The 55,044-nt window shown below is 65.0% G+C and carries 57 protein-coding genes and 2 pseudogenes (2 of these 59 only partly in view); 24 read left to right on the top strand and 35 right to left on the bottom strand.

The features are described 5' to 3' along the window. Both E3T41_RS16000 and E3T41_RS15995 read right to left on the bottom strand, forming a co-directional pair. Positions 1–884 carry the 5' portion of an MFS transporter gene (locus tag E3T41_RS16000; RefSeq protein ID WP_134479344.1) on the bottom strand. The gene continues 352 nt to the left of window position 1, outside the view, so only the first 884 of its 1,236 coding nucleotides appear in the window; it begins with the start codon at positions 882–884; its stop codon lies beyond the left edge, outside the window. 130 nt (positions 885–1,014) lie between these two features. After that, a complete protein-coding gene (locus tag E3T41_RS15995) occupies positions 1,015–1,515 on the bottom strand; it encodes a DUF4143 domain-containing protein (protein ID WP_241991211.1) in 501 nt (166 codons plus the stop codon). 107 nt (positions 1,516–1,622) lie between these two features. Between E3T41_RS15995 and E3T41_RS15990 the strand changes: the two genes are divergently transcribed. Continuing rightward, a complete protein-coding gene (locus tag E3T41_RS15990; protein ID WP_198416441.1) occupies positions 1,623–3,020 on the top strand; it encodes a S8 family peptidase in 1,398 nt (465 codons plus the stop codon). Positions 3,021–3,167: 147 nt separating this feature from the next. On the opposite strand, the gene E3T41_RS15985 is transcribed toward E3T41_RS15990, so the two are convergent. From E3T41_RS15985 to E3T41_RS15970, 4 genes are all read right to left on the bottom strand, one after another. Continuing rightward, a complete protein-coding gene (locus tag E3T41_RS15985; protein ID WP_241991207.1) occupies positions 3,168–3,326 on the bottom strand; it encodes a hypothetical protein in 159 nt (52 codons plus the stop codon). A gap of 410 nt (positions 3,327–3,736) precedes the next feature. Beyond that, positions 3,737–4,021, bottom strand: a complete 285-nt coding sequence (locus E3T41_RS15980; protein WP_134479342.1) for a type II toxin-antitoxin system RelE/ParE family toxin — start codon at positions 4,019–4,021, stop codon at positions 3,737–3,739. Then, entirely contained in the window at positions 4,018–4,332 is a 315-nt protein-coding gene (locus E3T41_RS15975; RefSeq protein WP_304996486.1) for a type II toxin-antitoxin system Phd/YefM family antitoxin, read from the bottom strand. Before E3T41_RS15975 ends, E3T41_RS15980 begins: the two co-directional genes overlap by 4 nt. 106 nt (positions 4,333–4,438) lie before the next feature. Continuing rightward, positions 4,439–5,767, bottom strand: coding sequence for an NAD(P)/FAD-dependent oxidoreductase (locus tag E3T41_RS15970; RefSeq protein WP_134479341.1), 1,329 nt, complete (start codon positions 5,765–5,767; stop codon positions 4,439–4,441). 164 nt (positions 5,768–5,931) lie between these two features. Between E3T41_RS15970 and E3T41_RS15965 the strand changes: the two are divergent. Next, positions 5,932–6,006 (top strand): annotated as a pseudogene (locus E3T41_RS15965) (Na+/H+ antiporter NhaA); the annotation flags it as partial. Positions 6,007–6,157: 151 nt separating this feature from the next. Then, on the top strand, positions 6,158–7,099 hold the full coding sequence (locus tag E3T41_RS15960; protein ID WP_134479340.1) for a DMT family transporter: 942 nt from the start codon (positions 6,158–6,160) through the stop codon (positions 7,097–7,099). A 107-nt stretch (positions 7,100–7,206) separates the two neighbouring features. Here E3T41_RS15960 and E3T41_RS15955 read toward each other — a convergent pair whose 3' ends face one another. The 5 genes from E3T41_RS15955 to E3T41_RS18655 form a co-directional block, all read right to left on the bottom strand. Continuing rightward, positions 7,207–8,823: an isocitrate lyase gene (locus tag E3T41_RS15955; protein WP_092448782.1), complete on the bottom strand. Its 1,617-nt coding sequence runs from the start codon at positions 8,821–8,823 to the stop codon at positions 7,207–7,209. Between the two features lie 319 nt (positions 8,824–9,142). Beyond that, positions 9,143–10,285 (bottom strand): threonine synthase, encoded by a 1,143-nt coding sequence (locus E3T41_RS15950; protein WP_134479339.1) that lies wholly within the window; start codon positions 10,283–10,285, stop codon positions 9,143–9,145. A 24-nt stretch (positions 10,286–10,309) separates the two neighbouring features. After that, positions 10,310–12,031: an Ig-like domain-containing protein gene (locus E3T41_RS15945; protein WP_241991205.1), complete on the bottom strand. Its 1,722-nt coding sequence runs from the start codon at positions 12,029–12,031 to the stop codon at positions 10,310–10,312. 51 nt (positions 12,032–12,082) lie between these two features. Continuing rightward, complete coding sequence (locus E3T41_RS15940; RefSeq protein WP_241991204.1) at positions 12,083–12,694, bottom strand: alpha/beta hydrolase; 612 nt, start codon at positions 12,692–12,694, stop codon at positions 12,083–12,085. Further along, positions 12,691–12,993 carry a hypothetical protein gene (locus tag E3T41_RS18655; protein ID WP_241991203.1) on the bottom strand — a complete coding sequence of 101 codons (303 nt, stop codon included), beginning with the start codon at positions 12,991–12,993 and terminating at the stop codon, positions 12,691–12,693. Before E3T41_RS18655 ends, E3T41_RS15940 begins: the two co-directional genes overlap by 4 nt. Here E3T41_RS18655 and E3T41_RS15935 point away from each other — a divergent pair. From E3T41_RS15935 to E3T41_RS15915, 5 genes are all read left to right on the top strand, one after another. Further along, on the top strand, positions 12,992–13,222 hold the full coding sequence (locus E3T41_RS15935) for a hypothetical protein (RefSeq protein WP_134479338.1): 231 nt from the start codon (positions 12,992–12,994) through the stop codon (positions 13,220–13,222). The genes E3T41_RS18655 and E3T41_RS15935 overlap by 2 nt on opposite strands. Before the next feature lie 82 nt (positions 13,223–13,304). Then, positions 13,305–13,700 (top strand): PIN domain-containing protein, encoded by a 396-nt coding sequence (locus E3T41_RS19120; protein WP_370257894.1) that lies wholly within the window; start codon positions 13,305–13,307, stop codon positions 13,698–13,700. 73 nt (positions 13,701–13,773) lie between these two features. Beyond that, positions 13,774–14,868 (top strand): type I restriction endonuclease, encoded by a 1,095-nt coding sequence (locus tag E3T41_RS15925; RefSeq protein ID WP_092448785.1) that lies wholly within the window; start codon positions 13,774–13,776, stop codon positions 14,866–14,868. A 39-nt stretch (positions 14,869–14,907) separates the two neighbouring features. After that, positions 14,908–15,402: a hypothetical protein gene (locus E3T41_RS15920; RefSeq protein ID WP_092448786.1), complete on the top strand. Its 495-nt coding sequence runs from the start codon at positions 14,908–14,910 to the stop codon at positions 15,400–15,402. Positions 15,403–15,439: 37 nt separating this feature from the next. After that, positions 15,440–15,877 (top strand): hypothetical protein, encoded by a 438-nt coding sequence (locus tag E3T41_RS15915; RefSeq protein WP_092448787.1) that lies wholly within the window; start codon positions 15,440–15,442, stop codon positions 15,875–15,877. Here the strand turns inward: E3T41_RS15915 and E3T41_RS15910 are convergent. Together E3T41_RS15910 and E3T41_RS18645 are read right to left on the bottom strand one after the other, a co-directional pair. After that, the gene (locus E3T41_RS15910) at positions 15,874–16,146 is read right to left on the bottom strand and encodes a DUF2277 domain-containing protein (protein ID WP_134479337.1); all 273 of its coding nucleotides are present in this window, start codon (positions 16,144–16,146) and stop codon (positions 15,874–15,876) included. The two genes, E3T41_RS15915 and E3T41_RS15910, sit on opposite strands and share 4 nt — an antisense overlap. Positions 16,147–16,264: 118 nt before the next feature. Then, positions 16,265–16,426 carry a hypothetical protein gene (locus E3T41_RS18645; protein ID WP_241991213.1) on the bottom strand — a complete coding sequence of 54 codons (162 nt, stop codon included), beginning with the start codon at positions 16,424–16,426 and terminating at the stop codon, positions 16,265–16,267. Here E3T41_RS18645 and E3T41_RS19115 point away from each other — a divergent pair. Continuing rightward, a pseudogene (locus tag E3T41_RS19115) lies at positions 16,355–16,771 on the top strand (class I SAM-dependent methyltransferase); the annotation flags it as partial. The gene E3T41_RS18645 and the pseudogene E3T41_RS19115 sit on opposite strands and share 72 nt — an antisense overlap. Further along, positions 16,765–17,019: a hypothetical protein gene (locus E3T41_RS19110; protein ID WP_307725672.1), complete on the top strand. Its 255-nt coding sequence runs from the start codon at positions 16,765–16,767 to the stop codon at positions 17,017–17,019. The pseudogene E3T41_RS19115 and the gene E3T41_RS19110, both read left to right, overlap by 7 nt. On the opposite strand, the gene E3T41_RS15900 is transcribed toward E3T41_RS19110, so the two are convergent. From E3T41_RS15900 to E3T41_RS15885, 4 genes are read right to left on the bottom strand one after another with little or no spacing between them, the layout of a single operon-like run. Continuing rightward, positions 17,009–17,797, bottom strand: coding sequence for an ABC transporter ATP-binding protein (locus E3T41_RS15900; protein WP_092448788.1), 789 nt, complete (start codon positions 17,795–17,797; stop codon positions 17,009–17,011). The two genes, E3T41_RS19110 and E3T41_RS15900, sit on opposite strands and share 11 nt — an antisense overlap. Before the next feature lie 28 nt (positions 17,798–17,825). After that, on the bottom strand, positions 17,826–18,611 hold the full coding sequence (locus E3T41_RS15895; protein ID WP_092448789.1) for an ABC transporter permease: 786 nt from the start codon (positions 18,609–18,611) through the stop codon (positions 17,826–17,828). Continuing rightward, positions 18,608–19,468, bottom strand: coding sequence for an ABC transporter permease (locus tag E3T41_RS15890; protein ID WP_092448790.1), 861 nt, complete (start codon positions 19,466–19,468; stop codon positions 18,608–18,610). Before E3T41_RS15890 ends, E3T41_RS15895 begins: the two co-directional genes overlap by 4 nt. Next, a complete protein-coding gene (locus tag E3T41_RS15885; RefSeq protein ID WP_092448791.1) occupies positions 19,465–20,469 on the bottom strand; it encodes an ABC transporter substrate-binding protein in 1,005 nt (334 codons plus the stop codon). Before E3T41_RS15885 ends, E3T41_RS15890 begins: the two co-directional genes overlap by 4 nt. A 339-nt stretch (positions 20,470–20,808) precedes the next feature. Between E3T41_RS15885 and E3T41_RS15880 the strand changes: the two genes are divergently transcribed. From E3T41_RS15880 to E3T41_RS15850, 7 genes are all read left to right on the top strand, one after another. Then, a complete protein-coding gene (locus E3T41_RS15880; protein ID WP_092448792.1) occupies positions 20,809–21,465 on the top strand; it encodes an IclR family transcriptional regulator in 657 nt (218 codons plus the stop codon). Positions 21,466–21,523: 58 nt separating this feature from the next. Beyond that, positions 21,524–23,206, top strand: coding sequence for a urocanate hydratase (gene hutU / locus E3T41_RS15875; protein ID WP_134479336.1), 1,683 nt, complete (start codon positions 21,524–21,526; stop codon positions 23,204–23,206). 2 nt (positions 23,207–23,208) lie between these two features. After that, positions 23,209–24,399, top strand: a complete 1,191-nt coding sequence (locus tag E3T41_RS15870) for an allantoate amidohydrolase (RefSeq protein WP_092448794.1) — start codon at positions 23,209–23,211, stop codon at positions 24,397–24,399. Next, positions 24,396–25,715, top strand: a complete 1,320-nt coding sequence (locus E3T41_RS15865) for a formimidoylglutamate deiminase (protein WP_092448795.1) — start codon at positions 24,396–24,398, stop codon at positions 25,713–25,715. The genes E3T41_RS15870 and E3T41_RS15865 overlap by 4 nt, the downstream gene beginning before the upstream one ends. Next, positions 25,712–26,875: an imidazolonepropionase gene (gene hutI / locus E3T41_RS15860; RefSeq protein WP_134479335.1), complete on the top strand. Its 1,164-nt coding sequence runs from the start codon at positions 25,712–25,714 to the stop codon at positions 26,873–26,875. The genes E3T41_RS15865 and hutI overlap by 4 nt, the downstream gene beginning before the upstream one ends. Positions 26,876–26,963: 88 nt before the next feature. Further along, a complete protein-coding gene (locus E3T41_RS15855) occupies positions 26,964–29,078 on the top strand; it encodes a S9 family peptidase (protein ID WP_134479334.1) in 2,115 nt (704 codons plus the stop codon). 2 nt (positions 29,079–29,080) lie between these two features. Then, positions 29,081–31,753, top strand: coding sequence for a DEAD/DEAH box helicase (locus E3T41_RS15850; RefSeq protein ID WP_134479333.1), 2,673 nt, complete (start codon positions 29,081–29,083; stop codon positions 31,751–31,753). Positions 31,754–31,822: 69 nt separating this feature from the next. Here the strand turns inward: E3T41_RS15850 and mgrA are convergent, their stop codons facing one another. The 6 genes from mgrA to E3T41_RS15820 form a co-directional block, all read right to left on the bottom strand. Continuing rightward, positions 31,823–32,848 carry an L-glyceraldehyde 3-phosphate reductase gene (mgrA, locus tag E3T41_RS15845; RefSeq protein WP_134479332.1) on the bottom strand — a complete coding sequence of 342 codons (1,026 nt, stop codon included), beginning with the start codon at positions 32,846–32,848 and terminating at the stop codon, positions 31,823–31,825. A 69-nt stretch (positions 32,849–32,917) separates the two neighbouring features. Then, positions 32,918–33,706: a glycosyltransferase family 2 protein gene (locus E3T41_RS15840; RefSeq protein WP_092448800.1), complete on the bottom strand. Its 789-nt coding sequence runs from the start codon at positions 33,704–33,706 to the stop codon at positions 32,918–32,920. After that, positions 33,703–35,127: a PIG-L family deacetylase gene (locus E3T41_RS15835; RefSeq protein WP_134479331.1), complete on the bottom strand. Its 1,425-nt coding sequence runs from the start codon at positions 35,125–35,127 to the stop codon at positions 33,703–33,705. Before E3T41_RS15835 ends, E3T41_RS15840 begins: the two co-directional genes overlap by 4 nt. Further along, positions 35,121–36,125 (bottom strand): acyl-CoA dehydrogenase family protein, encoded by a 1,005-nt coding sequence (locus E3T41_RS15830; protein WP_134479330.1) that lies wholly within the window; start codon positions 36,123–36,125, stop codon positions 35,121–35,123. Before E3T41_RS15830 ends, E3T41_RS15835 begins: the two co-directional genes overlap by 7 nt. 36 nt (positions 36,126–36,161) lie before the next feature. Next, positions 36,162–36,650, bottom strand: a complete 489-nt coding sequence (locus E3T41_RS15825; RefSeq protein WP_092448803.1) for a Dps family protein — start codon at positions 36,648–36,650, stop codon at positions 36,162–36,164. 144 nt (positions 36,651–36,794) lie between these two features. Then, on the bottom strand, positions 36,795–37,082 hold the full coding sequence (locus tag E3T41_RS15820) for a hypothetical protein (RefSeq protein WP_092448804.1): 288 nt from the start codon (positions 37,080–37,082) through the stop codon (positions 36,795–36,797). Between the two features lie 139 nt (positions 37,083–37,221). On the opposite strand from E3T41_RS15820, the gene E3T41_RS15815 reads away from it, so the two are divergent. Next, a complete protein-coding gene (locus E3T41_RS15815; protein WP_104133248.1) occupies positions 37,222–37,779 on the top strand; it encodes an MOSC domain-containing protein in 558 nt (185 codons plus the stop codon). Positions 37,780–37,956: 177 nt separating this feature from the next. On the opposite strand, the gene E3T41_RS15810 is transcribed toward E3T41_RS15815, so the two are convergent. Then, the gene (locus E3T41_RS15810; protein ID WP_166791596.1) at positions 37,957–38,781 is read right to left on the bottom strand and encodes a DarT ssDNA thymidine ADP-ribosyltransferase family protein; all 825 of its coding nucleotides are present in this window, start codon (positions 38,779–38,781) and stop codon (positions 37,957–37,959) included. 187 nt (positions 38,782–38,968) lie between these two features. Further along, positions 38,969–39,649 carry an HAD-IA family hydrolase gene (locus E3T41_RS15805; protein ID WP_134479328.1) on the bottom strand — a complete coding sequence of 227 codons (681 nt, stop codon included), beginning with the start codon at positions 39,647–39,649 and terminating at the stop codon, positions 38,969–38,971. A 139-nt stretch (positions 39,650–39,788) separates the two neighbouring features. On the opposite strand from E3T41_RS15805, the gene E3T41_RS15800 reads away from it, so the two are divergent. Then, positions 39,789–40,532: a sulfite exporter TauE/SafE family protein gene (locus tag E3T41_RS15800; RefSeq protein ID WP_134479327.1), complete on the top strand. Its 744-nt coding sequence runs from the start codon at positions 39,789–39,791 to the stop codon at positions 40,530–40,532. Positions 40,533–40,552: 20 nt separating this feature from the next. Here the strand turns inward: E3T41_RS15800 and E3T41_RS15795 are convergent, their stop codons facing one another. Together E3T41_RS15795 and E3T41_RS15790 are read right to left on the bottom strand one after the other, a co-directional pair. After that, a complete protein-coding gene (locus tag E3T41_RS15795; RefSeq protein WP_241991201.1) occupies positions 40,553–41,314 on the bottom strand; it encodes an endonuclease/exonuclease/phosphatase family protein in 762 nt (253 codons plus the stop codon). Between the two features lie 115 nt (positions 41,315–41,429). After that, positions 41,430–42,749, bottom strand: a complete 1,320-nt coding sequence (locus tag E3T41_RS15790; protein ID WP_134479385.1) for a short-chain fatty acid transporter — start codon at positions 42,747–42,749, stop codon at positions 41,430–41,432. Between the two features lie 207 nt (positions 42,750–42,956). Between E3T41_RS15790 and E3T41_RS15785 the strand changes: the two genes are divergently transcribed. Next, positions 42,957–43,556, top strand: coding sequence for a histidine phosphatase family protein (locus E3T41_RS15785; protein ID WP_134479326.1), 600 nt, complete (start codon positions 42,957–42,959; stop codon positions 43,554–43,556). Between the two features lie 227 nt (positions 43,557–43,783). On the opposite strand, the gene E3T41_RS15780 is transcribed toward E3T41_RS15785, so the two are convergent. Next, positions 43,784–44,074, bottom strand: coding sequence for a hypothetical protein (locus tag E3T41_RS15780; protein WP_092448811.1), 291 nt, complete (start codon positions 44,072–44,074; stop codon positions 43,784–43,786). Between the two features lie 61 nt (positions 44,075–44,135). Between E3T41_RS15780 and E3T41_RS15775 the strand changes: the two genes are divergently transcribed. The 3 genes from E3T41_RS15775 (at position 44,136) to E3T41_RS15765 (ending at position 45,145) form a co-directional block, all read left to right on the top strand. After that, positions 44,136–44,432 (top strand): hypothetical protein, encoded by a 297-nt coding sequence (locus E3T41_RS15775; RefSeq protein ID WP_092448812.1) that lies wholly within the window; start codon positions 44,136–44,138, stop codon positions 44,430–44,432. Between the two features lie 49 nt (positions 44,433–44,481). Then, a complete protein-coding gene (locus E3T41_RS15770) occupies positions 44,482–44,754 on the top strand; it encodes a glutaredoxin domain-containing protein (RefSeq protein WP_092448813.1) in 273 nt (90 codons plus the stop codon). Positions 44,755–44,821: 67 nt separating this feature from the next. Beyond that, the gene (locus tag E3T41_RS15765) at positions 44,822–45,145 is read left to right on the top strand and encodes a hypothetical protein (protein WP_092448814.1); all 324 of its coding nucleotides are present in this window, start codon (positions 44,822–44,824) and stop codon (positions 45,143–45,145) included. A 174-nt stretch (positions 45,146–45,319) separates the two neighbouring features. Here E3T41_RS15765 and E3T41_RS15760 read toward each other — a convergent pair whose 3' ends face one another. The 3 genes from E3T41_RS15760 to E3T41_RS18640 all read right to left on the bottom strand — a co-directional run bounded on the left by E3T41_RS15760 (position 45,320) and on the right by E3T41_RS18640 (position 51,798). After that, the gene (locus E3T41_RS15760; protein ID WP_134479325.1) at positions 45,320–50,161 is read right to left on the bottom strand and encodes an NAD-glutamate dehydrogenase; all 4,842 of its coding nucleotides are present in this window, start codon (positions 50,159–50,161) and stop codon (positions 45,320–45,322) included. Positions 50,162–50,369: 208 nt separating this feature from the next. Next, positions 50,370–51,218 carry a hypothetical protein gene (locus E3T41_RS15755; RefSeq protein WP_092448816.1) on the bottom strand — a complete coding sequence of 283 codons (849 nt, stop codon included), beginning with the start codon at positions 51,216–51,218 and terminating at the stop codon, positions 50,370–50,372. Between the two features lie 196 nt (positions 51,219–51,414). Then, the gene (locus E3T41_RS18640) at positions 51,415–51,798 is read right to left on the bottom strand and encodes a Wadjet anti-phage system protein JetD domain-containing protein (RefSeq protein WP_241991200.1); all 384 of its coding nucleotides are present in this window, start codon (positions 51,796–51,798) and stop codon (positions 51,415–51,417) included. On the opposite strand from E3T41_RS18640, the gene E3T41_RS18635 reads away from it, so the two are divergent. Beyond that, positions 51,797–52,117, top strand: coding sequence for a hypothetical protein (locus tag E3T41_RS18635; protein WP_166791574.1), 321 nt, complete (start codon positions 51,797–51,799; stop codon positions 52,115–52,117). The two genes, E3T41_RS18640 and E3T41_RS18635, sit on opposite strands and share 2 nt — an antisense overlap. Here the strand turns inward: E3T41_RS18635 and E3T41_RS15745 are convergent. From E3T41_RS15745 to E3T41_RS18265, 4 genes are all read right to left on the bottom strand, one after another. Continuing rightward, on the bottom strand, positions 52,103–52,282 hold the full coding sequence (locus tag E3T41_RS15745) for a hypothetical protein (RefSeq protein ID WP_134479324.1): 180 nt from the start codon (positions 52,280–52,282) through the stop codon (positions 52,103–52,105). The two genes, E3T41_RS18635 and E3T41_RS15745, sit on opposite strands and share 15 nt — an antisense overlap. Before the next feature lie 215 nt (positions 52,283–52,497). After that, positions 52,498–54,153: an AarF/ABC1/UbiB kinase family protein gene (locus E3T41_RS15740; protein WP_092448819.1), complete on the bottom strand. Its 1,656-nt coding sequence runs from the start codon at positions 54,151–54,153 to the stop codon at positions 52,498–52,500. Between the two features lie 54 nt (positions 54,154–54,207). Further along, complete coding sequence (locus tag E3T41_RS15735; protein WP_092448820.1) at positions 54,208–54,756, bottom strand: PadR family transcriptional regulator; 549 nt, start codon at positions 54,754–54,756, stop codon at positions 54,208–54,210. Between the two features lie 139 nt (positions 54,757–54,895). Next, positions 54,896–55,044, bottom strand: the end of a protein-coding gene (locus E3T41_RS18265) for a hypothetical protein (RefSeq protein ID WP_198415519.1). It continues 292 nt past the right edge of the window; 149 of the gene's 441 nt are visible here — the last part of the coding sequence; its start codon lies beyond the right edge, outside the window; the stop codon is at positions 54,896–54,898.

Raw genomic sequence — 55,044 nt, 5'->3', positions numbered from 1 at the left:
ATGGATGCGGCGCCGAGGCAGAGACTGCCCACGATCGTCCATCCGTATCCCGCACGTGAACGCAGTGGAGCAGTGATGATCGAACCGACAAGACCGCCGAGTGCTGACACCGCCAGAATCAGGCCGTACCCGGCGGAGCCAAGTCCTAGAGTCTGCTGAGCAAATAACACCAGAACGGAAAACGGCATCATGTATGCGACACTCGCGAGCCCGCCAACTACAGCCAGGCCGCGCAATAAACGGTGGCCCCGAAGCCACCTGGCACCGTCCGCGGCTTCACGAAACACGGATCGGCGAGGCGAGGGAAGGGCGTTGACGACGCCCCGACGCGGGAGCGCGAGGAAGAAGAACCCGGCCGCTGCATAGAGGCCGCCAGCGGCCAGGACCGGAACCGCCACCCCGAGGGCGAACAGGAGGCCGCCCAGTGGTGGCCCAGCGAATTCATCGGCGAGGAGTTGAGCTGCCGAGATGCGGCTGTTCGCCTGGTCTAGTTTGTTCGCTGGAACGACCGACGGCAGGATCGACAGGGCTGCGTTGTCCGCGGCGGTCTCCAGGATTCCGACGCCCGCAAGGACGACATACAGGAGCGGAACGGATCCGAAACCGATTGCGAACAAGACCGCCATCATGATCAACAGCGACGCTCGGCTGAGATTCGTGATCCACAGGATCGTTCGACGGTCGTAGCGATCGACGTAGACCCCGACCGGAACCACCACAAGCAACCGCATCGCCGAGTATATGGCGGCAAGGCCGGCGATGAGAATGGCATCCGTCGTCAATGATGTTGCCAGCAGCGGTATCGCCACAAAAATCAAGCCGTCGCTCAGGTTACCGGCCGCATTGCCCGCCCAAAGCTGCCTGAACCCTCTACCTAACGACACGAACAAACCCTAGCCGCCCCGAGCCATCAAGCCGCCAAGAGACGTCCCGTACAAGGTTCCCCGTGAGGGCTCTCTCGTGAGCGCTTTGCCGCAAGCCGCTGCGGCAGCTCTGGCACTCGCAGGGCGTCGGTCAGGCGGTGAGCAACGCGAGCGGGATGACCGCCACGCCATCCTGTCGGCGATAGGCGTGGGTGCCAGTGTTGATGACAACGAGGTCGACAATTTGGTCGGGAAGTGACTCCTTCAGCCACAGCAGGTGGCGAACGTCCTGGTCGGTGATGGCGGACTTGAGCTTGACTTCAAGACCGACAGCTTCTGCGTCTTCTCGGTGGATGACGAAGTCAATCTCGTGTCGCCCATCATGGTCGCGGAAAGGCGACAGCTGCGCGTCGTTCGCCGCCGCATAGGTCTGGAGGCTGAGGGCCACGAGTGCTTCGAAGAAGTCGCCGAGGCGAGTCCGGTCGCGGTTGTTCGTCGCGGGCCCGGTGGCTGACATCAGTTTGACCGCGTTGAGGCCCAGGAGGCGCGGCAGGAAGTAGAGGGCGGTGCCACTGACCCCCGAAGCTGAACATTGGGCTATACCACAGCAGCCCGCGAAGCGCAGTCCCCTCATGAGCCGACGTGTGATCATCTGCGGCAAGTCGTACCTTTCAATTGCACCTGTGTTGAACGCTCAATATGGGCAAAGTCATTGGTGACTACTTGGCAATCCACTACCCACAAGGAAAAGGATTTTTCATGCATAAAAGATTTTCGGAACAGATGCGTCTCAAGCTCTTCACCGTAGCGGCTGCCTCGTCGGCGATCCTGATCGGCATGACCGGACTGGCCCTTAGCACGCCCGCTTCGGCCGCTCCCGCCCCTCAAGCCAACGGTACCGCTGCTGCCGCAGTCCCCGGCGAGCTCGTCGTCGGCTACGTGGCCGGCGCCTCCGCCGACCAGCGCGAGCGTGCTCGCGGGCACGCCTCGGCACGGTTCGCCGAGCGCATCGTCGCCGCGGCCGCCGACCGCACCGAGGTCGAGCTCGTCCGTCTGCCGCAGGGCAAGAACCTGGACGAGGCGATCGCGCAGCTGAAGAGTGACCCCGCCGTCGCCTACGCCGAGCCGAACTACGTCCTGACCCACCAGGCCACCGCCACCGACCCCATCTTCACCAGCACCAATACCTCCCAGGACCTCTGGGGCATGTACGGCGACGCCTCGACCCCCGCCAACGCCTACGGCAGCCAGGCCGCCGAGGCCTGGACCGCCGGCCACACGGGGTCGAAGAGCGTCTACGTCGGCATCATCGACGAGGGCATCCAGTACACCCACCCCGAGCTCAACGGGCAGGTCTGGACCAACCCCTACGAGATCGCGGGGGACGGCATCGACAACGACGGCAACGGCTACGTCGACGACGTCAACGGCTGGGACTTCGCCAACAGCGACAACACTATCTATGACGGTGGCTCCAGAGGCTCGCTCGACAACCACGGCACGCACGTGTCCGGGACCATCGGCGCCAAGGCCAACAACGGGCAAGGCGTAGCTGGCATGAACTGGGATGTGACCCTGATCAGCGGCAAGTTCCTCGGTCGCCAGGGCGGATCCCTGGCCGACGCGGTCAAGTCGGTCGACTACTTCACCGACCTCAAGACCCGCCACGGCCTGAACATCGTGGCGACCAACAACAGCTGGGGCGGCGGCGCCTTCTCCCAGACCCTGCTCGACGCCATCACGCGCGCCAACGCCGCGAACATCCTGTTCGTCGCGGCCGCAGGCAACAGCGGCACGAACAACGACACGACGGCGTCCTACCCGTCCAACTACGACGTCGCCAACGTCATCGCAGTCGCCGCCATCGACCGCAATGGGGCGCTGGCGTCCTTCAGCCAGTACGGCGCCACGACCGTCGACCTCGGCGCCCCCGGAGTCGGTGTCTGGTCGACGACCGCCTTCAACACCTACTCGTCCTACAACGGCACCTCAATGGCCACGCCACACGTCACGGGCGCGGCCGCCCTCTACGCCTCCACGCACCCCGGTGCGACAGCGGCGCAGATCAAGAGCGCGATCCTGAGCTCGGTCGTCCCGACGGCCTCCCTCAGCGGCAAGACGGTCACCGGCGGACGGCTCAACGTCAGCGGCTTCTGACTTAGAAGACGGTCAGCGGGTGTGGTCGGGGCGAGAGCCCGGACCACACCCGCTTCTCGTTGCCGAGCGCCGTCTCCAAGACTGACTGACAGTTCACGACGCCACGCTCAACAACGGGCTCGTCATACACCACGTCCGTGGACTCAACTAGCCGTCATTGCGGCTCTTCTCAGTGTGGTGTTCGGCGCCACAGCGGCGAGTGATCTGGACAGTGTGATCCTCAGCCTCGGCGAACACGTCGGCCGAGTGCTTGCGCAGGTCTGATGATCGCCGAGTCGTGGTGCGAAGGTCATTGATCAGAGTCATGTGATCATCGTGTTCGGAATGCATTCGGAAGTACAGACACTACCGGCGCTGCGCATCAGTCATGATCGCTCTGGACCAGCCGCAGTCATCCAGCGACAGTAACTACTGATAAGACATGGATACCCATGACGAAGTCATGAGCGGAATCTCTGATCGAGGTCCGACCATCTTCACTTGCGGCACGTGCCCACTTCTTGCCCACAATCGTGGCGTTATCATTGCTCAATCATGATCGCTATTGTGAGCGAAAACGACTCTTGATCGACTATTTACCGTCGGGAGGAAGACTGGAAAAGGTCCGCGGTTCGCCCTCCGGGAGGCAGGGGCGGCAGTTCGAATCTGCCTGGGGCACACTCTGAAAGCCCCGGTCACGCCAGTTGCAGCAATTGTTCGTTGCGTTCAGGCTGCAACTATCTGGGCCGATACACATCGGCGCGGTGATCCACCTGCACGACGATGATCACCAGCCGTTCCTCGACGATGTCGTAAATAATGCGATCGGGGCCACGGCGCGCGCTCCACAGACCTTCGAGTTCGCGTTGCAAAGGGTTACCAACTCGCCGCGGGCATCGGGCGAGGTCTCCGTAGACGAACTCAATTATCGCTGGCACAATCCGGGGCGGTACTCCTTGTAAATCTCGGCGGGCCGAACCAGCGAATTCGACCTCGTCGCTCTTCTCGTCGTCCGAGCTCACTTCGACGATCGACGGGAAACGTTGAACTCGGCGCGTATCTCGTCCTCGCCAATCGTGCGACCGTCGACCAGCTCCTGGCGCGCTTGGGCGACGGCAGCAAGAGTCCCGGGCCGAGAGAGCCAAAAGAGCGTCTCCTGCAACGAATTCCATTCATCGGCTCCGATCAACACCGCCACCGGGAATCCATTTTTCGTGATCGTCACCTGCTCGTGAGTGAGCGACACCGCGTCGACGAACTCACTCAGCCGGTCCTTGACCTTAGAAATCGGTAGCGTCTGCATGCCACCGCCGAAGGCCCGAATCCTGGCCATGAGTAGGTCCATATAGTGGCTCTTCTTGGCGATCGTTATCTTGCGGTGAGCGAACGGATCAGTCTGCCGCGCTCTGTCGCGTGTCGTCGCGACCTTTGCGCCCCGGTCATCGGCCGGCCCACATCTCAGCGATTGGGATCTCCCGGTTCAGCACGTTCGATGCGGCGCGGTGGCCGGAGCAAAGCGCCGCGGTGACCGTGGCAGGGTCATCCGTCCAGGTCGCCTCTCCGGCGATGTGGAGCACCCCGCCGACGGGCGTCGCGAGGTCGTCGTGGTCGGCCGTGGTGGCGCCGCGCGTCATGTACGCGTAGGAACCACGAGCAAAGGGATCGTCCTGCCACGCGGTGATGTCAACCCGGGTTGGAAACTCCACCTTGTCGCCGTACAGCCTCCGCAGCTGCGCCAGAACCGAGTCGACAACCTGCAGGTCAGTCCAGTTACGGATCTCGCGGGCCGCAGGCCCGGCGGCGAAAGTCAGCAGGGTAGGCGTTCCGTGCAGGGCCGTCAGGTCGTACCAGGAGTGCCACGCGCGACCCTCGGGTCCTTGTTGCCGGATTGCAAAGACTCCGTCGTCCCAGAATTTCGTCGGAAACCGCAGGAAAATCTTCTCGAACGCGTTCATCGTCAGCCGCCCCAAGGCGCCCACGTTTGGTTCCGGGAGCGGCGGTTCGATGGTGAACTCCGGTGACTGGAGAACCCCGACGGGCACCGTCACGACGGCCGTGTCCGCCGTCAGAATGCCATGGTCTGTCGTGACCGCGACGACCGTTGAGGACCATCGCACGTGGGTGACGACGTGCTCCAGGCGGATGTCGAGTCCGGTCGCGAGGTGCGTGGCCAGTCGGTCATAGCCGTCGGGAAAAACCACCTCGTCACCCTCTATGACATCGTCGTCGAGTCCGTGGGCGGCAAGATCGTCGATCCAAACCCCGTACTGCTCTTCGCTGCGGTGCTGCAAAAACTCCCGCACACGTTCGGCCCGAGCCGGGTGCCAGCCCTGGCCAGCGAGCGCTGTCTCGGTCACGTCGCGGTAGGAGGCATCCGTTTCTGACGCAGCGACCGCCTGGACGAGCGCGGCATCAACCGAGCGGATGTCGTCGGTGAAGGCCCGCGCGGCATCATCGGGGAGTCGCTCACCGCTCGGACCGTAGTACGCGATCGGGCGGCTGTCCGGTTGGTATCCGCCGACCGTGAACTCCACGGTTGGCATCCCAAATGCTGCGGCCGCTGCTGCGACGGGGTTGTCGGTGATGCCGTGGATCCACGATGCGCCGCGGTCGGTGACGAACCCGTCGGCGCGATCCGTGTAGACCCGGCCGCCCACACGGTCGCGGGCCTCGAGCACCACGACGCGGCGGCCGGCGTTCGCCAGCAGTCGAGCAGCGGCCAGCCCCGCCACCCCGGCGCCAACCACGATCGCATCGAAATGTTCCATGCCTAACCTTCTCCTACGGGGGCGAGCAGCGCTGCCAAAGTCGGCTGACATTCAGCCGTGAGCCCACTCTCCCATGCTCGTCCTCGATGACGGCGGCAGGGATCGCTGAGCGTCTGAACTTGACCGTACGGGGGATGCGCATGTTGGGTTGATGCCGCAAACGCTGGCCGATTCCCACGGCCACCGACATTGCATTCGCTCTCGGAATCCTCGCCGTATTCGGCAAGGGCATTCCCTCCCCGTCGGGCGGCACACCACCGCGACCTGCGCACCCGCGAACAGACGGAGCTCCAGACCAGTAGCTAGACTGATTTACCTGATCGGGGAGGTTGTGGATGGCTGGAAAGAACAGCGTCGGGCCGGCCAAGCCCCAGCCGTGATCGAGGCGCTGTGAATCGGCATCGCCTCGCCGGAATCGGCGCGATCACCGTCACGTCCATTCTGTGGGGCACCACCGGAACCGCCGCGACTCTCGCGCCCGGCGTTGGGCCGCTCGCGATCGGCTCAGCGGCTCTCGGCATCGGGGGGATTCTGCAGGCCGTCATCGCCATCCCCGCGCTTCGGGCCGCCCTGCCCGCCGTGCGCGGCAATTTGCGGCTGATCGTTCTCGGCGCGGTGGCGGTCATGATCTACCCCCTGGCCTTCTACAGTTCCATGCACTTCGCGGGCGTCGCGATCGGATCGGTCGTTTCACTCGCCTCCGCGCCCCTCGCCTCCGGCCTCCTCGAATTCCTGCTCGAACACAAACGACTCAGCCGGTGGTGGGCCCTGGCGGCGGGCCTGGGAATCATCGGCAGCACGCTGCTGTGCCTGTCCAAGATGACGGATGCCGCAGAGTCGGCCGGTCAGACCGTGGCCGGCATCTCCCTCGGACTCCTCGCCGGGGCAACCTATGCCACCTATTCCTGGGCAGCACACCGCCTCATGAACCGAGGCATCAGCCGCGCAGCATCGATGGGCTTCGTGTTCGGGCTCGGCGGCACGCTCCTGCTGCCCGTGCTCATTGTCACCGGCGCCCCGCTGCTCGCATCCACCCAGGCCTTCAGCGTTGCCGCGTACATGGCGATCATTCCGATGTTCCTCGGCTACCTTCTGTTCGGCTACGGCCTGACCCGCGTCTCGGCCAGCACCGCCACAACGATCACGCTCACCGAACCGGCGATAGCGGCCATCCTCGCTGTGCTCATCGTCGGCGAACGCCTCACGACGCTCGGCTGGGTCGGCCTCGCGGTCATCGCCGGCGTCCTGGCCATCCTGGCGATTGCCCCGGCCAACGAAGTCGAGCGCAAGACCGCGACCTCAACGCAGAGAATACCCGCCGCGACCCGGTGACCGGCTCGGCGCATGCGCTCGTCAGAGGCTGTCTCGTCAACGGCTGTTCGGGCACACGAAGAGGCCTCAGTCTTTCGACTGAGGCCTCTTCGTTACTCCGATTTAACTTAGTGGCTACTCAAAGCCGGTTCCTCGAACTGGTTGCTCGTGTTGTTCACGCCGCCAGCCTTCAGCGCGGCTTCGCCGGCGAAGTACTCCTTGTGGTTGTCACCCAGGTCGGAGCCCGACATGTTCTGGTGCTTGACCGTGGCGATTCCCTCACGGATTTCGCGACGCTGCACGCCCTTGACGTAGGCGAGCATGCCCTGGTCGGCGAAGTAGCCCTTGGCCAGGTCATCCGTCGAGAGTGCGGCCGTGTGGTAGGTCGGCAGGGTGATGAGGTGGTGGAAGATGCCAGCCTCTTTCGAGCTGTCGCGCTGGAAGGTGCGGATCTTCTCGTCGGCGTTCACGGCCAGTTCGGTCTCGTCGTAGTCGACGCTCATGAGCTTGGCACGGTCGTAAGCGGAGACGTCCTTACCCTCGGCGAGGAGTGCGTCGTAGGCCTGCTGACGGAAGTTCAAGGTCCAGTTGAACGACGGGCTGTTGTTGTAGACCAGCTTGGCGTTCGGAATGACCTTGCGCACCTCGTTCATCATGCCCGCAATCTGGCCGATGTGCGGCTTCTCGGTTTCGATCCAGAGCAGGTCGGCACCGTTCTGCAGCGACGTGATGCTGTCGAGCACGCAACGCGCCTCGCCGGTTCCGGCGCGGAACTGGAACAGGTTGCTGGCCAGGCGCTTCGGGCGAAGCAGCTTGCCATCGCGCTTGATGACGACGTCGCCGTTGCCGAGGTCGGCTTCGGTGATCTCGTCAACGTCGAGGAAGGAGTTGTACTGGTCGCCCAGGTCGCCGGGCGTGTACGTCACGGCAAGCTTCTGCGTGAGGCCGGCACCGAGCGAGTCGGTGCGCGAGACGATGATGCCGTTCTCGATACCGAGCTCGAGGAACGCATAGCGAACCGCGTTCAGCTTGGCGATGAAGTCTTCGTGAGGAACGGTGACCTTGCCATCCTGGTGGCCACACTGCTTCTCGTCCGACACCTGGTTCTCGATCTGAATGGCGCAGGCGCCAGCCTCGATCATTTTCTTGGCCAGAAGGTAGGTGGCTTCGGGGTTACCGAAGCCGGCATCGATGTCGGCGATGATCGGCACAACATGGGTCTCGAAGTTGTCAATCTGCACCTGGATCGCAGCTGCCTTGGCGTCGTCGCCAACGATGCGGGCGTTGTCGAGGCCGGTGAAGAGCAGGTCGAGCTCGCGGGCGTCGGCCTGGCGGAGGAAGGTGTAGATCTCCTCGACGAGAGCGGGAACGGTCGTCTTCTCGTGCATGGACTGGTCGGGGAGCGGACCGAATTCGCTGCGCAGCGCCGCAACCATCCAGCCGGACAGGTATAGGTAGCGCTTGTTGGTGGTCTTGAGGTGCTTCTTGATCGAGATCATCTTCTGCTGGCCGATGAAGCCGTGCCATACACCGAGCGACTGGGTGTAGATGGAGGAATCTCCGTCGTACTCCCCCATGTCCTTGCGCATGATGTCGGCCGTGTACTGCGCGATCTCCAGGCCGGTCTTGAAACGGTTCTGGGCACGCATGCGGGCGACAGACTCCGGGTTGATGGCGTCCCAGCTGCTTCCAACCTGCTGTTTGAGGGCTTCGATGGCCGCGATGTCTTTCCGGTAGACAGTCATGTTAATTCCTTCGACGTGTGAGTTGGGCTGAGCCGGAACTTCTGACTCAACGAGCCGCTATCGGCTGATAAACCCAGATTGGCGCAAGAACAGTGAGTCTTTCCCAAGAAAGTCGAGAGAATAAATGCGATTCTTCTGCAATTGAAAAGTTATTCACGGAGTTGGGTGTTCTCGGGGGCATCTCCGGGCACGACGATGACCAGCCGGCACCTGGGGCACCGATGGCACTCTTCCAGACCGTCAGCGGTGTCGACGCCGTCCGGGATCATCTCGGTGCCGCAGGCCGGGCAAGCGGGACCGTCGTCGTCAGAGTCCTTCATCACACAGGCGATTTCAGGCCGGCGCCGCACAGCGGCACGACCACGGACTCGGCCGTGAGCAGGCTCGCGGCCACCGCCCAGATGGGGCTGGCTTTGTCGAACGTCGAATCAACGGCGGCGCGCACGGCAGCGAAGCAGACAGCCGAGGTCGGCTCGACGAAGAGTCCCTCATCGGCCAATTCCTGGCGCGCGCCCGCGGTTTGCCGGTCACTGACGGAAACGATCGTGCCACCGGTGGCACGCACGGCGGACAGAATCTGCCGGCCCCGGGGAGGCGCCGCGATGGCGATACCCTCGGCGATCGTGGCGCCGCCGTCAACCGCCGCGGGCATCGCAAATCCCTGCGCCATGGCCTGTTCCAGCGGCGAACAAGCGGATGCCTGCACCGCGACAATCCGCGGCATCCGCTCGGCGAGACCAGCGGCGACCAGCTCGCTGAAGGCGAGGTAACAGCCGAGCACCAGCGTGCCGTTGCCGACCGGAACCACCACCGTCTCGGGCAGCGAGCGCCCGCGCTGCTCCCAGATCTCATAACCGTAGGTCTTCACGCCGTGCAGAAAGTACGGGTGATAGACGTGGCTCGCGTACATGACGCCGGGTCGGCCCGCTGCCCGAAGGGCCGCCGCGGAGGTATCCGCGCGCGAGCCGGGTACCAGCTCGACCGTGGCGCCGTGCGCCCGCATCTGCGCGAATTTGCCGGGCGAGGTGGACTCGGGAACGTAGACCGTGCAGCCGATGCCGGCCCGCCCGAAATAGGCGGCCATCGCCGTGCCGGCGTTTCCGCTGCTGTCGACCATGGCGTTGGTCACACCGAGCCGTTGGGCGAGGGTTGCGAGCAAGACCGCGCCGCGGTCTTTGAACGAGAGCGTCGGCAGCAGAAAGTCGAGTTTGAGCTGTACGTGGGCCAGAGAGCGGGACGGCACGAGGGGCGAAAAACCCTCTCCCAGGGTGATCGCCGGGTCGACGGCGATCGGCAGCGCCTCGGCATAGCGCCAGAGCGAGGGGACGCGGCCGGGCAGCGCCTGGGCATCCACTTTAATGTCGAATTCGGCGACGTCGAGTAGGCCGCCGCAGGTGCAGCGCCAGACCAGGCTCGCGACCGGATAGACGGCGGCGCACTCGGAGCAGACAAGGTCAGGCATCCCTCGATGTTAGCTGCCCCGCCGTCAGCTGCCGGTGGTGAACCTCCAGATGCTCGTCGAGACGGGGTTGCCGGCCAGATCACGCACGGCACTGCTGCCGCCGGTGACCGTGACGGTGACGTTGGTGGTGGCGGCCAAGGTGTTGCCCGGGTTCAGAATCCACTGATTCGTTGTGCCGCTTCGGGAGACGACGGCGGCGATCGCAGCGCCGGTCGCGGTGTTCTTCAGCCTGAAAGTGGATGCCGCCACCCCCTCCATTCCCTTGCTGAACGTCACCGAGACACTCGCGGTGCGGCTGGCACCCGTCGCCCCGCTGGCGGGAGTGCGCGTGGTGATCGTCGGCGCTGGTCCGGTCGTGAAGCTCCAGCTGGTTGACACCAGCGGTGTGCCCGTCGCGTCACGGATTGCTGCGGCCCCGCCGGTGAGGCTGACGCTGCATTTGGTGTCCGGCGCGAGGGTCGCGGTCGGATTGAGCGTCGCGACCCGGGTGGTCGCGTTGCAGCTGACCGCGGCGGAGAGAACCGTGCCGGCCGGATTCTTCACCCGCATCGTTGTCGTCGACACCCCCTGCACGGCTTCGCTGAAGGTTGCGGTCGCGTTGGCGGTCTGCGCGACCCGGGTGGCCAGGCTGACCGGTGGTTTCGCCGTGACGGTCGGCGGGACCTCCGCCGCCACGATCGGGCTTAGAAAACCGCTCCTGGCGGTGTTCCAGTGCGTGGCCAGGTAGTTCGACGCGGGCGGCGTGCCCGAGAAATAGTAGTCCTCGTCGTGACAGTCGATGGCCCATTCGGTGCCCGGGCAGGTGAAGGTCAGGGTGCCGCCCGCGGCGAAGTGCGGCCCGCCGTCGTCGTAACACATGAGGTCGGCCTCGTCGTAGCAGTGGCCGGCCTGGCTGGAATGCGGCGCCGAGTACTGCACCGCCCCGATATTGTGGCCGATTTCGTGGGCGATCACGAGCAGGTCCAGGTAGGCCGACATCGAATAGCGCGGCCGGGTGTCGTTGTTGGCGTTCAGCGCGGGATTCGGCTGGTCGTCGATCGAGAGCTCACCCTGACCTCCGTAGGGATAGACATCCTGAATCTGATCGATATAGGTGATGTACAGACGATCATTGGCGATGAAGTCGACCGGTCCCAGCCCGAATGCGACCTGATTTTGCAGGCTCCAGACGTAGTCGTTGAAGTCGTAGGTGGCGTCGGATCCGACCGGCAGCAGGGTCACGTTGCGCACCGTGACGTCGACGCCGTTGGTGCACAAAAAGCGGTAGTTCTGGCTGGTAGCGGCACCCGCTGCCTCGAGATTGTTGTTCACTTGCCGCATCACGTCACGCAGGGGGGTCAACATTGTTGCGTACCGGTTGGTGCGATCCTGCGGAACCCCGTAGATCACCTCGATGCGCTTACCACTCACACCGCCGGCGCTGCACAGTGCGGTCAGCTCAGAGGCCGGTGCGGCGGGAACGCTGTCTTCTGCCGCAGCGGCTGTCTGTTTCAGCCTGGCCGCGCCGCCGAACGCCTCGACCGGGTCGGGTCCGTGGCTGCACAGGAGGGTCTTGGCGACCGTGATCTTGAGCTTGGCGCACAGTTTGGCCAGATCGGGAGCGGTCCGCACGCTGCTCGAGGTCGAAGCGTCGGCGACATTGGTCGGCAGCAGCGCACAAGAGGTGGCGACGAGGGCACCCAGCGCGAGCGCGGCCAAGGAGCGACAGATGATGCGGGACGGCTTCGGAGCACGAACAAATTTCAATCTCGTGTCCTTCCGGTGCTGGCCACGGCGTGACCGTCACATTAACGCGGTTCATCCCAACCGACAAGGACTAGTCGTGCTCGCGCAGAGCCAGTCCATCGCGAGGGCGCAGGCGTTCAGCACGGAACTGTGGCCGTCCCGAGGCCGCAGCCGCAATTCCGTCTCGGGCGTGTTCTGCAGCAGCCAGGTCACGTGCGGTGGCGGCACGACACGGTCACGGCCGCTCTGCGCGCACAGCACCGGTGTCACAATGTCGGCAACACTGAATCCCCACGGCAGCACGAAGGCCAGGTCGTCGACGACGAGCCCCTCGGTTCCGTCTGCTGCCGCGAGGCCGACATCGGTTCCAAGGGACGCCCAGGTGCCAGCCAGGGTCGCATAATCGCGGTCGTTGAAACTTTCGGGATCGAATTCGGCGGTCAGCTCGAACTCTTCGCGGGCAGCACGGCCGAGCAGGGCGGCGCGCAGGGACTCCCCGTCGGAGGCCATCCCGCCGAACCAATCGAGGGCATCCGCTTGCAGCGGAGCGAGGCTCGCCAGGCAGGCTGTGGCTGGGACCTGCTCGGGAAGCACCGCGGCGCAGGCGAGCGCATGCGGCCCCCCTCCCGATGCACCCATCACCGCGAACCGCTCGAGGCCGAGCTGATCGGCCAGTTGGGTCACGTCGGCGCCGGCCGAGGCAACGGTGCGCCCGCGCAGCCGGTCGATCCGCCGTAGCTCGGCCTGCCATACGACACCAGACGGATGCCCCGCACGGCCGCCGCCACCAGCACCGGCTCGAGCAGTGCCCCGGTTTGCGGCGAGCCGCGGTGCCCGAGCACGGTGAAGGCATCCTTTTGGGAATACGCGTCGGCGCTGTCGTGCACTCGCAATGTGCGTCCGTCGGACAGGGCCAGATTCTGCGTGGAAACCGCTGAAACAGAGTAGGACGATAGCCGGGACGAGTCCATGCGAGAGGTCATGTCGCGGCAGTCCGCCTACTACGGCGCACACCTGAAGGACCGGGTCATCGACACCGATCCTGCCCTGCTTCGTGAGCTTAAGGAAGCCTACGGGCTCCGTTCGAACAAGGAGGCGGTCGCGTTCGCCATCGGCGAGGCTGTCATGCGGCGCAGGCAATTAGTCGCCATTGACGCAATTGCGGCTCTCCACCTCGATCCACAGCCAAAGCGCTTCGACCTCGACGAATGAATAGGACGGATCCCCGATTTCGACGTCTCACAATTCGTCCCATGCCCGGCTTCAGGTCAAACGGTTCATCATCAACCACAGCGTGTGGGCCCGGTTAGGTACGTCGCCCAGTCTTGTGGCCGCCTTGCGCAAAATCGTCGAGCTGCACAGCCCCGCCTCAATCTGGGTTTGCGCGCCGACCGCCACAGAAATTGGATTCAGCGCACGAAATGGGCCCGAGCATGACAGCGCGTGGACTCCGCTCTCGGCCTTTAGCGATTGCCCACGTGCGCCCACAATCGACGAATCTTTAGTCATCCAAAACCGACTCTGGCATGCCGCGCTCGTGCGGTCGGTCGGTGAGGTCGACACGCTTATCGCCGCATACGCTCTCATAAATGATGCGACGGTTTTGCACTACGACAGTGACTTCGAGTATGTCGCGAGGGTGATGCCCCGGTTCAGACACGAGTGGATCGTGCCACGCGGTACTGTTTGAGGTTTCAGGCTCGTCTGAGACTCTAAATTGTTTCGATAAGGTCGAAGGTAGCGATCCACAAACCGGGGGAATCATGGAATTTGCAGAACTAATCAGGGCATTGGCTCTCAAGGTGCGCAACCAGCGCGAAGCAATTCAGACTGAAGAAGCAACCAAGAACGCGTTTATCATGCCGTTCATCTCGACCATTTTGGGCTACGACGTTTTTAATCCATTGGAAGTTGTCCCCGAATTTACCGCTGATGTCGGCGTGAAAAAGGGCGAGAAAGTTGACTATGCGATTATGCGCGACGGTGAGGTCCAGATCCTCATCGAATGCAAGAAATCCACGGAAGCATTGAAGATAGAACACGCCTCGCAACTCTTCCGTTATTTCGCGGTCACCAATGCGCGTATCGCCGTTCTCACGAATGGCGAGATTTACCAGTTCTACACGGACCTGGATGCACCCAACCGCATGGACGAGAAGCCGTTTCTGGTTCTCGATTTGATGGACATCGATGAAACACTGATTCCGGAACTGCGGAAGCTCACCAAGGAAGTCTTTGATCTCGACTCGATCATCAACTCGGCTGAAGAGCTCAAGTACATTGGTCAAATCAAGCGCACTATCGCAGCTCAGTTCACGGAGCCCGAAGACGACTGGATTCGATTCTTCACGACGCGAGTCTATGAGGGTGCGTTTACGCAGAAAGTCCGTGAGCAGTTTACTTCCCTGGTCGCAAAGTCTACGAAGCAGTTCCTGAATGACCAGGTCAATGACCGCTTGAAGTCGGCGTTAGGCGGGTCGAACTTCTCAGGAGCTTCAGCAACAGAGAGCGGTGTCATCAACAGCCACGACATTGTTGAAGTTGATCTCGCCCGTGACACGGAGATTGAGACGACCCTTGAGGAGTTGGAAGGGTATCAAATCGTTAAGGCGATCGCCTGCAGCGAGGTGAAGCCTCAGCGAGTGATGCACAGGGATTCCAAGTCGTATTTCGCTGTTCTTCTCGATGACAACAATCGCAAGCCGGTCGCTCGACTTCACTTCAACGGAAAGAAGCAGAAGTATCTTGGAGTCTTCGACGCTGAGAAGGTCGAGACTCGCCACCCTATTGAAACTCTCGATGAGATCTACCTATTTGCGAATGACATCCGCGAAACGATTAAGAGTTATCAGGACTAGATACGTTCAAGTCAATCTCCGCATTTTAGGGTTGGACGCATGATGGTTCACCGCTACTGGCGCATCGCGCTGGTTGCGCCCGTGATCGGGTTCCTCCTCGGTGCCGCCGTGGTGGGAGTGATGTCCTTGGGCAGTAACCCCCAGGCGCGAGCGGGCCAGACGATCGAAGGCGTCGTGCGGGCGATTCTGGGCTTCGGTGCCGTCGGCCTGGTCGTCAGCATCGCCGCGCTGGTCGGCGGCGTCGTTCTGGTTGGCGGCCTCGACCGGCACCTCGCAAAATCGTCGGGTGCGCGCACCGCCCTGGCCTCCCTCGGTGCGGCCGGTGGCGTGCTGATTCTCGGAATCGTGTTCGCCACTGTGCAGGGAATAATCGGAGCGGGCTGGGCGTACCTCATCATTACCTTCACGGTGGCGCTCGCTATCGCGGCGGGGATCGCGGCAGCGTTTCTGGTGCACCGGGCTGAGCGACGAAGCGAGCGCACCCGGCCAGAGCGGCTGGAGCATCCGCTGCCCAGCGCCTGGGTCGATTTCTAGAATGCCGGTGCGAACCGTCGCAACGTAGGGTGGGCACATGATAGTTCGGCGCTACTGGCGCATCGCGGTGTTCGCACCGATCGTGGGGTTTCTGATAGCGGCCTGCGTCGCAGTCGTCATGACCGACGCCGGCAGCGGTGAAACCGAGTTTCGGTTCTGGTTTGTCGTGCGTTCCATGGCGAATTATGGCGTGATCGGCCTCGTTATCGGGGCGGTCGCTTTGCTGGGCGGTCTCGTGGCGGTGGCGATTGCTGATCGAAAGCTCACTAAATCGCGGCGCCTGCGCACGACAGCGGCCGCATTGGGCGCGATGGGCGGTGTGGTGTTGCTGTCCCTGACGATCGCCGCAGTCTTGACGATGCTGGACGACGGACTGTATGCGGGCATCACCATCGCCTTCGGCGTGGCCTTTGGCGCGGCGGCAAGCGTGGTGGCGGCCGTGATGGTGCTCTACGCGGAACATCACACCCGCTAGGCCGCAGCAAACCGCTTCTGCGAGCGCGCTTTGGCGTTCTCGGCCTCGATTTCCCGGTTTTTCGGCGGTGCGGAGCTCACCAGATCTTCGAGCAGGTGCCGAGAGATGCGCGCTATCTCGTGCACGGCCAGCTCAAAGGCTTCTTCGTTCGCCTTCGACGGATGCGTCGACCCGCTGATCTTGCGCACGTATTGCAGCGCCGCCGCGTGTACCTCATCGGCGGTCGCGGCGGGTTCAAAGTTATGCAGGACGTGAATGTTTCGGCACATGATTTCAGGGTAATCACAGTTCGCGCACCCTTCAAGACCCGGGCGCAGGATGCTTCTGCCCGCCGTCGACAGGAGGCGTCCCATGCCTGCACCCACCCCCGATCTGGTAGGCATCACTTCACGGTTGAGCGCTGCCGGCTGCGTCTTTGCCGAGGAGGAGGCCGGCCTGCTGCAGTCCGTGCAGCAGTCGCCCGACCAGCTCAGCGCGATGATCGAGCGCCGTCTCGCGGGCGTGCCGCTCGAGCAGATTGTGGGCTGGGCCGAGTTCTGCGGCCGGCATATTCTGGTCGACCCTGGCGTGTTCGTGCCGCGTCGCCGCACCGAGTTCCTGGTCGAGCAGACCCTGGCGCTGTGTCCACCCGAGGCGGTCATCGTCGATCTCTGTTGCGGATCCGGCGCGTTGGCAACCGTGCTGGTCGCGCCCCGACCCGGCGCGGGGCTGGTCGCGGTCGACATCGATCCGATCGCGGTGGCCTGCGCTCGCCGCAACCTGGCTGACCGCGTTCAGGTGTTGCAGGGTGACCTGTTCGCGCCGCCGCGTGCGTCGCTCACGGGGCGGGTCGACATCATTGTGGCCAACGCACCGACGCGCCGACGGACGAGGTCGAACAGATGCCGATGGAGGCCCGACTCTATGAGCCGCGCGCTTCGGCCGATGGTGGCGACGACGGCCTCGACGTTCAGCGGCGCATCAGTGCCGCCGCACCACACTGGCTCTCTTCCAGCGGATGCCTGCTCGTCGAGACCGGGCAGCGGCAGGCTCCGCATACGGCCGAGATCTTCGCCCGGCACAGTCTGCTCCCCCGCATTCTGCGGAGCGAGGAGCTGGACGCGACGGTGGTCCGGGGCGCGCGGGAATGGACTATGCCGTGATCGTGAGTGCCGAGTGAGTCTTGGCCTTCTGAATCTCTGCATACAAGTCATGGCGCAGCTCGGAGAATCGGGGCAACGAACGGGTGGAAAGCTGATCGCGTTCCGCAGGCAGGTCGACGATCATCTCTCGCTGCACGATGGTGGGCGTTGACGAGAGCACGATGACGCGCTCGGCCAGGTAGACGGCCTCGTCGATGTCGTGCGTGACGAACAGGGTCGTGATCTTCAAGTCGCGCCAGATCGTGCGAACGAGGTCTTCCAGCTCGGCCCGCGTCTGGGCGTCGACGGCCGCGAAGGGTTCGTCCATGAGCAGCACGTCGGGCCGGTAGGCGATAGCCCTGGCGATGGCCACCCGCTGTTGCATTCCACCGGAGAGTTGCCACGGGTACGACCTCGCCGAGTTCTCGAGGCCGACATGAGCCAGCGCTTCGGCGACCCGCGCCAGCCGTTCCTTCTTCGGCAGTCTCAGTTCCTTGAGCGGCAGCTCGACGTTCTCGGCGATGCGCAGCCAGGGAAACAGGCTGCGACCGTACTCCTGGAAGACTAGGGCAAGTCCTTCCGGCGGGCCAGAGACTGCTTTGTCGGCTACCCGCACCGAACCGGCCGACGGTTTCATCAGCCCAGCCATGCACTTGAGCAGCGTGGTTTTGCCGCTGCCGGAGGGCCCGACCAGGCAGACGAATTCGCCGGGGGCGACGGTGAAATGCACGTCCCGCAGTGCTTCAAAGCTGGTGTCGGCGGTGCGGTAGATCTTTTGCATGTGGGTGACCTCGAGCATGGGATTCCTTTGTTTCTGGTCTGGTCGATCAGGCGTCACGTGCGGCGCGGCGCATGCCGGTGTACCACCGCAGGGAATGCGACTCGAAGTATTGGAAGACAACGGACGCCACGAGTCCCAACAGACCGAGCACGATGATTCCCGTCCACATTTCAGGCAAGGCGAAGTTGCGTTGGAACTGCACGACGCTAAATCCAAGCCCATTTGTAGCGGCAAACATCTCACTGATGACCATGAGGATGATGCCGACCGAAAGGCCTTGACGCATACCGGCAAGAATCTGCGGAGATGCCGCCGGGAGGATGAGGGTGAAGATGCGACGCCGTGCGCTGAGACGGTAGGACCTGGCAGTGTCGATCATGACGGAATCGACCGCCCGGACGCCCTCGACGGTGTTCAGGAGAATCGGCCAGAGGCAGCCGAGGAGTACCACGATGATCTTCATCGTGTCTCCGATCCCGGCGAACAGCCCGATGATCGGCACAAGTACCGGCCCCGGAATGGCACGGAATAATTCCAGGGTCGGCTCGCAGAACGCCCGAACCCGCGGCAACAGGCCGATCAGCGTTCCCAGGGATACAGCGATGACGGTTGCTGCGACAAAGCCGAAGAGCAGCCGCCAGATGCTGGCAAAGCCGTCCACGACCAGGCGTGATTCCCCACCACCGTCGAGCCAGGTCGCCGGGAACGCAGCGAGAATGCGCTGCAGAGAGGGGAAATAGACATTCGTGCTGTCGTAACTGACGATCCACCAGGTCGTAAGGAGCACGACTGGCAGAGCGAGGATATAGCCGATGGACTGCAGTGTTTTCATTCGCTGGCATCCTTTCGAAACGACATGTGCCAGGCCAACACGCGCTTCTCCACCAGCCGCACGACGATGTTGACCGCGAGGCCGAGGAGCCCGGTGATGAGTACGAGCGCATACATTCGCGCGTTCGCCCCGCCGGATTCGGCCTGAGCGATGCTCTGCCCGAGGCCGGGGGTACCGATGATCAGTTGAGCGGTCACGGTCAGCACCAGGGCCACCGTGGCGGCCAGGCGGATACCGGTCATCACGAAGGGCAGTGCAGTCGGCCAGATCACGTAGCGCATCACACCCCAGCGGCTGAATCGGTACGACCGGGCGGTATCGGCGACGACCGGGTCGACATCCGCTACGCCGTACACCGTTTGCACCAGCACCTGCCAGAAGGCGGCGTAGATGACCAGGACGAGGGCTGACTCGTACCGCGGGCCAAAGACGAGCACGACCAGCGGCACGAGAGCAACCGAGGGAATCGGCCGCAGAAACTCAACGGTTGAGGAGGTCGCGCGGCGCAGGGGTTCGATGCTGCCGAGGAGTATCCCGACGACGACACCGGCCACAGAGGCCACGGCGAGTCCGATAGCCCAGACGTAGATCGTGTCGTAAACGGCCATCCACATCGTGGATTCGCCGAGAAGTCCTGCCAAGGCGGCCATGATCACGGTCGTCGGCGGCAGGTCCTGTTCCCGAACAATGCCCAGCGGGGCAAGAAATTGGGCGACGAGCGCTACGGAAAGCAGCCCGGCACAGCCGAGCAACACGTTCGTCACTCGGCCGCGTGCCCGGAACCGCCGCCGCGGCACCGGAGTGAAGGCGCTGGCCTCCACTCCGACCGCGGGCACGACATCCAGGCGAGTACTCATTCCGCGATGAAGCCGTCGTAGTCTGGCTCGCCGCTCAGTACGCCGTACGAGACGGCGGCGGCGGCGAGGGTTTCGAGACCGGACCGATTGATCTCGGGGAGCCACTGCGACAGGCCAACCGAGGCTGCCAACTCAGGGCTGAGCGAAGCATAGTCCTGGATGATCTCCCGAACAGCGTCTTCATTAGCGGATGCGTACGCAAACGATTCCGCGAGCGCCGCCCGGAAACTCGTGACTAGGGCCGGGTTGATCTCGACCGTTTGCGCCGACGCGAAGTAGAACGCGGAGTCGAAGTTCTCGGCCATGTCGACCATGGGGCTGGCAACAATAACGCCACCCTCCTGCACGATCTGGGTGCGGAACGGTTCCGTCGTCCACGCGGCGTCGACCTCTCCGGCGGCCAGCTGGGCCGGCATGTTCGGGTAGGGCACCTCGACGAACGAGATGGAATCGGGGTCGCCGCCGGCCTGCTCCAGGGAATTTCGAATTGTAATCTCACCGAAGTTGCTCAGCGCATTGATGGCGACCGTCTTGCCTTCGAGATCGAGGACGTCGGCGACACCGCTGTCGGCCAACGCAGCCACCTCGGTGGTGTCGGCGCCGTCCACGTTTGTCGACGTCGATCCGTTCGAGATTACCCGAATCGGGATGTCGTTCTGGTGGGCTACCAGAAGGGAGACCACGTTACTGTAGCCGAAATCGTATTCGCCGGAGACGACGGCGGGAACGATAGCGGCACCGCCCTGAGCCAGCTGGATATCCAATTCCAAACCGTGATCAGCGAAAATTCCCTGTTCAATGCCCAGGTAGATGGGTGCAACATCCGTGATGGGGATGAGCCCGAGCGTCACCGTGGTGAGTTTCCCGTCTGCGGTGGTGTCGCTGCCGCCGGGATCGCTCGGGCTGCAGCCGGCCAAAGCGAGGGCAGCGACGAAGCCGATCGCGGCCGACCTGATTACCGGGCCGAAACTGCGTGGCGAGCTGGAACGATTTGCGCTCATGGTGGGTGGTCCTTCCGAAAACGCTGAGCTCCTCCGACATGGTCGGGGAGGTTACTGAATCAGGTACTGGCTGACAACGACGCACAGGCGTTCAAAATGAAACTTCATTGTCAATCTATGAAAAGTAACGGCCAGTGCCAAACAATGTCAAGGTCTCGTCAGATGGTAATGATCACGTTACCTGAGCGAAACATCCGCTCCACAGGCTGACTGTGCACTCATTGCGAGCACCGGACCGGCGTTCAACCGACAGTGATGACTGAATTCTCTTGTCATCTAATGAAATAAGTGTTTTACTAAATGCAATTGTGAGTGGCATGGAAACACGAGGAGCTTGACATGAGCGCAATACCCGGCAAACCAGACACGACCACGCGAACGGCCGAGCGTGCCCTCGCTCTGCTCAGCGTCGTCTGCGAGCGAGGCTCACTCACCCTCGGTGAGGCCGCGAAAGCGGTCGATCTCTCCGCCAGCACAGCACTTCGCCTCTTGCGCACCCTCGAGGCAGCCACCTTTATTCGCCGTGACGACGAGGGCTCCTACCGCCCAGGAGTGGCGATCGTGCAGCTCGGCGTACTCGCCCTGAGTCAGGAATCACTCGTGGCGCTCTGTCGCGATCCGATGACGCGAATTGTCGAACAAACCGGAGAATCCGCGTATCTGAGCATCCCGGCCCCGGGACGACAGGGCCTCTACGTGGCCATTGTCGAAGGAACCCACTCCGTTCGGCACTCGAATTGGGTGGGCCGCAAGTTTCCCCTTGACTCGAGCGCCTCGGGGAAGGCCCTGCAGGGCGGCACCGGTGACACCGGCTACTGCGTCGTGAGTGACGGTGTAGAGCGTGACGTCACGGCAATAGCGGTACCGATCAGCGTCGGCGACCGCATCGTGGGCGCCCTCAGTGTGGTCGTTCCGAGCTACCGCATCACCACGTCAAGCATCGAACGTATCGGCCAGCTCTTGCTCGGCGAAGCGCGCCAGCTCTACGCCCGCTGATCACCCTGAAACTTTCCCGCACCATCCACTGCCCCGCCAGAACAAGGGAGCCCCACCTATGACTCACACCTCGTCGCACCCGACCACCCACACCCCACGCCCCGTTCGCGCCGCCCGCGGCACCGAACTGACCGCGAAGAGCTGGCAGACCGAGGGCCCGCTGCGCATGCTCATGAACAACCTCGACCCCGAGGTTGCCGAGCGCCCCGACGACCTCGTCGTCTACGGCGGAACCGGCAAAGCCGCCCGCAACTGGGAGTGCTACGACGCGATCGTGCGTACCCTCGAAACCCTCGAGAAAGACGAAACCCTGCTCGTACAGTCGGGCAAACCGGTCGGCGTGTTTCGCACCCACGAATGGGCGCCGCGGGTGCTGATCGCCAATTCCAACCTCGTCGGCGACTGGGCCACCTGGCCGGAGTTTCGCCGACTCGAGCACCTGGGGCTCACCATGTACGGGCAGATGACCGCTGGATCGTGGATCTACATCGGCACTCAGGGCATTCTGCAGGGTACTTACGAAACCTTCGGCGCCGTGGCCACCAAGAAGTTCAACGGCACCCTGGCGGGCACGCTGACCCTCACCGGCGGGGCCGGCGGCATGGGCGGCGCGCAGCCGCTCGCCGTCACCATGAACGACGGCGTTGTGCTCATTGTCGACGTCGACCCGGCGCGGTTGCAGCGCCGCGTCGATCACGGTTACCTCGACGAAATGACCGACGACATCGACGACGCCATCGCCCGGGTGCTCGCGGCCAAGGCGGAACTCCGCGCTCTGTCGGTGGGTCTGGTCGGCAATGCCGCGACCGTGTTCGCCGAATTGCTCGCCCGCAAAGTGCCGATCGATATCGTGACCGACCAGACCAGCGCGCACGACCCGCTCTCCTACCTGCCCGAGGGCGTCACCGTCGAGGAATGGCACAGCTACGCGGCCGAAAACCCGGAGGAGTTCACCGTGCGCGCCCGCGCCGCAATGGCCAAGCAGGTCAAAGCGATGGTCGAATTTCAGGATGCCGGTGCCGAGGTCTTCGACTACGGCAACTCGATTCGGGCCGAGGCGAAGCTCGGCGGCTACGAGCGGGCGTTCGAGTTTCCGGGGTTCGTGCCCGCCTACATTCGCCCGCTGTTCGCCGAGGGCAAGGGCCCGTTCCGCTGGGTGGCCCTCTCCGGCGACCCGGCCGACATCGCCGCCACCGACAAGGCCATTCTGGAGCTGTTTCCGAACGACGCCGGGCTGCACCGCTGGATTACCAAGGCCGAAAAAAAGGTGCAGTTCGAGGGCCTGCCGGCCCGCATCTGCTGGCTCGGCTATCAGGAACGCCACCTGGCCGGGCTCAAATTCAACGAGATGGTCGCCTCCGGCGAGCTGCGCGCCCCGATCGTGATCGGCCGCGACCACCTCGACTCCGGCTCGGTCGCTTCGCCCTACCGTGAGACCGAGGGTATGTTGGACGGCTCCGACGCGATCGCCGACTGGCCGCTGCTGAACGCGCTGCTCAACACCGCCTCCGGCGCGACCTGGGTCTCCATTCACCACGGCGGCGGGGTCGGAATCGGCCGCAGCATTCACGCCGGGCAGGTCATCGTCGCCGACGGCACCCCGCTGGCCGCGGAGAAGATCGCGCGTGTGCTCACCAACGACCCGGGCACCGGAGTGATGCGGCACGTCGACGCCGGCTACGAGCGGGCCAAGGAAGTGGCCCGCGACCGCGGCCTGCGTGTGCCCATGTGGGAGGACTAAACGTGCTCGCCGGTCTCGCCGAGATCGCCGAGGTCGGCCGCGACCACCGGCGCGGCGGGTACTCCCGCCATCTCTGGCAGGTGGCCGACCTCGAACTGCGCTCCTGGTTCGTCGAACGCGCCGAACGGCTCGGCCTGCAGGTCGAAACCGACCGCAACGGCAACCTCTGGGCCTGGTGGGGTCAGCCAGGACCGGATGCGGTCGTCACCGGCAGCCACCTCGACTCCGTTCCCGGCGGCGGCGCCTACGACGGGCCGCTCGGCGTGATCTCTTCGCTCGAGGCCATCGGCCGGCTGCAGGCGAGCGGGTTCGTGCCGACCCGGCCGTGCGCGGTGCTGATGTTCGCCGAAGAAGAGGGCTCCCGTTTCGGCATCGCCTGCCTCGGCTCGAGGCTGCTCACCGGAGCGATCGACGCCGATCAGGCCCGCGCCTTGACCGACCGTGACGGCGTCACGCTGGCCGAGGCCGCCCGGAAAATTGGTGTCGACCCGGCGCACCTCGGCGTCGACCTCGTTGCACTAGAACGCATCGGACTGTTCATCGAACTGCACGTCGAACAGGGCCGCGGCCTGATCGACCTCGACCAGCCGGTGGCCGTGGCATCATCGATTCTGGCCCACGGTCGCTGGCGCCTCACCGTCACCGGCCAGGGTAATCATGCCGGCGCGACCACCATGATCGAGCGCCGCGACCCGATGGTCGCGACTGCCCAGGCCATCGTGGGTGTGCAGGCCGCCGCTCTGGGTCGCCCGGGAACCCGGGCGACGATCGGCCGCATCGAAGCGATCCCCGGCGGAACCAACGTTATCGCCAGTTCGGTGCACGCCTGGCTCGACGCCCGCGCCGAGACCGACGAAGAAACCCGCCTGCTCGTGGCCGACATTGCAGCCCGCGCCCAGCAGGCCGCCCAGCAGAACGGATGCTCCGCCACCCTCACCGAGGAATCCTGGGCCGGCGCCGTGCAGTTCACCCCCGGCTTGCGCGAGCGGTTCGCGCAAGCGCTCGGCCAGGTGCCGCAACTGTCGACCGGAGCCGGCCACGATGCCGGCGTGCTCGCCGCCCACGTGCCGAGCGCAATGCTGTTCGTGCGCAACCCGACCGGAATCTCCCACGCGCCGGAGGAATTCGCCGAAGCCGCGGACTGCGTGGCCGGCATCGACGCGCTCGAACTGCTGCTGAGGGATCTGCTATGAGCAACTTCTGGTGCGAAACCCTGCTGATCGACGGGGTCGCCGTGACCGGGGTGAGGGTCGAGGTCGACGACCACGGTCGCATCTCTCGGGTTCAGATTCACGGGGCGGAGGCCGCGGACATCCGTTTGGGAACGGTGCTTCCGGGGTTCGGTAATGCTCACTCGCACGCCTTCCACCGGGCCCTGCGCGGTCAGACCCACACCGAGGGTGGCGATTTTTGGATTTGGCGCGAGCGGATGTACCGGGTCGCCGCGCAGCTCGACCCCCTGAAGTACCAGGCGCTGGCGACGGCGGTGTTCGCCGAGATGCTGGTGAGCGGCTACACCGCCGTCGGTGAGTTTCACTACGTGCATCACCGCGCGAATGGCGAACCGTATGAGACGGAGCACGCCATGGAACTGGCGCTTGCGGCGGCGGCGCGGGCCGTCGGCATCCGTTTGGTGCTGCTCGACACGGTGTATCTGCAGGGCGGAATCGGGCAGGAGTTGGCACCCGAACAGCGGGCGTTCGGCGACTTTGACGCCGCGGGCTGGCTGGCCCGATGGCACTCGCTGCGCGCAGCACTGGGGAACGACGACCTCGTGACGCTCGGCGCCGCGCTGCACTCGGTGCGTGCCGTCACGCCCGAGGCGATGCGTGAAGTGCTCGCCGGGTTGCCGGCGGACGTTCCGCTGCACGTGCACCTGTCGGAGCAGCCGCAGGAGAACGCGGATTGCCTCGCGGCGTATGGCCTGACCCCGACCGGTGTGCTCGATTCGCTCGGTGCCCTCGGACCGCGACTGAGTGTGGTGCACGCAACGCATCTGAGCGACGCGGACCGCGCGCTGCTCGGCGACGCCGGCGTGACCGTCGTAATGTGCCCGACCACCGAGGCCGATCTCGGCGACGGAATCGGTCCGGCGCTCGCCCTGGCCGAGGCGGGCTGCCCGATTGCCCTAGGCTCCGATCAGCACGCCGTCATCGACCCGTTTTTGGAGATGCGCGGATTGGAAATGGGCGAGCGGCTGGCCTCGCGACAGCGCGGACGCTTTGCCCCGACCGCCCTGCTCACCGCGGCCACGAGCGCCGGCTATGCCTCGCTCGGGCTCGGCCGTCTCACGATGCGCGAGGGCGACCCGTGCGATCTGGTCGAGATCAGCACCGCCGGCGTGCGCACGGTCGGATCGTCTGTCGAGCAGCTTCCGCTGACCGCGACCGCCTCCGATGTGCTGCGGGTCATCGTGGGCGGACAGGTCGTGGCCGATGGCGGTCGGCTGGTCGGCGGCGCGCGGCCGTCGGAGCTGATGGCCGACGCGCTTGGAAGGCTCGGCGAATGAGCGGCACCGAGCTCATCACCGGAATCGGTGAACTGACCACGCACGATGAGTCCGGCGAGCGTCGGCACGACGCGGCACTCGTGATCGGCGACGGCCGCATTCTCTGGATCGGTGCGGCCAGCCAGGCTCCGGCTGCCGATCGTCGAACGGATGTCGATGGCCGCGCCGTTCTGCCCGGTTGGGTCGACTCGCACACCCACCTCGTATTTGGCGGCGACCGTTCGGCAGAGTTCGAAGCCCGCATGGCCGGCCAGAAGTACGCCGCCGGCGGCATCAACACGACCGTCGCCGCAACCCGCGCGGCGTCCGAGGAGGAGCTTGTAGCCACAGCGCTGGGCCTGCGCCACGAAGCCGAAACGCTGGGCACCACCTTTCTCGAGACCAAAACCGGCTATGGACTCGACGTGGACAGTGAAGCGCGGTCGGCCCGGGCCGCCGCCCGTGTCGCCGACGTCGTCAGCTATCTCGGCGCCCACATCGTGCCGACCGGGCTGGATCGTCGCGACTACCTCGACCTCGTCACCGGGCCGATGCTCGCCGCGGTGCTTCCCTACGTGCAGTTCATCGACGCGTTCTGCGAGCAGGGCGCGTTCGACGTGGAAGAAACGCGGGAGGTGCTGCTGGCCGGCCGGGCCGCCGGCCTCGGGCTGCGCGTGCACGGCAACCAGCTCGGCTTCACTGGCGGCGTGCGGCTGGCCGCTGAACTCGGCGCGCACAGCGTTGACCACTGCAACTACCTGGAGCCATCCGATATCGACGCACTGGCGGCGTCGGCCACGGTCGCCACGCTGCTACCGGCCTGCGACCTGTCCACCCGGCAACCGTTTCCGCCGGCCCGCCAGCTGTTCGACGCCGGTGTGACCATCGCCCTGGCGACCAATTGCAATCCAGGCACCTCCTACACCACGTCAATGCCGTTCTGCGTGGCGACCGCCGTGCTGCAGATGGGGCTGACCGTGACCGAGGCGGTCTGGGCGGCGACCCGTGGTGCGGCCGCGTCGCTCGGCCACGATCAGGGAACGGATGCCGTCGGCTCGCTGCGGGTCGGCGGCCTGGCCGACCTGCAGGTTCTGAACGCCCCGTCGATCTCGCACCTGGCCTACCGCCCCGGCGTGCCGCTGACCGCAAACGTCTGGAGACGGGGAGTGCGGGTGGCCTGAACCGCGAAAGCGAGAAAATAGCTGCTTCAGCACACCCGAAGCAACCTTTTTCCCGCTCTGGCGAGACGCGGCAAACTACGCTGGGGGGATGACCTTTGGCCCGATCACCCCTCCCCTGGCAACCAAGAAGCCGCAACGCCGCGAGCACCACAATGACGTCTACGTCGACGATTACGAGTGGTTGCGCGACAAGGACAGCCGCGAGGTCATCGCCCACCTCGAGGCCGAAAACAGCTACACCGCGGCCCGCACCGCCACCCAGGAACCACTCCGGCAGCAGATTTTCACCGAGATCAAGAACCGCACCCAGGAGACCGACCTGAGCGTTCCGGTGCGTCGCGGCGCCTTCTGGTACTACACCCGGACGGTCGAGGGCCAGGAATACGGCATCCACTGTCGCGCACCGATCAGCGGCCCGGATGACTGGGCGGCGCCCGTGCTCGGCACCAACCAGAGCGTGCCCGGCGAGCAGATCCTGCTCGACGACAACGTCGAAGCCGCCGGCCACGAGTTCTTCTCGCTCGGCAGCTTCGACCTCAGCGACGACGGCACTCGGCTGCTCTACGCCGTCGACGTGGAGGGCGACGAACGCTACACGATTCGGGTGCGCACCATCGCGACCGGCGAGAACCTGCCAGACACGATCGAAAACACGAGCGCCGGCGCCCTGTTCGACCCGAGCGGACGCTACCTCTTCTACACCACCGTCGACGACGCCTGGCGCCCGGACACCGTATGGCGGCACGAAATCGGTGCCGCTGAAGTCGCTGACGCCAGCATCTTTCACGAGCCCGACGAACGATTCTGGGTGGGCGTCGGCATCACCCGCAGCCGCAAATTCCTCATGATCGAGGCCGGATCCAGCGTCACGACCGAATCGTGGGTGCTCGACGCGAGCGACCCCACCGGCGACTTCGCCGTGGTCTGGCCGCGCCAGGACAACGTGGAATACGATGTCGAGCACGCCGTGATCGCCGCGGAAGACCGCCTGCTGATCGTGCACAACGGCGGCGCGGCCGTCAATTTCGAACTGGTCAGCGTCGCAGCCGCAGACCCGCAAGGCGAAAAGCGGATGCTGCTGCCGCACGACCCGCAGATCCGGCTGGAAAGCGTCGATGCCTTCGCCGACTTTCTCGTCGTGGAGTACCGCCGCGACGGCCTCACCCGCCTCGCCATCGACCGACACGACGCGAGCGGCCTGACCGAGCTCGACTTCGACGAACCGTTGTTTGCCGTCGGTTCAGCCGGCAACCCGGAGTGGACCCAGCCGACCCTGCGGTTTGGCTTCACGAGCTTCATCACCCCGTCAACGGTCTACGACCTCGTCGTCGCGACCGGCGAACGACGCCTGCTCAAGCAGCAGCCCGTGCTCGGCGGCTACGATCCGGCGCTCTATGAGCAGCGCCGCGAGTGGGCGACCGCCGAGGACGGTACCCGGGTGCCGATCTCGCTGGTCTACCGCCGCGACCTCGTTACGCCCGGAACCCCGGCGCCGACCCTGCTCTACGGCTACGGATCCTACGAGCACAGCATCGACCCCGGCTTCGGCATCGCCCGGCTCAGCCTGCTCGACCGCGGCATGATCTTCGCCATCGCGCACGTGCGCGGCGGCGGCGAACTCGGCCGCACCTGGTATGAAACCGGTAAAACCACGACCAAGCGCAACACCTTCACCGACTTCGTGAGCTGCGCCCGGCACCTCATCGACGCAGGCTTCACCACCCCGGCCCGGCTGGTCGCCGAGGGCGGCAGCGCCGGCGGACTGCTCATGGGTGCCGTCGCCAACCTCGCGCCCGAGCTGTTCGCCGGCATCCTCGCCGAGGTGCCGTTCGTCGATGCGTTGACCTCGATTCTCGACCCGTCACTGCCGCTGACCGTGATCGAGTGGGACGAATGGGGTGACCCGTTGCACGACGCCGCGGTGTACGCCTACATGAAGTCCTACTCCCCCGTCGAGAACGTGCGGAACGTCGCCTACCCGGCGATTCTCGCCGTGACCAGCCTGAACGATACCCGGGTGCTCTATGTGGAGCCGGCCAAATGGGTGGCCAAGCTGCGCGAGGTGGGAGCGGATGCCCTGCTCAAGACCGAAATGTCAGCCGGCCATGGAGGAGTCTCCGGTCGGTACAGTGCCTGGCACGAACGCGCGTTCAACTACGCCTGGGTGCTCGACACCGCCGGCCTGAACATGCCCGAGAGCTAGAAATGTCAGAGGGCACCCCAGCCTGGAAGCGGCTGGTTCTGCCGGGGGAACCGCCGGCATCCGCTGGTCTGCGCATCGGCAATTTTGGGCAGCCGAGACCGCTGGCCACGGGACTGAAAGTGCCGATGGGGCTGCAGTTCGAGCTGCGCGAGCAGACTCCGCGCACCAACGACCGCTGGCGCGGGCCGACCGCTAAACCGGTGAAGGCGCTCGTGGCCGGGCACGGCGACTATCGGCTCGGCGTTCGGCCGGTCATCCACAATGCGCAGGGCAACTGGGTGCGCAGCAACGTCACCTGGAGCCACCTCACTTTTCAGCTCAACCGGTTCAACCTCGACCCCGAACACCACCGCTGGATCTCCCAGTTCGCCGCCCTGTACAAGGCCGTGCGCGAGGTTTACACGAGCCAGGAAACCGACTGGATCTACCTCGACAACTTCACCAGCCCGCTGCTGTGGCCGCTGCTGCGCGAGGCCGAGCAGCTCGGCATCGGCTTCGTCGGCAACAAAAAAGACGTCGTCGTACGCATCGGTTCGCTCGCCGAAATCAGCCTCGACGCCTCGCAAACGGATGCTGCCGGCCCGCTGCTCCTGCAGTCCCGCCTGCAGATCGACGGCGTCGACCATCCGCTCGAGGCCGCCGGAGTCATCGCCGGCCACGGTATCTACAGCGTGCGCTTCGGCACGCCGACCGTGTTCACGCTCGCCCCGGCCGCCGGCCCGCTGAGCGGCGAACAGCGTCACCTGGTCGGGCAGGTCGAGGCGGCGAGCGTTCCCGCCGAAGACACGGTCGAGTTTCTCGGCACGGTCTACCCGGCCCTGCAGCGCACGGTCGCGGTCACCAGCATGGATTCCTCGGTGCGCTTTCCCGCGGTAATGCCCGACGACTTTGAGCGCACCGAAACGCCCCACCTCGTGATCACGACGGTCGAGACCGACCAGCGCGACTGGTTCGACCTCGGTGTGATCGTCACGGTCGGCACGATCACGGTGCCGTTCGGCCCACTGTTCAAGGCCCTCGCGAAGGGGCAGACCCGCCTGAAACTGGTCGACAACAGCTATCTCTCGCTGCAGAGCCCTGAGTTCGAGCAGCTGCACGAGCTCATCAACGAGGCCCGCGCGCTGCACGAATGGGAGACCGGCCTGCGCATCAGCCGCTATCAGGCCAGCCTGTGGAGCGATTTTGAGGATCTCGCCGATGAGACCGTTCCGGCCGTGTCGTGGCGAGCGGCCGCCGCCGGTCTGAAAGATCTGACCGGGATCGACCCGGTCGACCTCCCCGCTGGCGTGAACGCGACCCTCCGGCCGTACCAGCAGGAGGGGTTCGCCTGGCTCGCCTTCCTCTGGAAGCACCAGCTCGGCGGGGTGCTCGCCGACGACATGGGGCTCGGCAAGACCCTGCAGACCCTCGCGCTGCTGGTGCACGCGCGCGACTCGAGGCCGTTTCTGGTGGTGGCGCCGACATCCGTTGTCATGAATTGGCTGAACGAAGCCACCCGGTTCGCTCCCGGGCTGCGGATACGCACGGTGACGGCGACCGAGGCCAAAAGCCGCACGCAGCTCGCGGATGCCGCCGCCGACGTCGACGTGCTCGTCACCTCCTACGCTCTGTTCCGTCTCGACTTCGACGCATACCAAGCCCTGAATTGGGCCGGCCTCATCCTCGACGAGGCGCAGTTCGTGAAGAACCGCACCAGCCGCGCCTACGCCTGCGCAAAAGAGCTGAACACACCGTTCAAACTGGCGATCACGGGCACTCCGCTGGAGAACAACCTGATGGACCTGTGGTCGCTGTTCAGCATCGTCGCACCCGGCTTGTTCGCGTCCGCGCGCAAATTCACCGAGAACTACGTGCGGCCGGTGACCCTTGGATCGAGCCCGGAGCGGCTCGCCAAGCTGCGCCGGCGCATCCGCCCGCTGATTTTGCGCCGCACCAAAGAGGTCGTCGCCCGCGATCTACCGCCGAAACAGGAACAGGAAGTGCAAATCGCGCTGAACCCGGCGCACCAGAAGCTCTACGACACGTTCCTGCAGCGCGAACGGCAGAAACTGTATGGGCTGATCGAGGACCTCGACAAGAACCGCTTCATTATTTTTCGCTCACTCACCCTGCTGCGACTGCTGAGCCTCGACGCCTCGCTGGTCGATCAGAAGTATTCCGGCGTGCGCTCCAGCAAGCTCGACGCCCTGTTCGAGCAGCTCGACGACGTCATCGCCGAGGGGCACAAGGCCCTGATTTTCAGCCAGTTCACGTCGTTTCTGAAGCTCGCCGCCGCCCGGCTGGACGCTCTGGGCGTTCCGTACTGCTACCTCGACGGGTCGACGCTACGGCGCAGCGAGGTGATCGACCGGTTCAAGAGCGGCGCGACCCCGGTGTTTCTGATCAGCCTGAAAGCCGGTGGCTTCGGCCTCAACCTCACCGAAGCCGACTATGTTTTTCTGCTCGACCCCTGGTGGAATCCGGCGACCGAGGCGCAGGCCGTTGACCGCACCCACCGCATCGGCCAAACCCGCAACGTCATGGTCTACCGGATGGTCGCCACCGGCACGATCGAGGAGAAGGTGATGGCGCTCAAGGCCCAGAAGGCGCAGTTGTTCAGCGCGGTGCTCGACGACGACGCCCTGTTCAGCACCGCGCTGACCGCCGACGACATTCGCGGCCTGCTCGAGCCCTGACCGCCGCCCCTGGTCAGAGCGTCACCGCCACTTCCGTTGGCCGGCCCGGAAGAAAGCCGGCGGGAGAGGCTAGACGTCGCTTGAGGCTGACCACAGGTTGATGCCGTTGTCGACGGCATGCACGTCGATCGCGGTCAACTCCGCAGCGCTGAACTCGAGGTTCTTCAGAGCTCCCACGTTCGTTTCGAGCTGGGCGACCGACGATGCGCCGACGAGCGCGCTGGTCACTTCGGAGTTGCGCAGGACCCAGGCCAGGGCCATCTGGGCGAGCGACTGACCGCGCTCGACGGCGATCTCGGTCAACGCCCGGATGTGCACGAGCGCCTCGGTGCTCACCATGGACTTCTTGGCCGAACCCTCCCGCGCGACGCGGGAGTCCGAAGGGATTCCCCCGAGGTAGCGGTCGGTGAGCAGCCCCTGCGCCAGCGGCGAGAACGCAATGCAACCCGCTCCGATGTCTTCGAGGGTATCGAGCAGATCGCCCTCAACCCACCGGTTGAACATGGAGTACGAGGGCTGGTGAATCAGCAGCGGTGTGCCGAGGTCGGCCAAAATCGCCGCGGCCTGGCGGGTGCGCTCCGGCGAGTACGAGGAGATCCCGGCATACAGGGCGCGGCCACTCGTGACGGCGGTGTGCAGCGCGCCCATCGTCTCTTCGAGCGGGGTGTCTGGATCGGCGCGGTGGGAGTAGAAGATGTCAACGTAGTCGACGCCCATGCGGCCGAGCGACTGGTCGAGGCTCGAAAGCAGGTACTTGCGGCTGCCGAAGTTTCCGTAGGGGCCCGGCCACATGTCGTAGCCAGCCTTGGTCGAGAGCACGACCTCGTGACGGTGGGCGGCGAAGTCTTCGCGGAACAACTGACCGAAGTTCGTTTCGGCTGAGCCGTACGGGGGGCCATAGTTGTTGGCGAGGTCGAAGTGGGTGATGCCGAGGTCGAAGGCCCGGCGCAGAATGGCCCGCTGCGTTGCGAGCGGCTTGTCATCGCCGAAATTCTGCCACAGTCCGAGGGAAATGGCGGGAAGTTTGAGGCCGCTGCGTCCGACGCGACGGTAGGGCATGGACTCATATCGAGAGTCATTGGGAAGATAAGTCATTCGATTATTCTTCCACTTCCAGGCCACGCCACGCCACGCCAGAGGCTTGTACGAAAGCTCGCCTGCGAATCAGTGCGCCACTTCAGTGTCAGCCCAATCGGGTTTGATGTGTTCGCGCAGGTACTCGGCGAACCCCGCCGGGGCTCGGCCGACGCGTCGTCCCGAGGTCAGCACCGGAATCAACGCCGTGCGTGCCTCGGCGACCCCCAGTTCACGCAGGGCTGCCACGAGAAGCCTGTCTTCATCGCAATCGACCGGCGCAAATTCGCCGGCGGCCAGGTACAGATCAGCCCGCACGCCCAGATTGCCTCCGTGAACGTGCGGATGCCCCTCACCGATCATGTGCAGGGACTCCCAGTTCACCAGCTCGTGGGCGGCCAGGTCGTCGTCGGGATGCACCGTTCCGAGCACCAGATCGACACCGTTGCGGGCAAACGCCAACTGGGTGATCAGCCAGTTCGGCGGCACGGCCGAGTCCGCGTCGGTGCTGGCGATCCAGATTCGCTCGGCTTGGCCATCACCCACAGCGGATGCCGCCGCACCCGACGCCGAGACCGCTTCCAGCCGGCGCAGCGCGCGCTGCACACCGAACCGACGCGCCACGCCGACGGCGCCGGCCTCAATTTCAACTCGGTCGAAGTCGGGCCAGAGTGCGGCGACTCGGGCCGATAAATCGGTGCACTGGTCCAGGACCAGCAGCACCGACACCGCTGGGCGGTCCGGCTGCGGCAGCACGGTGAGCGCGTCGATCGCCACGGCGAGTGCTGCCAGGGCGCGCGGCAGCAGGACCTCCTCGTTGCACACCGGCACCACGATGGTCACGAATTCGGGGCTCGACGGACTTGTTTGTACGCTCACGGCACGAGGCCGTCGCGCTGCGCGACCGAGAGTGCGGGCCGGGGTTCATACACCTCGAGCACGAAGTCGCGTTCGAGGTGATGCACGGTGCGCTGCAGCCCGACCACGTGGGTGAGCTGCGTGTGCACAGCATCGCCAGTGAGGGGACACTCCGCTACCGGGTGTCGCCAATGGCAGGCCACCAGAACCCCGTCGGGGGCGAGGCTGGCCCGGCAGCGCTCGAGCAGTCGCCGCAGGTCGGCACTGGAACAGTAATATCCGACCTCGGACAGCACAATCAGGTCGAACTCCCCCTCCGGCCAGTCCGCCGGAACCGTTCGCCGCTCAAACCTCACGCCGGGCTGGCCGGCGAGTCGCGCTCGTGCAATGCTGAGCGGCTGTTCGATCAGATCAATGCCGAGCACGGTGTCACACCGTTCGGCCAGCTCGGCCGTGAGCACACCGTTCGAGCAGCCGAGTTCGAGGGCTGCGCCGAAGCGCTGCCGGGGCAGCGCCGCGATCAGGGCGGCTCGTTTGCGCTTCTCGTACCAGCGGGTCTCGAACCCCCACGGATCCGGACCCGAGGAATAGATCGAGTCAAAGTACCCGGTCGTGAGCGTGTGATTCGGGTCGGCGGGTGCGGGGGCATCCGTTTGCGGGCGCGCTGGCGCTCCTCCGGATTTTTTCACGGTCACCTCGATGAGGGTCTCGAAGGTGCGCGTGAAATGTTCCTGAAAACCGGCCGGTAGGATCACTTCGTCGCCGAACGAATCCGACAACGGGCCGACCTGACTGCGATGCAGCGCCAAAGCGCGCGCCTTGGCCTTGCGCTCGGTCGGCAGCAGATCAAAGACGCGCACGGTGGAGTCCGACCAGATGGGGGCATCCGGGTTTGACCAGTGCCAGGCCCAGATCGGGTACTCGAACAGGCGGGCGCTGCGTTCTCGTGCGGCTCGGTCGGCGGCCGCGCTGGCTGCCGCATGATCCGGATGCCCATCGGCTCGCCACGGTGCCACCACCCAGGTCGACGCGTCCACGTCGCCGATCGCCTCGATGATCGCCCCGGCGGCCAGGTCGATGTGCTCGGCGAGTTTGCCGTCGGGGAGCTCGAGCAGGTGCACCTGCGCGTTCGGTGCCAGGTGTGCGAGAGCATCCGTCACTTCGATGCGGCGAATCTGGGCGAGTCGGGCCAGGTTGTGGGTCGGGGAGCTCGGGTGAGACGCCTCGCCGTTGCTGAGTACGATGACCACGATCGGCACGTCGAGCCCCGCAACGTGCGCGATCAATCCGCCAACGCCGAGGCTTTCGTCGTCCGGATGCGCCGCGACCACGACGAGACGGCCGAGCCCGTCCGTGCTCAGCGCGGCGAACCGGTCTGGCCAGTTCGCTGCCTCCCAGCTCTTCTCTGGTGTTCCGCCATCGAGGTTGTTGAATGTCACCACGGTGCACTCCCCTTCGTTACGAGCATGCGTCCCAACGCAGCGTCATCGTGCTCGGCATGGTGCTGGCGTACGTACAGCTGCAGATCGGCGACCCGCTGCGCGTGCCGATCGTTCAGGGCCAGCGGCGCCGGTCCGAGGGCATGCCCGATATGGAATATGACGTCTTCGGCCGCGCGGGCGACGATCCCGCGAAGCCGGGCGGCCAGGAGGGAACCGGCCGGTCCGTCGGCCTCGCCGGCATCGATCGCGGCCGCGGCCGCGGCCAGTGCCGTCGCCGCAGTGGTCACTGCCACGTCGACAGCGCCGAGATGGGCGAGCGCAATCTGGTCGGGGGCGCGCCCCTGGGTCGAGTCGTAGAGGGTGCGCGCCAGGCCGACGGCACCGCCGCACCACACGGCGGCGACTCCGATACCGCCCCACGCGAACCCAGGCCGGCGCAGGTACCAGCCCGCATCACCAACCGCATCGGCCCCAACACCGTCGAAATCGACCGGGCCGCTCGTCACCTGCGGCAGGCCGCGGGCGATCCACAGCTCGTCATGTACCGTAATGCCGGCCTGCCGCAGGTCGACGGCGAACAAGCGTCTGCCGTGGTCGCCGACGTGGGCGGTGACCAGCGCGTGAGTCAGCAGTCCCGCGAGGGAACACCACGGCTTGGTGCCGTCGAGCCGCCAGCGGTCGCCCTCTGGCGTCGCTGTGAGCACGGTGCCGGCGGTCTCCGCGGCGAACACGCCCCAGGTGTGATCGGACTGGGCGTCCTGGCCGGCCTGGGCGAGAATCGCCCGCGCATCGAGGTGCGCCTCGGCCACTCGTGCTGCCGTGAGGTCGGCCAACGCGAGCGTGCACAGCGTGTCGAACAGAACGGCCGTTTTTCCCTCCCCCGGGCGGGGAACGGATGCGAGACCGCTCGCCAGTGCAGTCGCCCGCTGCGCGTCACCGTTGACCTCTAACGCAGCGGCACTGAGCGGGCCCGGTGGAAGCTGCGATTCAAGCCTCATCACTCCCCCTCGACCCACGCGGCATCAACCGATGTGTTACGACACCCGCGAGGTGGATTTCAGTGCTGCGCGCTTGCGTGGTTTACGGTTCTCCGCACTGACCATCCAGGAATACTGCTCGAGCTTCTCAATGAACGCGTGCAGAATATCCGCGCTCGTGGGGTCTTCCTCATCGACCTCATCGTGCACCTTGCGAATATTGTCGACGGTGGCATCGAGTCGTTCGGTGATGAGCGTCACCGTCTCCGCCGTGTCGACTTCGCCATCGGGAAACTTGGGCAGATGGGTGGTTTTGGTGACCGTCTCGCTGCGGCCATCGGGCATGGCGTCGAGGGCGCGCATCCGCTCGGCTACTTCGTCGGAGAATTCGCGCGCATCGAGAATGATTTCGTCGAGTTGCAGGTGCAGGTCGCGAAAGTTCTTTCCAACGACGCTCCAGTGCGCCTGTTTTCCCTGCACGTGCAGCTCGATCAGGTCGACCAGAACGGACTGCAGGTTATTACTGAGTGTTTCTGAGGCTTTCATGGTGTCCTCTCAATTGGGGGGAATTTGACTCGAGACTATCTCACCGGAGGCGAATCCGGTCCAGAATTCCATCACTCCCATTGGGCGGCCGCTGACCCGACGTGTGGCCCCCGGTTTTCGGGCGTGCTGATGGCTGCCTGCCCGTCAGTCGCCTCGCGGCGGGCGCGGCTTGCTGTACTTCTTGTGTGCGGTCTGCGGAGCGGTACCGAGAATTCGTGCGATGTCGGCCCAGGAGCATCCGCCGTCGCGCATGGCGTTGACCGCCGCGGTCACCCGGAGGTTGACCTCCACCCGATCGCGCACCGCCCGTTCCAGTTCGCGTTCGAGAGCTCGGTACGGACGCGCAATGTGCGGGGCGACGTCTTCCGCGCGCGGAAAAACGGACGCGGATTCGTTGGGCTGGTCGTTATTGGCGGGCGCAACACTGGTCATTGAGAAACCTTTCCATTGATGCAATGTAGGCCTCGGGCGGTGCCGCGTCAACGGGTTTACACAGACACGGTGACGTATCCGGTTACAGGGCTGCTGGCATGCCTTCGAACGCGCGTGCGCCTGTGGCAGAATCGTCTGCATGACACACGACAAGCGCCCCGGCACGGTCGTTTCGGTCAGCCGCGACGACCTGCACCGGTTCAGCAAGCCGGCGGTGGGCAGCATCCGTTTGCTGGCTGGAATCGGAGTCGAGGGCGATTCCCACGCCGGAGTCACCGTGCAGCACCGCTACGCGAAGAAGCGCAACCCATTGGCACCGAACCTCTGCCAGGTGCACTTCATGGCCGCCGAGCTGTTCGACGACCTCGTGCCGACCGGGTATACCGTGACGCCGGGCGAGCTCGGCGAGAACGTGACCACCGCCGGAATCGACCTGATGACCCTACCGCTCGGCACCCGGCTGCATCTCGGCGCCGAGGCCGTGGTCTCGATCACCGGCATGCGCAGCCCATGCTCGCTCATCAACGGCTACCAAAAAGGCCTGATGAAGCAGCTCATCACAACGGATGCCGTCGGCACAGTGCACCGCCGCGGCGGCATCATGGGCGTCGTCGTCACCGGCGGGGTCGTGAACCCGGGCGACGGCATCCGGGTGGAGCTACCCGCCGGCGAACACGTGCCCCTCGGGGTCGTGTAGCAGGACCCATAGCCGGGGCATCCCGCGACCGGGCCCACGCCCGCATCCGCATCCGCATCCACATCCGCCCCCGGGCCCACGCACGCATCCGCCCCCGGGCCCACCTTAGGGAACGGGGCCCACGATAGAACATGGGCCCCGTTTCCGGGCCCGGGCCCCGGACAGAAAAGGGTCGGGCTACTCGGCGTCGGCGGAGGTGTGGAACCACGGCGGGTAGACCGCGACCTTGGGCTTGAACGCGCTTGCCTTCAGAATGCCCCGAACCGTCTCGCGCACATTGTCGTTGCAGACGCCGATGAGCGTCACCAGCTCCATTGGGACAGCATCGGGAACGAGCAGCTCGGCTTCGAGCATCATCGCGCCGTCGGCTTCGGCGCGGAGCGTCTGCAGCATGCGCTCGGCCGTGGCCGGTGTGGCACCGAACCGGGTGAGCGATCCGGCCGCATCACCGTTGGTGACGGCGACCAGGCTGGGAACGAGGGGGGTCTCGTCGTCGGTGGTGGAAGCATCCGTTACAGCGGCGAGCCCGTCGTTGATCTTCTTCACGGTGCTCACGAGCATGACGAAGGCGAAAGCCTCGGAGCCGTGGGCGTCGAGGGCGAGGCGCGGGTCGGTGGACTCGGCACGAATGCTCTCCCACACGGTCGCATTCGGCGACAGGAAGAACGGCACGTACTCTGCGACACTGCGTTCAGTGCCAGCGACGAGGGCGTCGCGACGCGATTCGCGCGTGGCGGGCGCCGAGATGTCCACGGCGGGTCGGGTGGTGAGCGCAGCGTTGGCAAACAGGTATCCGTCGCGCAGAATGGCGGCGAGGTTGCTGATGTGGGTGAGGTGGTACACGCGCTGCTCGTCGACGTTGTCGGTCGAAGCCTTCTCGGCGCGCACCGGGCGGGGAGCGCCGGCCACCCGAACCGGGCGAGCCGCGCGGGCGGGCGGTGTAGCCGCCGTGGGCAGCGGGTCGCGCAGGGACGACAGCTTGGGAGCGCGGGTCTTCTTCACCGGCACCAGGGGCTCAGTAACGACTTTGGGATAACACAGGGCGCACAATTTGCCCTCAAGTCCGTGGATGCATTCGTCGTCCAAGTGCCAAAACCTTTCTCTTCGCGTACTCGCGCCACCCGGAAAAGCCGAACGTGCATACCGCCTATCAACGTTACGTTCATTTGGGCCCGGGCGGTGACCGTTCTTAGCTTTTCGGTGACTCCACGTGAACGATCAAACCGTCAGGCGTGACCTCAATGCGCAGCGAGTCGAGCCCGGGCACGACCAGATCGGCGTCGAGCTCGGCGACTGGGTAGGTTCCGGTGACGGCGATCGTGGTGCAGCCGGCGGCGCGGCCGGCCTGCAGACCGGCGGGTGCGTCCTCGATTACCAGGCAGCGGTTCGGGTCTACGCCAAGCCGCGCCGCCCCCTCCAAAAACGGGTCGGGCTCGGGCTTGCCGTTCGGAGTGTCATCGATGGTCACGATCACCGCGGGTGCCGGAAAAGCGGATGCTGCCAGCCTCGCTTCGGCCAACGGCCGGGCGCAGGACGTGACGATCGCGCGCCGGGCTTCGGGCAGGCTCGTCATGAGCGCGGCGGCGCCGGGCAGCACGGTGATATCGTCCGTGTCGGCTGTTTCGAGCGCGAGGACGCGGGCAATGGCTTCGTCTACCCGGTCGGCCGGTACCAGTTCCTCGATAATGTCGCGCGCCGGACGGCCGTGGGCGGTGTCGTCCTTCGCCACTCCCCATTCACGCGCCCAGGCAGCCCAGGAGCGGTCGACCGCCGGCGTGGAGTCGATGAGGGTGCCGTCCATATCGAACAGCACGGCATCGAAGGTGCGCCCTTGCAGAACGTTCTCGGTGGGCAAGCTCGCGTGGGGCATCCACTGTCCTTTCGTCGATTTGTCGGGTGACTGCCGTGCAGCGGCCCCGCATTAACGGTAGCCCACGCGTCCGCGACGTCGGTTGGTGTGGTCTGGGCCGGTATCGTTGGGTGCAACAACCGAGCTGGGAGACCGTACCGTGTGGACGACCGTTCTGGTGATTGCGGCCGTGCTGATCGGCTCGAGCATGCAGCGCATCACCGGCATGGGGTTCGCCCTGGTCGCTGCGCCCTTTCTGGTCCTGCTGTTGGGGCCGATTGACGGTGTCATCGTCGTCAACGTCTGCGGGGCCCTTACCGCCGGGGTGATCCTGACGCGCGTGTTTCGAGACGTGGACTGGCGGCGCTACGGAATTCTGGCGGCCTGCGCCGTGATCGGCATCGTGCCGGGCTCCTACGTTTTGCAGTTCGTACCGGTGGCGTGGCTTGAGATCTCGATCGGTGTACTCGTGGCCGCCGGGCTGACCGTATCGGTGAATCTCGGCCGGGTGGTCGTGCGGGACCGGCTGAGTTTTCGCGTGATAGCCGGCATGACCAGCGGGGTCATGAACACGACGGCCGGCGTCGGCGGCCCGGCGGTGAGCATCTACGCGATCGCCACAGGCTGGCCGCAGCGGTCCTTCGCCGCGACCATGCAGCCGTACTTTCTGACCATCGGGCTGGCCTCGTTGTCGTCCAAATTCGCCCTCGGATCCGCCGGCGTGCCGGAGCTGCCCGTGCTGGTCTGGATTCTGATCGGGTGTGCCTGCATCGTCGGGCTCATCGTCGGCGACCTGCTGTCGCGGGTGATCGAGCCGCACGTAGCCCGCCGCCTGCTCGTGATAGTGGCGTACCTGGGGGCGTTTGCGACGATCGTGCGCGGCGTGCTCGAGCTGCTCGCCTGACCGCGCGAGACGCCGCGGGGCTAGATCGTGAAGTCGGCGCCTTCGACCGTGACGGACTCACCGGTAGCGGGATTGGCCAGGTGATGCGCGGCATCCGTTTGCATCGGTTGTTCGTCAGGGTAGGTAGCCGTCACCAGAATGGGCATGTGATCTGAGGTGCCCTGCGGAAGGGTCTCCACGTTGGTGATCGCCAGGCCCATCGAGGTTGCGAGGTCGAAGTGTCCGCGAAAGAACTTGTACCGGGTGTAGGTGCGGGTGTCGCTGAGGGTCAGGTCGTAACCGGACTGGTTGACCTTGTTGCCGAGCTTGCCCTGGAAGATCGGGTAGTTGTAATCGCCGACCATCAGGGTCGGCAGACCGGGGCCGAGCAGACTGAGCTCTTCGTGGGCGGTGCGAATCTGTTTGCGGCGCAGGGAGTTGAGCGCGGTCAGCGGCGCTGCGTGAAAGGATGCGACGACGAGCTCCCGCTGGGCGACGTTGTCGATCAGGCGGGTGGCGATCAGGCGCTCGTGTGCCGGCGCCGCCAGGTGATCATGCAGGGATTTCTTCAGCGCGAAGGCCTGCGTCTTGATCGCCGTGTAGCGGTCCCGGTTGTAGTAGATGGCCAGGCCCAGCCGGTTGCGCCGGGTCGCGTCGGCGAGGTGCAGAGTGCCGACCTCGGCCGGCAGGCCGATGGTGTTGCATTCCTGCAGGCAGAGAATGTTGGGACTGTAACGCTCGGACAGCGCGACCAGTTCGCCGCTGGCACGATTCTTGCGGAGGTTGTAACTAATGACCCTCATGGCACCCGTCTCAGACTTGATGGCTTTGAGACAAGCCTACGGCTCTCGCCCGCGTTGAAATTGAACTTCTATCGCAAATTGGGATATGCGCAGGCGGCATCCAGTCTGCGCCGGGTTAGCCGGCACCGACGATGAACATCGTCGCGATGAAGACCAGACCGGCCGCCAGAAAGGTGATCGTGGTGTAACCAAGAATGTCGCGCATTTTCAGCCCGGCGATCGCCAGAAGCGGAAGCGCCCAGAACGGCTGAAGCATGTTGGTCCACTGGTCGCCGTAGGAGACGGCCATGATGGCGACGGAGGGGTCAACGCCGAGCCGTTCGGCCGCGTCGAGCATGATCGGGCCCTGCACGGCGAATTGGCCGCCGCCGGAGGGCACGAAGAAGTTCACCAGTCCGGCCGCCAGCAACGCCATCACGCCAAACGTCGCCGGAGTCGACACGTTCACGAAGAAGTCAGAGAATACCCCGATCAGCCCGGATCCGACCATCATGCCGAGGATGCCGGCGTACAGCGGAAACTGCAGCAGGATATCGCCGACGTTGGAGGCGGCATCCTTGGTCAGCCGAATCAGTTCGAACGGGTTGCGCACCAGCAGGAATATGAGCGCGAGGAATGTCCAGTTGACGATGTCGAGCGTGAGGGTACCGCCCTCGACGAAGTGAACGACCAGGTAGGCGACGAGGGCGAGCCCCACGATCAGGGTCATTATGCGGCTGGCATCGAGCCGGTCAGCGGGCGTCACGACCGATTCCTCGGCGACCTGCTTATCGCGGGCATCGACCTCAAGCACGAAGATCGGGGCGTTACGCCGCGGGGCGACGAGGGCCAGCGCCAGCGCGACCACCACGATGGTGGCGACGGCCGCCAAAATATTCCACAGCGAGAATGTGGTGTCGCTGAGCGAAATGGTGCGCCCCAGTTGCTCGGCCAGGAAGGAGCCCTCGGTGGCGGCGGTGAGCGGTCCCGACCCGGAATATCCCATGTGCCAGATCACAAAGCCGGAGTAGCCGGCGGCAACCAGGAGCGGGAAGTGCACCGGAACGCCCTTCGCGCGCAGCTGAAAAGCCACCTCCTTGGCGAGCAGCCCCCCGACTACGAGGCCGAGGCCCCAGGTGATCAGGCACGCCACCGCGGCGATGGTGAAGACGAAAACGTAGGCCTGAAGCGCCGTGCGTGGCACAGCACCCAGACGAACCAGCAGCCGGTGCACCGGGGTCGTGTTGGCCAGAATGTGCCCGAGCAGCAGCACGAGGGCCATCTGGGTCATGAAGGCGAGCAGCCCCGCGAGACCGTCGCCCCAACTGCGCACGACATCGATCGGGCCGGAATCGGTGAGCACCAGGGCCAGAATCGCCACGATCACGGTCAGCACGATCACGAACACGAGCGCGCTCGGAATGAATCGTTCGACGAGCGAATTTATCGGGCGCATGAACGCAGCGGCTGGGCCGCTTGCGCGCTTCTCGGTGGCAGTTGACACGATGGTTCCCCCTGATTTGCTACAACATTGTGGCTCAGGGCGTTTGCACTGACGTATTAAACGTAGCAGGCGGGTCGTCCGTTCCCCCGTCGGGGCACCTGTGGCTGGGTCGAAACGTAGACTTGACCTGCCGCACAGCGGCAACCGCGAGGGAGCAGCATGACCCAGAACGACATCGTTCTTATTCGCCACGGGCAGACGGAATGGAGCATCTCCGGCCAGCACACCGGGCGCACCGACGTTCCACTGACCGATTTCGGCCGTCAACAAGCGGATGCCCTCGGCGAGATGCTGGACGGCCAGCATTTCGATCGGGTCTACTCCAGCCCGCTCGTGCGCGCCTGGGAGACCATGGAGCGGGCCGGGTACTCCAGCCAGGGCGTGGCGAGCGACGACGTGCTCGAATGGGACTACGGGGTCTATGAGGGCCGACGCACCGTGGACATCCGCTCTGAGATACCCGGCTGGACCGTGTGGGGTAACCCACTTGTGGGCGGTGAGACCGTCGATGAGGTGGGGGCGCGAGCCGACCTCGCGATCGAGGAATGCCTCGCCGCCGAGGGTCGTGTCGCCGTCTTCGCCCACGGACATTTTCTGCGTATCATGACCGCGCGCTGGATGGGCCTGCCGGCAATCGCCGGCAAGAACCTCAGCCTCGGCACTGCAACCGTCTCCACCCTCGGCTGGGAACGCGAGAACCGGGTGCTGCAGATGTGGAACGACGCCTGCCATCTGAGCTCGATGGACCCGGTGGTCTGACGCAGCACGGACCAATACCCCTAGTTCGGGGTAGGAAGATTCTTTGTGTTGAAACCGTTGTCGTTGGGGCGTGCGAACGGAACTTCGACCGACGTGTTCATGTTTCAGCTCTCTCTGGACCGGCAGCAGGCCTCGGCCCAGAACCTGACTTGGCAGGTGGCCGCGCCCGTCGAGCAAGCCACCGGGTGAGGACGTGGGTAACGTATTGTCCCCACGCCCTCGCCGGTTCAGCGCACCGGCACCCAGGTACCCTTCACGCGCTCGGTGATCAGGGACGCCCGCAACTCGGCGACGACGCGCAGGTCGGCCACCACGTGGGCGCCGATCCGCAGGGCCGACGCCGCGTCATCCGCTGTGAAACGCACGATGACCCGGGCCGCGCCGGCGACGATGGTGAGGTCGGAGGCCTCCACCGTGGTGAATTCGGCCGCCGCCGCTGCGGCCCGCGGCACGACCGAGGCGGGTTCCGTTCCCGGGTGCAGGGAGTCGATACTCATGGTGACGCGATAAGAAGGCATGGTTTCAGGGTACGGGTACTGCTTTACTGATTGGGTCCCTCATCCCCAAGTTCGGAGACCCATGACTTTCACGGCCACGATCGTTGCCCAGGTTCAGCGCACCAAGCCCGATGCCCTGTGGGCCATCGCGACCGCACTCAGCCGAGAGGTCAGTGGCACATCGGCCGCGGACGCGTTCATTGCACTGCCGGACGGCGGTCGGGTCGAGGTGGAGATTGCCAAGTTCGGCGAAAGCCTGCCGTTGGCGATCGACGTCGTCGATGCGCGCGGCGCGGCCGAGGCGCGGGCATCCGCTCAGAATATTCTGGACCTGCTGGAGCAGTCCACCGGTTGGCAGGTTGACCACCTGCACGACTGAAACGGATGTCCACCCGCGGCACACAGGCGCGCCGCCTAGGATCGTTAGCATGACTGAAACCATTGCCCCCGCTGCTCGCATCACGATGTATGGAGCCCAGTGGTGCGGCGACTGCCGTCGTTCCAAGTCACTGCTCGACCGCCTCGAGGTGGACTACGACTATGTCGACCTGCTGCTCGTCGAGGATGGCGCCGACCGCGCCCGCGCCATCAGCGGCCGCACCAACATTCCGGTCATTGTGTTTCCCGACGACACTCACATGGTGGAGCCGAGCGACGCCGAGGTGCGCACGAAGCTCGTAGCGCTCGGCCGCATCAGCTGAGCATGCCCGGCGACTGACCGGCTTCGTGCTACTGTCAAAAATCGCAGATACCAATGGGGGTCGCACCATGCACGCAATAACCGCCCAGCCGACTCGACGCCTTCCGCTCTCGTTGTGGGTGAGCATCGTTCTGTTCGTGCTGTACAGCGCTCTGGGCATCGCCGTCTGCGTGTCACTCCCGACCGACCCCCGCCTGCTGTTTGCGCTGCTGACCGTGTCGCCACTGTTGTTCATCGGCATGGTCGTCTCGGTGGTTGACATCGTGCGCACCCGCAAACGCGGCGACGCCGGGCAGACCTATACCCGGTTGCAGTGGGGTGGCCTCATCCTCGTGGTTGTGGCGATGCCGCTCTGGCTGGCCATTGCCATTCTGATCGTCTCGTTGATCTAGTGCCCTCCAAAGAGTTTTTCTACCGTTAACAGCCGGGTCCTGGCACGTCACCGCGAGCATTCTCGGCGACTGGATCAACAACTTGCCGTCGCGCGGCTGAGACGGTGGATCGCCGTCAACAAAGCGCTGGAGCACCCTCGAACGGATGCTCCAGCGCTTCAGCGGGCTAGTCGGTCAGCGGCGCACGATGGAGCGCAGCAGCCGCACGGCGACCGACAGGGACGCCATGTCGTCCTGCGCGAGGGAGTTGACCTCCTCGAACACGCTGCGCGCCCGGCCGAGCTGTTCGGCGTTGAGTGCTTCCCAGGCGAGGAGGCGCTCGTCGGGGGCGCCGGCATCCGTTTCATCGAGCACGGACCTGGCCATGTCGGCGACCGTGGAGTACAAGTCGTCGCGCAGGGCAGCACGGGCGAGGGCCTGCCAACGGTCCTTGCGGGGCAGCTTGGTGATGCGCTCCAGCAGGTTGTCGACACCGAACCGGTTGTACACCGCATAGTAGATGGCCGCGACTTCGGTGACCGGAAGGTTGGACCGGGCGGCGACCTTGGCCACGTCCAGCAGCGCGTACGCCTCGAAGAGTTCCGACCAGCGGCGACCGAGATCGTCGGGCAGGCCCCATTCTTTGGCCTGCTCCTGCTGGGTTTCGAGGCGTTTGAGGTCGGCGCCCTGCAGGTATTCCCCGAGGTGCTCGCGCATCAGCGCGACCTGCGGCTGGTACTTTGCGATCACCCCGGCGACGGGCATATTGCCCCCATGGTTAACCTGCCAACGCACCGCACGGTCGAGCAGCCGGCGAATGTCGAGGTGAATCGCCGTCCACTTCTCGGTCGGGAACGATGACGGCAGCGCGTTGAGCTCGTCTACCATCTCGTTCAACTCGAAAATCTCCCGGAGGGCCACGAAGGCTCGCGCGATCGTCGCCTGGTTCGCCGACGTCTCCTCCATCGTGCGGAACGCGAAGGTGATGCCGCCCAGGTTGATCATGTCGTTCGCTACGACCGTCGCGATGATCTCCCGGCGAAGCGGATGCGTATCCAACTCGGCATCGAAACGTTCAGACAGGTGCGTCGGGAAATACCGGCGCAGGGTGCTGCCGAACCACGGGTCATCGGCCAGATCGCTGTCGCGCAGCGCGTTGGCCAGTTCGATCTTGGCGTAGGCCGCCAGCACGCTGAGCTCGGGGCTGGTCAGCCCCTGGCCCTGGTCGAGGCGCTCGCGCAGCGTGGCCGTCGTCGGCAGTGCCTCGAGCTCACGCTGCAGATCGCCGGATGCTTCGAGCCAGTTCATCAGGCGCTCGTAGCTCGGGCTCCAGTTATTGACGAGGACCCGGTCGTTGAGCAGCAGAATGTTCTGATCGACGTTATCGACCAGAACCAGGCGGCCGACCTCGTCGGTCATCTCGGCCAGAAACTCGGCCCGTTCGGCGGGGTCGAGCTTGCCGGCGGCGACCATACGGTCCACGAAGATCTTGATATTGACTTCGTGGTCGGAGCAGTCCACTCCGGCCGAGTTGTCGATCGCGTCGGTGTTGAGAATGACGCCATTGAGGGCAGCTTCAATGCGCCCGAGCTGGGTGAAGCCGAGGTTTCCTCCCTCACCGACGACCTTGACTCGCAGGTCCTTGCCGTCGACGCGAATGGAATCGTTGGCCTTATCGCCAACCTGCGCTGCGGTCTCGGTGCTGGCCTTCACGTAGGTGCCGATTCCGCCGTTGTAGAGCAGATCGGTCGGGGCCAGCAGAATTGCGCGCAGCAGCTCCGGCGGGCTCAGGTGCGTCGTGCCCTCGGGCAAACCGAGCACGACCTGTACCTCAGCCGAGATCGGAACAACCTTGGACTGGCGCGGAAAGACGCCGCCGCCGGCGCTGATCAGGTCGGTCGCGTAGTCGGCCCAGGAGGAACGCGGCAGTTCGAACAACCGCTTGCGCTCGGCAAAGGAAAGCGCCGGGTTGGGGGTCGGGTCCAGGAAGATGTGGCGATGGTCGAAGGCCGCGACGAGCTTGGTGTGCTTGGAGAGCAGCATGCCGTTGCCGAACACGTCGCCGGACATGTCGCCGACGCCGACCACGGTGAACTCCTCGGACTGGGCGTCGACGCCGAGCTCGCTGAAGTGGCGTTTGACCGACTCCCACGCGCCCTTGGCCGTGATGCCCATCTCCTTGTGGTCGTATCCGACCGAACCGCCAGAGGCGAAGGCGTCGCCGAGCCAGAAACCGTACTCTGCGGCGAGTTCGTTGGCGATATCCGAGAACGAGGCGGTTCCCTTGTCGGCCGCGACGACGAGGTAGGTGTCCGCGTCATCGTGGCTGACCACGCGGTTCGGCGGAACAACCCGTTCACCCTCGGGCGTTGCCACGAGGTTGTCAGTCAAATCGAGCAGCCCGCGCACGAAGGTTTGGTAGCTCGCGATGCCCTCGGCCATCCACGCCGCCCGGTCCAGTGCCGGATCTGGCAGCTTCTTGGCGAAGAATCCGCCCTTGGCACCGGTCGGCACAATGACGGCGTTCTTGACCGTCTGCGCTTTGACCAGCCCGAGCACCTCGGTGCGAAAGTCCTCGCGGCGGTCCGACCAGCGCAGGCCACCCCGGGCAACCTTGCCGAACCGCAGGTGCACGCCCTCGACGCGCGGCGAGTACACCCAGATTTCGTACATCGGTCGCGGTGAGGGCATCTGCTCGATCTGCGACGGATCGAGTTTAATGCTCAGATACGGCTTGTACTGGAAGAAGTTAGTGCGAAGCGACGCTTCGATCAGCGTGATCAGGGTGCGCAGCACCCGGTCGGCGTCGAGGGTCGCGACCTGCTCCATGGCCAGGGTGAGCTGGTCGCGCACGTCGGCGACGCGCAGCATCCGCTCATCGTCGGCGAGATCTGGGTCGAATCGGGCTTCGAATAGTGACACCAGGCCACGCGTAACGGCCGGGTTGGCGAGCAGGGCGTTGGCGACGAAACCGTAGGAGTTGGTGTTGCCGATCTGGCGCAGATATTTGGCGTAGCTGCGCAGGATCACGACGCGGTGCCACGGCAGGCCGTCCTGCAGAACCAGGCGATCGAGGCTGTCGGACTCGATGGCGCCGCTGATCGCAGCACCAAACGAGTCGGCCAGCAGAGTCCCGGTCGCGATCGGGTCGACTCCGGCCGGGTAGTGCAGGCCCAGGTCGTACAGGTAGAAGCGGCGCCCATCAGCGGTTTCGATGTCGAACGGCACCTCGTCGAGGACCTCGATGCCAAGGTTCTGCAGAAACGGCAGAATCTGGCTGAGGCTCTTCGGCTCGGTCATGTACAGCTTGATGCGGGCGTCTTCGGCGGGGTCACCGACACCGTGAGGCCGGTAGACGTGCAGTCCAGGGCGGGTTCGCGGGTCAGCGGATGCTCTCACCGGCGCAGCGCAGGCCTCGAACCGCCCGATGTCTTCGAGGGCATCGGCAATTTCATAATCGACCCGGTAGCTATCGGGAAAAGCTTCAGCCCAGACAGCGGCCAGGCGCTCGGCTTCCTCGACCGAGTGTGTCTCGCGGAGTTCGTCGCTGATCCCCTCGGGCCAGGACCGCACGGCCATGGCGAGACGGTGTTCCAGGGCGGCGGCATCGACCGTGTCGGCGGCGACATCCTTGGGCAAGCGGATGCGATAGAAGAGTCTCGCGAGTGCCGATTCGGTCATGCGCGCTTCGAAGTCGAGGGCCTCCGAGTGGAAGGTCTCCTGCAATTCCTTCTCAATGCGCAGGCGCACGGCGGTGTTGTAGCGGTCACGCGGCAGGTAGACCAGGGCCGACATGAACCGGCCGTAGATGTCGGGGCGCAGGAACAGCCGGGTACGTCGGCGCTCCTGCAGACGTTGGATGGCGAGCGACGCGGTGATCAGGTCGGGAACTTCGATCTGGAACAATTCGTCACGCGGGTAGGTTTCCATGATGCCGAGCAGGTCTTTGCCGCTGTGCGACTCGAGTGGAAAACCGACCTCGGTCATGACGGCCTTGACCTTTTCGCGCAGCACAGGAACGGCAGTGACCGAGCTCGTGTAGGCGCTCGCGGCGAACAGGCCGATGAAGCGCTGTTCTCCGCTGACCTGACCGGCGGCGTCGAAACTCTTGATGCCGATGTAGTCGAAGTAGGCGGGGCGATGCACGGTGGAGCGCGAGTTGGCCTTGGTGATCACCAGGGCGGTGCGCTCGCGCGCTTTCTGCCGACCGGCATCCGTTAGATGCTGAATCTGGTGACGATCGTCGGCGGAACGCAGCAGGCCAAGTCCGCTGCCGTCGATCAGGGTGAGGACGTCTTCGCCGTCCCGCGTCTCGAGGTTGTATTCGCGGTAGCCGAGAAAGGTGAAGTTGCCCTCGTCGAGCCAGTGCAACAGCTGCTGGGTTTGGGCGAGGTCCTTGACCTGATCGGCGCCGACGACCTTGTCGAGGGCGTTCGCGATCTGCATCGCCTTGGTGCGCATGAGCGGCCAGTCCGCGACGGCGGCGCGAACATCGCCGAGAACGGCTGTCACGCCAGCCACCAGCAGGGCCTGCTCCTCGTCGCTCGCACTGTCGATCTCAATGGCGATCCACGATTCGAGGTGCGAGGCGTCATCGCCGGTGGCGATCAGGTGGGCAATATTGGGCATCGCCGAGGTATCACCGCTGGAGACGCCAACACCGGCTGGAATGCGGTTGATGTCGACGAGTTCATTGCTGGCCTTGCTGCGGGCCACGATGAGCAGCGGGTGCACGACGAGGTGGATGGCGGAGTGCTGGCGCACCAGCTCGGCGGTGACCGAATCCACCAGGAAGGGCATGTCGTCGGTGACGATATAGATGACGCTGCGTCCGGGCTCATTCTGAATCTCGACCGAGGCCGTTTTGGGCACCCGGTACTGCGCGACCTTCCAATGGGCTCGCGCTCGGGCTTGCAATACTGGCGGGGAATAGTGCGCCGCGTCTTCGTCCGTCAAATGCTCATAATAATCAGTTATGAACGACTCGAGTGTGGGGTCTACCGGGGCTAGACCCGTAGGGGTGAAACCAGACGACATCGAAAAAACGCCTCCATCAAATATCTGCGCAGGGCTCCTGCAACGGGTACTTCGGTGTACCAGTCGAACTCAAACGTGGAGTTCCCTTACTTTCTCATCGTAGCGCTGGCCCCAGCGCCCCAGCCGTGCCGCCGCAGAACCTGCGGCGGCACGAAAGAACTGATGAGCGGCCCGATCTTCGCTACGGTTTGGTGTCGACGGCGGTCGGTCAGTACCAGCCGACGGACTGCGAGTGCGACCAGGCCGCACACGGCGTTCCATAGGAGGAGGCCTTGATATAGCCCAGGCCCCAGCTGATCTGCGTCGTGGCGTTGGTGGCCCAGTCGGTGCCAGCCGACGCCATCTTGCTGCCCGGCAGCGCCTGCGGAATGCCGGTCGCACCGCTGCTGGAGTTCAGGGCCGAGTAGGACCAGCCCGATTCCTTCTGCCACAGCCGGTCGAGGCAGCTGAACTGATCCTCGCCCCAGCCGTACTGGGAGGCGGCCATCGAACGCGCTGTGGCGCGGGCACCGTCGACGGTATTGCCGCCCGCGAGGGACTCCATTCGAGCGGCTTCAGCGGCGGCGGCCGCAGCGGCCTCGGCTGCAGCAACTTCAGCTGCGACCCGGTCGACTTCGGCGGTGGCCGCAGCAACTGCGACGGTCTGCGTCTTCGCCTGGGCCGTGAGGTCTTCGAGCTGGTCGATCGGCATGATCTCGTAGCTGGCGAGCGAGCTGGCTACCGAGGTGAGGGTGGAGGCATCCACTTTGCTCACGCTGGCGGCAATGACCAAGTTGGCTTGCGAGAGGGCAGCGGATGCGCTGTCGCGGCTGAGTGCCTCGCCGCGCTGGGCGTAATAGTCGAGTTGTTCAATCTGGCGGCCGGTGCTCTCGGCGAGTGCGGTCGTGGCTGCGATCCTGTCTTGCTTGGCATCAGCCGACTGGGCGGCGAATTCGCTGCCGGCGACGAGGCCGGTGACGACCAGCACGGCACTGGCGGCGAAGATAATCTGGTGCCCGCGTTTTGGGGATTTGCGGACGGTACGAGCATGGGAAGTTTCGAAGTTTTTTTGGCGCATATCCTTCATCGGGAGCGAGGACGCGGCGCTAGGTACGCCGGCTCGCCGGGTTTCGGGCTCGCGCGCTTCGGGTCGGCGCGGGCAAGGTCGCTAGCTTGCACCGCATTTTTGAACGAAACCTCACGATTTTCTCCGAATACCCTGACTTTCGGTCACGATCGCTCAGCCGTGACATACTTTGCGACCCGCGGGGTACCTAAGAGGGGTTCGCGGCGAGGGTGAGTAGCCGGGGCAATTCGTAGGTCCAGTCGATGCGTTCCTGCTCGCGGCGCACGTTTCCCTCCGAGCGGATGCGCTCGAGCGCGGTCTGCTCCCCCGCCGTCAGCGTCGAATACGTTCCGCCGGCGGCCTTCGGTTCCGGCACCCAGAGGTCGCGAAATTGCAGCAGGGTCGCCTCGTCCATGAGTGTGCTCGTGACGTTGTCGCAGCCCGAGCGGAGCGCGTGCAAAATGGTAAATCCGTCGGAGTCGAGGTCGCCCCAGTAGATGACGCGGCCCGTGTTTATCCACGGGATGGCGCCTAGGCGAGGCGCTGCATTGCCGCCGCCGTGCACGACGACGGTCTGGAACGCGCAGGCCATGGGCCGGCTCGATTTCGACGACCTGCCGGGCGAGCGGGAGTACTCCGGTTCGGGGGCCGACAACCAGTCCACACTCACCAACGTCATGTTCACCGACGCGCTGGTTCCGCGCCTGTCGGAAACCGGAGTCACCGCGAACGCCGTGCATCCGGGGCTCGTGAGTACGAGGTTCGGCGTCGAGGATCCCGTGCGGGCCCAGCGCCTGCTCGTGCCACTGTTGCGACCGTTCATGAAGCCTCCCGCAAAGGGCGCAGTCACCTCGATTTACGTGGCGACCACTTTTGAGCGGGGGGGGGTCCGCCTGCTACTTCACCAATAAGCGGCCCAGAAAGTCGTCGGCCGCCAGCGACGACACCGCGGCTGCGGCCCGGCTCTGGCAGGTGAGCGCCGATTTGGTGGGCCTGCCCGGTATCCGGGAGCGTTCGCCGCGAACGGATGCCGCCCGCCCGGTATAAAAGCCGGCTCCCGGGCGCTCTCTGCGCATAACTCCTGCAATTTGTTAGCGCCGCGCGACGAAAAAACGTCCCCGTAATTCCGAGGTGGAATGTCGCCCGCGGCCCAAATCGCAGGGGTTGTGCCGCTCTGGGCCGTGAAACGGATGCCGCAGCCGGCACCGCCGACCGCTCCGACCGGCCCTGGAACACGCGGGGACGGGTCGACTGCAAGTTTTTGCCGGACGACCAAACGGCTACGCTCCGTTCAGAACCCGCGACGCCCCGCGAACAGCGTGTGCAGCAGGGGGACGACCGACGCGACCATTAAGACGGTGCCCAGCACCGCATCATCCGCTCGCAGCAGCACGCCGGCGATGAGCAGGGCGCCGAACAGGAGCGCCGACACGGCTTGCCGCAGGGTGCGCTCGAGGCGGGCGACGCGCTTCTCGAGACCCGGGCTGGCAACCGCAACGGAGCCGTCTTCGATCCGGGTGATCAATCCGTCGAGGCGCTTGGGCAGGCGAACGGCGATGCCGACCGTCTCCGTTGCCTGCTTCGCGATGTCCTGCACGAAGTTGCCGCTCTCGTCGCGCAGCAGCTGCGCCGCGTAGGGCTCGACCGAATCCCAGAGGTTGAAGGCGGGATTGAGCGCGCTGGCCACGCCGGAGGTGAGCGACATGGCTCGGATGATGAGCAGAAAGTTCTCGGGCAGCTGGAACGGCAGCGAGCGCACCACGTCGCCGAACTGCACCGCGAATTCGCGGAACTCTCGCGGGTCCACCTCGCGCAACTCGGCGAAACCCATACCACCAAACCGGGCGAACAGAGTGGTCATGGCCCGTTCGAGCTCGGTCGTCTCGGCCGAGGGAAGGAGCACGCCGACATCGTTCATGGCATTGACCAGGCCGCGCCCATCGCGTGAGGCGGCCGCGATGAGCATTTTGCGCAGTCCGGTACGCGTGCTCGTGGGCACCTCGCCCATCATGCCGAAGTCAATGAAGGTGAGTTGCCAGCCGCGCTCGCTGTCGGCGTCCGGGGTGACGAAGATGTTGCCGGGGTGCGGATCGGCGTGAAAGAAGCCCCTCGTGAACATCTGGTCGAACATGACCTCGGCGAAGACCGGAGCCACCTCGGCCGGGTCGATGCCGGCCTTGATCAGGGCGTCGACGTCGGTGATCTTGATCGCCGTGACATCTTCGAGAGTGAGCACCTTGCGGGTGGTTCGTTCCCAGACGACACCGGGAACGCCGACTCGGTCGTCATCGGGAAAGGCCGCTGCGAAACGTTCGGAGCTGCTCGCCTCGTGCAGGTAGTCGATCTCTTCGAGACTCGTCTGTGCGAACTCTTCGACCAGCGCCGGCATGTCGACCCGGTTGGAGACGAGTTTCACATGGCTGAGCCAGCCTCCCACCTTGCGCAGGGCGGCAAGGTCGACGTCGATGATTTCGTCGATTCCCGGGCGCTGCACCTTGATAATGACCCCGTCGAGCCCCGTGTCAGCAGCATCGAGCGCGGTGAGCCGGGCGCGATGTGCCTGCCCGAGGGATGCCGCCGCTACCGGAGTCTCGTCGACCGACGTAAAGGCCCGTTCGAGCGGCATGCCCAGCTCCGCCTCGACAGCAGCGCGAATGGCCGCAAACAATACCGGCGCGACTTCGTCCTGCAGCCCCTCGAGCTCTTTAGTGATCTCGGGTGGCAGCACGTCAAGGCGCGATGACATGAACTGCCCGACCTTGATCATGAGACCGCCAAGGTCGGCCGCGAGCACGTGAAAACCCTTCGCGAAGCGCTGCATCCGCTTGGAGCGCGTGCGCTCGGCGATCTTCACCAGCCCGATGCGAGGCAGGAACAACTCGAACCACCACGTTATGGCGAGATACCAGCTGGCAAAACGCAGAATGCGGCGGTACCGGGCGCGCATGTTGCCCGCGCCCGAATTCGAATCGTAGCTACCTCGACGAGCCAGCGGCACCCGTCAGTCCTGGGCGAGGATCGAGTAGAGCTTGCGACGCGCGTCGTCGAGCACGGTTACAGCCTCTTTGATCTGTTCCGGCGATCCGGTGCGACCCACCTGAGCAGCAGCCTGGGCGAGTTCGATGCCCGCCTTCGGCAGCGCAGTGTGGGTGTGTGACCCGGTGGAGCTCGTCGCGGCCCACGGGGCGCTCGTGTCGGCGTCAGCGACTGCCGCGCGACCCTCATCGGTGAGCGAGTAGATCTTGCGACCGTTGTTCTCTTCGGCGCTGATCAGGCCCTCATCAGCCAGTAGCTGCAACGTGGGGTAGACCGAGCCGGCGCTGGGCTTCCAGGTGCCGCCGCTGCGCTCTTCGATTTCGTGGATGATCTGGTAGCCGTGCATCGGCTGCTCCGCCAGCAGGGCGAGCACCGCCGTGCGCACCTCACCGCGACCGGCTCGGGTGGCTGTGCCTGCCTGCTTCTCGAATCGGGAGCGGAACTGTTCCATGGCCTGCCAGATGCCGTCCATGTTGGCGGCGTTGAACCCGCCGGTGGGGAATGTGTTGCCCATGATTGCCTCCTCGGTATGACGTGCGAACGATATACAGCGATAGGTCTAACGATACCCAGCGATGGCCTCGAGCGTTACCCCAGAACGGATGCTCAGGGCTGGCTCCCAGACACCGCCGACCGATCATGGCAACTCTGTGTCAGGCGCCGTTTGCGTGCCTCAGCGCCAGCATCCGCTTGGAGCGTGCGCGTTGGAACAGCACGAGAAATGCGACGAGGGCCGCGGCACTGACCGCGCTGGCCACCCACACGTACCAAGCCTGCCCGGCTATCGCGAACAACACCAGGC

It is taken from the genome of Cryobacterium sp. Hh38 (genome assembly GCF_004403235.1).
GTDB classification, from domain to species: Bacteria; Actinomycetota; Actinomycetes; order Actinomycetales; family Microbacteriaceae; genus Cryobacterium; species Cryobacterium levicorallinum.
The sequence above is the reverse complement of the archived record's forward strand: the minus strand, read 5'-3'. Positions and strand labels throughout refer to the sequence as shown.

Coding starts and splice junctions, on each gene's coding strand:
- E3T41_RS15995 (WP_241991211.1), bottom strand. CDS start 1,515: ATGATCACACGTCGGCTCATGAGGGGACTGCGCTTCGCGGGCTGCTGT.
- E3T41_RS15990 (WP_198416441.1), top strand. CDS start 1,623: ATGCATAAAAGATTTTCGGAACAGATGCGTCTCAAGCTCTTCACCGTA.
- E3T41_RS15985 (WP_241991207.1), bottom strand. CDS start 3,326: ATGACTCTGATCAATGACCTTCGCACCACGACTCGGCGATCATCAGAC.
- E3T41_RS15975 (WP_304996486.1), bottom strand. CDS start 4,332: ATGGCCAGGATTCGGGCCTTCGGCGGTGGCATGCAGACGCTACCGATT.
- E3T41_RS15970 (WP_134479341.1), bottom strand. CDS start 5,767: ATGGAACATTTCGATGCGATCGTGGTTGGCGCCGGGGTGGCGGGGCTG.
- E3T41_RS15955 (WP_092448782.1), bottom strand. CDS start 8,823: ATGACTGTCTACCGGAAAGACATCGCGGCCATCGAAGCCCTCAAACAG.
- E3T41_RS15950 (WP_134479339.1), bottom strand. CDS start 10,285: ATGCCTGACCTTGTCTGCTCCGAGTGCGCCGCCGTCTATCCGGTCGCG.
- E3T41_RS15935 (WP_134479338.1), top strand. CDS start 12,992: ATGTCGCGGCAGTCCGCCTACTACGGCGCACACCTGAAGGACCGGGTC.
- E3T41_RS18655 (WP_241991203.1), bottom strand. CDS start 12,993: ATGACCTCTCGCATGGACTCGTCCCGGCTATCGTCCTACTCTGTTTCA.
- E3T41_RS15925 (WP_092448785.1), top strand. CDS start 13,774: ATGGAATTTGCAGAACTAATCAGGGCATTGGCTCTCAAGGTGCGCAAC.
- E3T41_RS15920 (WP_092448786.1), top strand. CDS start 14,908: ATGATGGTTCACCGCTACTGGCGCATCGCGCTGGTTGCGCCCGTGATC.
- E3T41_RS15915 (WP_092448787.1), top strand. CDS start 15,440: ATGATAGTTCGGCGCTACTGGCGCATCGCGGTGTTCGCACCGATCGTG.
- E3T41_RS15910 (WP_134479337.1), bottom strand. CDS start 16,146: ATGTGCCGAAACATTCACGTCCTGCATAACTTTGAACCCGCCGCGACC.
- E3T41_RS18645 (WP_241991213.1), bottom strand. CDS start 16,426: ATGCCGGCCGCAGAACTCGGCCCAGCCCACAATCTGCTCGAGCGGCAC.
- E3T41_RS19110 (WP_307725672.1), top strand. CDS start 16,765: ATGGAGGCCCGACTCTATGAGCCGCGCGCTTCGGCCGATGGTGGCGAC.
- E3T41_RS15900 (WP_092448788.1), bottom strand. CDS start 17,797: ATGCTCGAGGTCACCCACATGCAAAAGATCTACCGCACCGCCGACACC.
- E3T41_RS15895 (WP_092448789.1), bottom strand. CDS start 18,611: ATGAAAACACTGCAGTCCATCGGCTATATCCTCGCTCTGCCAGTCGTG.
- E3T41_RS15890 (WP_092448790.1), bottom strand. CDS start 19,468: ATGAGTACTCGCCTGGATGTCGTGCCCGCGGTCGGAGTGGAGGCCAGC.
- E3T41_RS15885 (WP_092448791.1), bottom strand. CDS start 20,469: ATGAGCGCAAATCGTTCCAGCTCGCCACGCAGTTTCGGCCCGGTAATC.
- E3T41_RS15880 (WP_092448792.1), top strand. CDS start 20,809: ATGAGCGCAATACCCGGCAAACCAGACACGACCACGCGAACGGCCGAG.
- hutU (WP_134479336.1), top strand. CDS start 21,524: ATGACTCACACCTCGTCGCACCCGACCACCCACACCCCACGCCCCGTT.
- E3T41_RS15865 (WP_092448795.1), top strand. CDS start 24,396: ATGAGCAACTTCTGGTGCGAAACCCTGCTGATCGACGGGGTCGCCGTG.
- hutI (WP_134479335.1), top strand. CDS start 25,712: ATGAGCGGCACCGAGCTCATCACCGGAATCGGTGAACTGACCACGCAC.
- E3T41_RS15855 (WP_134479334.1), top strand. CDS start 26,964: ATGACCTTTGGCCCGATCACCCCTCCCCTGGCAACCAAGAAGCCGCAA.
- E3T41_RS15850 (WP_134479333.1), top strand. CDS start 29,081: ATGTCAGAGGGCACCCCAGCCTGGAAGCGGCTGGTTCTGCCGGGGGAA.
- mgrA (WP_134479332.1), bottom strand. CDS start 32,848: ATGACTTATCTTCCCAATGACTCTCGATATGAGTCCATGCCCTACCGT.
- E3T41_RS15830 (WP_134479330.1), bottom strand. CDS start 36,125: ATGAGGCTTGAATCGCAGCTTCCACCGGGCCCGCTCAGTGCCGCTGCG.
- E3T41_RS15825 (WP_092448803.1), bottom strand. CDS start 36,650: ATGAAAGCCTCAGAAACACTCAGTAATAACCTGCAGTCCGTTCTGGTC.
- E3T41_RS15820 (WP_092448804.1), bottom strand. CDS start 37,082: ATGACCAGTGTTGCGCCCGCCAATAACGACCAGCCCAACGAATCCGCG.
- E3T41_RS15815 (WP_104133248.1), top strand. CDS start 37,222: ATGACACACGACAAGCGCCCCGGCACGGTCGTTTCGGTCAGCCGCGAC.
- E3T41_RS15805 (WP_134479328.1), bottom strand. CDS start 39,649: ATGCCCCACGCGAGCTTGCCCACCGAGAACGTTCTGCAAGGGCGCACC.
- E3T41_RS15795 (WP_241991201.1), bottom strand. CDS start 41,314: ATGAGGGTCATTAGTTACAACCTCCGCAAGAATCGTGCCAGCGGCGAA.
- E3T41_RS15790 (WP_134479385.1), bottom strand. CDS start 42,749: ATGCGCCCGATAAATTCGCTCGTCGAACGATTCATTCCGAGCGCGCTC.
- E3T41_RS15785 (WP_134479326.1), top strand. CDS start 42,957: ATGACCCAGAACGACATCGTTCTTATTCGCCACGGGCAGACGGAATGG.
- E3T41_RS15780 (WP_092448811.1), bottom strand. CDS start 44,074: ATGCCTTCTTATCGCGTCACCATGAGTATCGACTCCCTGCACCCGGGA.
- E3T41_RS15775 (WP_092448812.1), top strand. CDS start 44,136: ATGACTTTCACGGCCACGATCGTTGCCCAGGTTCAGCGCACCAAGCCC.
- E3T41_RS15770 (WP_092448813.1), top strand. CDS start 44,482: ATGACTGAAACCATTGCCCCCGCTGCTCGCATCACGATGTATGGAGCC.
- E3T41_RS15765 (WP_092448814.1), top strand. CDS start 44,822: ATGCACGCAATAACCGCCCAGCCGACTCGACGCCTTCCGCTCTCGTTG.
- E3T41_RS15760 (WP_134479325.1), bottom strand. CDS start 50,161: ATGTCGTCTGGTTTCACCCCTACGGGTCTAGCCCCGGTAGACCCCACA.
- E3T41_RS15755 (WP_092448816.1), bottom strand. CDS start 51,218: ATGCGCCAAAAAAACTTCGAAACTTCCCATGCTCGTACCGTCCGCAAA.
- E3T41_RS18635 (WP_166791574.1), top strand. CDS start 51,797: ATGGGCCGGCTCGATTTCGACGACCTGCCGGGCGAGCGGGAGTACTCC.
- E3T41_RS18640 (WP_241991200.1), bottom strand. CDS start 51,798: ATGGCCTGCGCGTTCCAGACCGTCGTCGTGCACGGCGGCGGCAATGCA.
- E3T41_RS15745 (WP_134479324.1), bottom strand. CDS start 52,282: ATGCGCAGAGAGCGCCCGGGAGCCGGCTTTTATACCGGGCGGGCGGCA.
- E3T41_RS15740 (WP_092448819.1), bottom strand. CDS start 54,153: ATGCGCGCCCGGTACCGCCGCATTCTGCGTTTTGCCAGCTGGTATCTC.
- E3T41_RS15735 (WP_092448820.1), bottom strand. CDS start 54,756: ATGGGCAACACATTCCCCACCGGCGGGTTCAACGCCGCCAACATGGAC.